Genomic DNA, 57,671 nt, shown 5'->3' with positions numbered 1-57,671 from the left:
TGATTTGCAAAAAGCAAAGGAGTTTATAAGAATTTCTTTTGGCAGCGGAACAACTTTGGAGAGCATCGATGCGTTAACGGATAAGCTCGTTCAGATTGCACAGAAAATCCATGCACCAATGATGAAAAAGTGACAGTGCAAGGGGGGATTAAAGTGAATGAAAATGAAAAAATATTGGGAGAAGCTCGTCTGGAGTTTATTGTACAAACATTACGAACTACCAATAAGCCGATTCCGGGAAGAGAACTTGGAGAAATGACTAATGTAAGCCGGCAAGTTATCGTCAGCGATATTACACTTTTGAAGGCTCGAAATGAACCAATTATTTCCACAAGCCAAGGTTACGTATATATGCATGTACAAGAAATTCCTGGAAAAATGAAAAAGACGATTGTATGTCGCCATACTCCGGAACAGACCGAAGAGGAACTGAACATCCTCGTCGATAACGGGGTTACTGTTAAAGACGTTAAAATTGCACATCCTGTATACGGCGAACTTAGTGCATCCATCATGGTGTCTAACCGGAATGAAGTAAAAGAATTTATCAAGAAAGTTAACGAAGAAAAAGCAGTTTTCCTATTGAACTTAACGGAAGGCGGCATCCACCTTCATACACTATTAGCAGACAATGAAACTCAATTAAAAAACGCAGAAGAGGCATTGAGAAAAGTAGATATTCTTGTCGAATGACAGATACCTGTTTTTTTTGAGTAACAAAGAGTACGGAACCGTTAATCTCAAATTGTTTTCTTCTTTATTTGCAGGGATTTTTGTGAATAAAGATTGGGTGAAAGTTTACATTGCCGATTTATTAAAAAGTTTTTTGGATTATCGGTTTAAAGCATGCTTGTGGCTTCTGGAATTAGTCAAATCGAAGCATAAAAATGAAAAAACACCTAGTGCGCAATCAGTGCTACTAGGTGTTTTTCATTCAACTAAATCTTTTTCCAATCAAAATCTCTAAATCCACAGTTATTTCTGCGGATTCCCTCTCCAAAAAGTCCTTCAACTTTTCTTCGGAAGCTGCCCAAGTTAAAGGAGTCATGCGAACTAATGCATGGATGAGCGGATTGTCCAATTTAACCGTATAACGTATTGGAGAAGTATTCACCATTTCGAAATTTTCTTTAAATAAATCCACCGTATCTGCATTAGAGTACGCTTGCTTTTCGGGTTCATCATAGACAATCTCTCTTAACTCTTTTAAATAATCTGTTTGAGGGACTACTTTGATCACTAATCCATCCTCTTTTAATAGGCGATTAAACTCCACATAATTAGAAGGGGAAAGGATATTCAAAATAATATCAAATTGTTCCTCTTGAAATGGCATTTTAGCTAGATCTGCTACTAGCCAAACTTTATCTGTATAGTTTTTAGCTGCTGCTAATATACCTTCCTTGGAAATATCTATGCCTATTCCATGTACAGGCTTCTCCAACTCCGAACTTACCGTATCGCATATAGAAGACAAATGAGAACCCTCACCACATCCAGTATCGAGGATGAATGCTTCATCACTTTTCATCACGAGCTTCTTTTGGACAATATTAGCTATTGCTTGACTCATTGGTTCGAAAAAAGCCCCATCGGTAATCAGCCTTCTCCGTGCTTCAAATAAATCGTTTCCGTACTTTGTTTTAATCGGGTGTGCAAGCAAATTTATATATCCTTGTTTACTAAAATCATATGTATGATTATTTACGCAAACTAAACTTTGTAAATCATTAACGCTCATGGATGAGTCACAAATAGGACATTGAAAAATGGATTCTAATCCACTGACATATTGCGAACTTTTTATTCTATTGGTCATTTTAGACAAAATAACACCTCTTATTTTCTTTAGAAAATGAACGAATAACCCCTTAAGTAAGAATATGGGATGATTGTTTATGAATAGTGTAGCAAGGCTATTTTTTAATTGCAAATGACGTTAAAAAGCATAAAGAATAAAACCACCTAAGGAATAGAAGTTCACTAGGTGTTTTTGCTTTTTTTCCTGAGTTCTATCCTAATAGTTCAGTAATAAGTATGAGGCTCACTCAAGACCTATGACTGAATTCAGAATAGGGAATTAGAATTACAATTAGAATAATAAGAATATTTGTCAAGTGAACTTAGGATCCAAGGTAACTTCACAATAGAAGGGGTGCATGAAAATGAAAAACCTATATAACGATTCACGATTCCGTCTAATTATTTTTGCTAATATTGCTTCATCTATTGGATCTGGCATTACGATGATCGCGGTACCGTGGATGCTCGTATCAAGTGAAAATGGGAGTGCGGTATTTGGCTACGTTACAATATGTATGACAATTATTAGTTTTTTAATTACTCCGCTAGTTGGTAATCTAATCGATAAAATGTCACGAAAGAAATTGCTGTTAACGAGCAATATAGTAAGTTTCATAATGTTGCTATTTTTTTCAGTCATTGGATTTGTAGGTCTATCTTATGAGGTCTGGCATTATATAATCATTTATATAATAGGAAGCTTGTATTACACTGTTTTTTTCCCAACGATGTTTGCTTTAAATCAAGAAATTTTTAATAAAGATCAATATAAAACGCTAAATGGCACAATGGAAGTTCAGGGGCAGTTATCAAGTGTCATAGCTGGTGCATTAGCTAGCATTTTACTGACTAAGTGGCATTTGCACTATATTTTGCTCCTTAATGTATTTGCCTATATGGCAGCAATTTATTTGTACATTAAAATTCCTTATGTGAGATTTAAGAAGAGTGAAACAAAGGGAATTTCCAAATCAAAAGGTACTGAAGGGTTAACCTACATGTTGAAACGTCCTGCCATGTTCTTATTTTTATTTTTTTCGATCATGCCATTTATAGGTGTTATGATTACCAATTACTTGTTTCCTGTCTATTTAGCGGATGTGCTAAAAGCTTCTGGAAGTTTTTACGGTATCCAAAGTATGGTTTATGGGGTAGGAGCAGTAAGTGCGGGGATTATTGTTCCTATTATCGCTAGAAAATTGGGGGATGAAAAGACAATAGTTTATAGTGTTATTACTTATACCATTGCTATTTCTTTAATTGTTATTGCTAATATACCTTTCTTCTTATCACTTATGTTTTTTATTGCACTTGGAAACAGCGGTGCGCGTGTTGCTCGAAATTCTTTCTTAATGGACCGCATACCGAATGAAATAATAGGAAGAGTGGATAGTTTATTTCGATCGGTTGGGCTTCTATTAAGGATTCTTTTACTTAGTATTTTTACAGGTATGGTATCAGCAGGTCTCATTATTTATTGTTTCCTTATACTTAGTGGAATACTAATCATAGCATCTGTATTCGTGTCTTTCTCTTGGAGAAATGGCTTCGAGGTAAATGGAAAAAATATTGAACTTAAGATGAAAAATAAACAATTAGCAAAAGCTAAAACTTGAAATGACCTTCCAAATGTGTATAATGTAAATTAATTGCATACGTTAAATGTTTTCTAGGGTTCCGCAATAAGTAAGTTGGTCCGTGACCGAGAGAAAACTCGCAGCTTATGGCTGTGTCACGGAAGGATAAAAGCCTGGGAGAAACTGTTTTTACAGTTCTCCTAGGCTTTTTTATTTTGAAATTTGGAGGGGTTTTTGTGAACAAAAAGGAAAAACTGTATTTACTGTTCTCTTAGGCTTTTTTGTTTATTGATATTTAGAAAAATAGGAGGTTCATATTGTGATGAACAAAGATTGGGTGAAAGTGTATATTGCTGCTTTTTTTGAAGTTTTTTGGGTGATTGGCTTGAAGCATGCTGATGATTTCTGGACTTGGTCAGGGACGGTTATTTCAATTATCGTCAGCTTTTATTTGATGATAGTCGCTGGCCGTAAGCTTCCTGTCGGAACTGTATATGCTATTTTTGTCGGAATGGGGACAGCGGGAACAGTTATCTCGGAAATTTTGTTCTTTGGAGAAGCGTTCAAACTAAGTAAAATGCTGTTGATCGTTATTTTATTGGCCGGTGTGGTGGGATTGAAATTAGTTACGAAAGACAAAGTGCAAGAAGGAGATGAGTCATAATGGCATGGATTTCACTAATAGTAGCAGGGATTTTTGAAATGTTTGGTGTGGCGATGATTAACAAATTGCATAAGGAACGTAACTGGCAATCGCTCGTTCTTTTAATTCTTGGATTTGGAGGTAGTTTCCTACTTCTTGCATATGCGATGAAAACTCTTCCTATGGGAACGGCATATGCCATTTGGACAGGAATCGGTGCATCTGGTGGTGCTATTTTAGGTATGATCTTATACGGAGAACAAAAAGATTGGAAAAGACTTGTTTTTATTGCAATGGTATTAGGAGCAGCAATAGGTTTGAAGTTAGTATCTTGACGATAATATGTGACTTCAAAGATAATCCGCCATTAAAAGCAAATTATCTTATTTTTTCCTATTCATAAAGTAAAATGCCGTACCAGCAATAAACAAACCCGTACTTAACGCCATTGCTATGCCGTTCCATTCTCCATTGAATAAGGTAATATTGGTTAGTGTAATAAATTGCATGAAGACAATGATGATATATAATCCCGTTATTGCTTTCATAAAATTTTCTCCTTTGAAATATATTTATTTCTTCTCTCTAATAATAGTATTAAATAGTCTTTAATCAGCTTAAGTAAAGTCATATAAATGATGAAAAGACCTAAAGAAAGACCAACAGAAAAGTTAAGTGGATCCCGTTTCTTGCTTTCGTATCAATTAAATATGGATTAAGTACCTATCAAAATTAATAATATGCTAGTAGCAAAGGAGGAAATGACAATAGGGGTGAATAATAAGATAGAGACATGGATATATATGTTAATAGTGTAGCATTTGTAGAAGCTGAAATCTATTTAATTCTGAAAGTTCTGTTCTTTTTGTTGTGTGACATTTTTCCTGAAACCAACCTTCCTTCCATCCGTATAATAGCTAAGTAGAAAAAAAGAAAGAGAGATGATCGTATGACGTTTGTTTTTATTATTTCGGCAGTTGCAGCGATTGTTACTGCATTATTAGTCGTACCTTTGACTGCTAAAAGGAAGGACATGGTGTCTTCTCTCATTGGTCTAGCGATTTCGACATTTATTTTACTGGTCATTGTATACTATTTAACAAATTTAGACCGAAATTGGACGGCTTTATGGCCTTGGCTTGTACTCGCTACATTAGCTGGGATGATTCTTTCAAAAGGAATGGAACAAAAAGCAAAAGGTGTGCTTTTCTTAGCCAGTTTAGTAGTTGCAATCTATATGTTATTTGCTCCTTTTGGGAATGCAGATAAAAAATTTGAAGTAGCTAAAATGGATGAAAAAGTAGAAATTGAAGCGTTTGATGAAACGAAAACGCCTGCAAGTGTACCACCTCAATTTGCACGAAATAAGATGAAAAAAGCATTTGGGCAAGTTCCAAATACAAGTTATTATGAATTAGGAAATTTACAAATTCAAAAAGTCAATGAAGAATACGTTTATATTGCACCGGTAGAGTTTTCTGGATTTTTCAAATGGTGGAATGGAGATGTGACACCAGGTTATTTTACGATGAGCGCGACGGATTCATCCGATAATCCTGAATTTATCGAAGCTGATATGACTTACACACCGTCTTCCTACTTCCATAAAAATTTAGAAAGACATATGCGTATGAAGCATCCAACGAAAATATTTTATGGAGATGTTCAGTTAGAAATCGATGAGGATGGAAAACCATATTATATCCGTTCATATGGGAAATTCATCTCTGCTCGTAACGGTTTTGATGTAGAGGGAATCGTTGCAGTAGACCCTGCCACCGGTCAAACAGATGCCTACGTTTTGTCAGATGTTCCGGCATTTATAGATGGAGCGGTGTCTCCAGAAACGGTTAGTCTGCAAAATAGCTATTATGGGAAATATATACATGGTTTTATGAATAGTTTGTTCGGTAAGAAAGACGTGAAGCTGCCTTCTGATGAAGGAACAGAAGCAAATGTTAGTCCGATTTTCGGGGAAGATGGTCAAATGTATTACTTCACTGACTTTACGAGTCCTAAAGAAGGCGTCGATTCGATGCTCGGTTATTCATTAACAGATGGTCGAACTGGTAAAGCGACATATTACACTGGAAATTTAGAAGATTCGTATATGGATTCACAAGGGGCACTACAAATTATTGAAAAGAAATTTATCGAGAAGAAATGGGAAGGGGAAATGCCAGTCCTGTACAATTTCTACGGAGAGGCAAGTTGGTTAACTCCAGTGCTGGATTCGAATGGATTTTTACAAAATTACTTCATCGTATCAGCGGCAAATCCGGAAATCTCTGTGTACGGAAATACACCGAACGAAGCATTGAAACTGTATAAAACAGCTATTCAACGCGGTGGAAGTTCAGTGGACGGCAGCTCAAAAGCGGAAGAAAAATCGGTAAATGGTACAGTTGCACGCGTGTTCAAGGAACGTGTTGGAGACTTCACTCAAGTTTCTTTCTTACTCAATAATAAAGAAAACTATATTGTATCTTCCGAAATATCTCCACTTGCGGTTTATATGGCAGAAGGAGATATCGTTCAAGTAACATATCTAGACACAGGAGAACTATTCCTACCTGTTAAAGAAGTGACGATTAAAGGAATTGAGAAGGAATAAATAAGACTGTCGACAAACCCTAATTCATTGGGCTTGTCGACATTTTTTTGTAAATCAATATTAGAACAGCCTGTTAATAATAAGATGAGAAAGATGAAAACTCGCTTGTTCATCTAAACCTCCTATAGTATCAATTTTTCGACAACTTGGTTGAAAATCCCTACTTAGATGGTATAATAAAAACATAATCAGGATATATTAAAAAGACTGCTTGGTGCGGTCAACACCAAACAGTCATGTAATAAAATAGCATCGCTTCAAAGGCGATCAGCAAATATGAAGAGTAAATCACCCTATTGCTTGCGGCTCAGGGGCGGTTTACTTTTTTTCTTTTGAAAAAGTAAGAATGGAAACAATCAAACCAGCGAACGCAACAGCGAACATCAAGGCTTCGAAAGTTGACATTGGCAACATCTCCTTTCCCTATTCTCGTATTAAACAAAAATAGTAAATAGGAATAAAGGAAATGCTGACCGCCCATGAACACCCTATTCTATTACTCTCCTATTATACCATGTACCTCTATTTTAGTTGTTATAATATTCTGTTTAAAGTCGATTCAGCTAGAATCTAAAAAATACTCCTATACAACTTAAATAATTAAATAAAGCTATCGTAGTTTATTATAAGATAGCTTTTGCACTATAATATTAACTAAATACGAAGATCATTTAGACAAAGGAGTGATTTATTGAAAGTCCATTACTTAACAATAGGGGAAGTGGCGAAACTCAGTAATATATCCGTTCAAACATTACGTTTTTATGATCGAATAGATTTATTTAAACCAATAAAAATCGACCCCAATAATCAATATAGATATTATCAAAATACTCAATTGTATTATTTAGACATTATTAAATCACTAAAATATCTTGGTTTGTCTTTAGAAGAAGTTAAATCTGTACTAACATTGAGCCCCGAAGAACTAGTGAATTACTTGGCGGATCAAGAAAATAGAATTGAAGAGGAATTTAAAAGACTGATCGAAACAAAAGAAGTATTGAAACGAAAAAAGGAACAAATACAATCATTTGTCCTTGAGTCTAGTAGAATGCATATTTGTGTAAAGAAAATGCCTGCACAAAAAATAGTGAAAATAAAAACCTCTAACATAAGCATTAACGACATCCCGAATATGGAATACGGTGTTATAAGCAAAGTGTTAGAAGATATGGGGAGCGTATTTGATACGTTATATGGTGGGGCATACTCTTTAGATAGATATGAATCATTAGATGATATCCATTACGACTATCTATTCACACATACCGTGACAGACAAGGAAATTGATATTAACTTTGAGGACGTCGAAATAAGCACCATTCCTGAAGGAGAATATCTCAGTATTACCTTTGCATTAGAAGATAATGCATATGAAACTTGTTATCAAAAATTAATGGATTATATTGATCAACATCAGACGAAAATAGAGCCAATTGTATATGACGTTTGGATGCCAATAAATTTCGCTGCTTCAAATGAGGATGAATTCTTGGTTGAATTAAAAATACGACTTCAAGCTACTTGACCCTATAGTTACTATAGGGTTTATTTTTAATAAACAAAGAGAATTTTTTACTAGATAATGAGGAGCTTGAAAATGGTTATGCAAAAAAGTAGTTTGAATAAGACAATATATTTAGTGCTAGTGAATTTATTTGTTGTGTTTTTAGGGATAGGATTAGTTATTCCCGTAATGCCTACGCTAATGAGAGAAATGCATCTAGAAGGTTCAACAATGGGTTACTTAGTAGCAGCCTTTGCATTTACGCAACTATTAGTATCTCCTATAGCCGGGAGATGGGTTGATACATTTGGCCGTAAGAAAATGATTGTAATCGGTATGCTTCTTTTTGCACTGTCTGAGATGCTTTTCGGTTTTGGACAAGATGTGAAGGTATTATATGTTTCTCGGATGTTAGGCGGTGTTAGTGCAGCATTCATGATGCCGGCAGTGACTGCTTTTGTTGCAGATGTTACTTCTTTAAAGGAACGACCAAAAGCAATGGGATATGTTGCGGCAGCTATAAGTACTGGATTTATTATAGGTCCTGGAATTGGTGGTTTTTTGGCTGAACATGGAACAAGGCTGCCTTTCTTTTTTGCAGCAGCTTTAGGTTTATTAGGATCTGTCTTTTCATTAGTAATACTGAAAGAACCTAAAAGACCAGAAATAGAAGACAAGAAAACAGAAAAGCAAGTAGCAAAATCAGGGTTCCGAAAAGTGTTGGAACCGATTTATCTCATTCCGATGATTATCATCCTTGTATCTAGTTTTGGCTTAGCGGCTTTTGAAACAGTCTATTCTCTTTTCGTCGATCATAAATTTGCCTTTACACCAAAAGATATTGCTTTAATCATTACAGTGAGTGGAATCCTAGGTGTGATTGCTCAAGTTTTATCGTTTGACCGTATCGTAGGGAAAATAGGGGAGATTAGGCTAATCCAAGTTTGTATGGGCGTATCGGCAATATTCATATTTGCTATGATTAAAGTGGCGGCATACTGGTCTATATTGCTTGTGACTTTTATTATTTTCCTAATGTTTGATTTAATACGCCCTGCATTGACAACGTATTTGTCTAAAATAGCTGGTAATGAGCAAGGTTTTGTTGGTGGTTTAAACTCCACTTTTACGAGTGTAGGAAATATTATAGGACCTGGAATTGCAGGAATATTATTTGATGTAAATATCGATTATCCATATGTATTATCGATGTATGTACTTGCACTTAGCTTTGTAATTTCGCTATTTTGGAAGGAACGAACCAACTAATATAAAGCTATCCTCCTAAACCTGGGGGATAGCTTTTAAAATAGGAATACATCATTGTGAAGAGGTATCTTGCGATTCGGAGAGTGCATCTTGCTATTTATGGATCTCATCTTTAGATTAGCCAATATATTGCGTAATTATTTAATAATTAAAGGGCGTTTTCCTGGTATTTATGAAAAAAACGAGTGAGTAAATGATTGTATTCATTTTTCTTCTCCAAAATAGGCAAATGTCCACAGTTACCGAGAATGGCCAATTCAGCTTGTGGCATAAACCATTTTGTTTGGAAGACACTAAACAAAGGGTTTATTTCATCGTATTGTCCACCGACGATTAAAGTAGGAACTCTGACAAATGGCAGGATGGGAAGATAATTAGATTTGATCGCCGAAAAAGAAGACGCGATGTAGGGTGTTTTTTTTATAAGAAACATTTTTTTCGCCGCGTTGATTAAACTAGGCTCTTTTCGATACAGACACTTTTCTGCAGTGTACGTTGTATACTCGTCGCTTGTTGATGAATGCAAGTTTCTTGCACCTTTCATAACCGTCAATTGCCCTAAACATGTGGGAGCATAAGAAAAAGTATTAGATAAAACCATAGATTGTACGATTTTATTATTTTGGCAATAAATTTCTTGTACGACTAATCCTCCCATTGAAAGTCCACAAAAATGAGCTTTTTCAATGCCTAGTGAGGCAAGAAGCGATAAAATGTCTTGTGCAAATACAGAAATAGAAATATTATCGTATTCTTCGGATTCACCATGTCCGCGAAGGTCTGGTATGATCAATCGATAATTGGAGGATAATTCGTATTGGTTCTCCCAGGATTCCTTTAAACTTCCTAATCCATGAATTAATACTACGGGTTCGCCTTGACCGATATCTAAATAATGGATGGTATTGACCTCCTTTACTACGCTTATTATTGTTTAGTGTTCCCGTGCAACTTCCCATTATTCCTATTTTATTCAAGGGACAGAAGAAGGCTACATTTCTTCTGTATGAACAAGCGAAGTCATTTTATCTTTTCATGAAAATCCGATACAATAGAAGATAAGAACATTTAGTGGTGAAATGGAGGACTTAGTCGTGCCGGAAGTAGCAGCTTTACAAAAAGAAGCAATGGACATGCTAAAAAAGACAAGCAGAACTTTTTACATACCAATCACTTTTTTGGAACCAAAATTAAAAAAAGCGGTTGCCTCTGCTTATTTAGTCATGCGTGCGATAGATGAAATAGAGGATCATGAAGCACTAGGTTCGCAAGAGAAACAAGCCCTATTGCGTGCAACGAGTAAAATGTTAGCAACTGAATTTAATACAAAAGAGTACGAACAGCTAGTACAACCTTTCCAAGACATATTGCCAGAGGTTTCCTTAAGACTTGGCGACTGGCTAGCAATTTGTCCAGTAGATTTAGTGGACAAAGTAAAAGAGTCTTCAAGCGAGATGGCAGAAGGTATGGCTAAATGGGTAGAAAAGAATTGGCAAGTAAAAACAAAAGAAGATCTGGATGAGTATACATATTATGTTGCAGGTTTAGTTGGAGTAATGCTTTCGGATTTATGGAAGTGGAGTGCAGATATCGATACTGATCGAGAACTAGCGATTGCATACGGACGAGGTTTGCAAGCAGTAAACATTTTGCGCAATAAAGACGAGGATAAAGAACGCGGGGTTCAATTCTTCCCAGAAGGCTGGACACGTGAAGACATGTTCCACTATGCAGAAGAGAATTTAGCAAAAGCAGATGAATACAACAAAAGTATTAAACGAAAAAGTATCGTATTATTTTGCAAGCTGCCACTTGCACTAGCTCATAAAACATTAAAAGCGTTGAAGAGTGGGAAAGAGAAAATGACTCGTGCGGAAGTAGAAGCTACTGTGGAAGAAGTACAGGCGGAAGTTTAAAAACATAGAAAATCCCGAGAAGAATTTGAATATTCTTCTCGGGATTTTTTTGTTTTCAGGTAATTAGAAATAAGACGCCTATTTAGTTGAAAACATACGAATCAAAGGGAGATTTTTGATCTCCTAACTACGTCAATGTCTTCTCTTCAGCTGTTATAGAGTATTGATTAAATTTCTAGTTAACCATAAGGATGGTTATCGATACCTAGACTCGAACAAATGAGATTCACTGACTGGAGGATACAGATTACTTATTATCCAATATTCCATTTGTTAAGAAAAAGTAATAAATATCACAAATTCAAGTCAAAATACTAAAAAAATAATATCAGAATAGTCCGTATAATTGAAAAATAAAAAGGATTAAGGGGGATGTTCAAATGAAATTGAAAAAATATTTGCTTGGTTTGGCTATTACTGTACTGTTAATTTTAACAGGATGCTCTACCCAGCTTTCATCAGATGATGAATCATCTAATGATGCGCAAGCGGCAGACGCAGATACGCTAATCATTGCACGTCTATCAGATGCAGAAAACTTAGATCATCAATTTATGTCGACTATAAATGCAGCGAGTGTTACACACGGGAAGGTATACGAAGGACTGGTAGGACGTGATAAAAATGCTGAGTTTGTGCCACTTCTAGCTGAAAACTGGGAACAAATTAGTGATACGGTTTGGGAATTTTCTCTTCGAGAAGATGTAACATTTCACGATGGAGAACCGTTTACTTCTGAGGCAGTGAAGAAAACATTCGAACGATTGTTAGATCCAAATGTAGGGTCGCCACGAGCGGGAGCTCTTTCTATGGTTCAAGAAATTAAAGTTGTTGATAATCATACTGTACAATTTATTCTTAGTGAATCATACGCTCCTTTACTTTCTATTCTAGCAAGTCATGAAAGTGGAATCATCAGCCCAAAAGCAATTGAACGCTTTGGGAAGGAACTAATCAATGAACCTGTGGGCACAGGACCATTCCGTTTTGAGCATTGGAAACCAGGGCAAGAAATCGTTTTAGTCCGTAATGAAGAATATTGGGGCTCGGCTAGTGAATTAGCGAAAGTCGTCTTTAAAGTAGTACCTGAAGAAACGACTCGTGTATCAATGATTGAGACCGGGGAGGCGCACGTGACAGAACCATTGTCAGTTACGATGATGGAGACAGTTGAAAATTCGTCGTCCAGTGATCTATACCGAAGTGAAAGCTATGGTACGGAGTATCTTGGATTTAATGTTTCTAAGCCACCATTCGATAATGTACTTTTACGAAAAGCGGTTGGTCATGCAATTGAACTTAATTCCATTCGAAAAGGAGTATTTAACAACGTTGGTGGAGTTGCCAATTCACTTCTCGGATCTAAAGTGTTCGGATACGATGAAACTATGCAACCGTATAGCTATAATTTGGACGAAGCGAAACGTTTGATGGCGGAAGCGGGATATAAGGATGGACTGACTATCAAACTTACAACGATGGATAGTAAAGAACGTATTAACCTTGCTGAGGTCATTCAATCTCAATTAAAAGGTATTGGTATTACAGTTGAAATTGAAGTTTTAGAATATGGTACGTTTGTAGATACTACGAATTCTGGTAATACAGAAATGTATATTTTGAGTTGGAGAAATGCTACAGGGGATGCTGATTATAACCAGTATAATCTCCTCCATTCTAGTACACATGGGGCGGGTGGAAATAGATTCTTCTATGCAAATCCACAAGTTGATGAATGGATTGAACAAGCACGACAAGAGATGGATAGTGACAAGCGAGTCGAGCTTTATTCCAAAGCGCAACACAAACAGATGGAAGACGCTCTCTATATACCAGTCCGTGTGATAGAAAATGTGGCGGCTGTGCATAAAAATGTTGAAGGTTTTGATATCGCCCCAGCGGGATATATTGATCTTTCGACAACTCGTATAAACAATTAATATTGGATAGGCTTCCTTGAAGCCTCTTTTCCATTTAGAGGAGGGTATTTTGTGAAAGGTCTCAGAAATGTAAGAATAGAAAAAGGATGGAGTCAAGTTGATGCACAACGCGTAGAAACAGTTACAGAACTAGTTGATATTGAGTGGGAGAATGGAAAGATTGTCCGGATTTATGAGGCGAAAGGGAATTCTTTGGGGGGAGGATGGCTAGATGGTGGCGGGAGATTAGCGCTACCTGGAATTTCTGAAAAACACGTGCATTTAGACAAAACTTATTTCGGTATGCCATGGAAAGCATGTATCCCAGCCTCCTCAGTATTGAAGAGAAGTCATATTGAAAAGTCGATATTAGAGAAAGCTGAGCTTACAGCTAAAACACGAGCTGAAAATTTATTTAAACATTTAATTTCTATGGGTGCCACTTCAATTCGTACCCATGTGGACATATATCCTGAAGTTGGTCTCTCTTTTTATCGAGAAGTAAAAAAAGTGGCGGAGAAGTATCCTCAAGTTCAAACAGAAATAGTGGCATTTGCCCAACATGGTTTTCTAAACGACGATACAATATCTGCCATGCGTCAGGCCATTGTAGAAGGGGCAGATTTTATTGGTTCTGTTGATCCGGCTACTATTGATCAAGATATCGAAAAGTCTCTTCGTACCCTACTGGAAATGGCGGTAGAAGGTAATGTCGGTGTCGACATACATTTGCACGATCCTGGACACCTTGGAACGTATACAATTGAAAGATTAGCGAAATTGACTTGCGAATACCAACTTCAAGGGCGTGTTTACGTGAGTCATGCATTTGGGCTTGGAGATGTGTCGACAGAAGCTCTAGGTTCTGTCATACAGGCCATGAAAGAGGCGGAAATTGCAATTATTACAACAGTCCCTATTGGTCGAAACGCACCTCCAGTCGATTTGTTAGATAAACAAGGGATAGGCGTGCATCTAGGTAGCGACAATATTTATGATTCTTGGTGGCCGACAGGCAATGGGGATCTGGTGGAAAGGTTAGGGAGATTACTAGAAAAAAATCGCTGGACCAACGAAAAGGCATTGGCTGCGTCTCTCAAATTTATCACAGATGGTATCACTCCACTCTCCGAACAAGGTGAGAGACTTTGGCCGCGTGTAGGTCAAGATGCTACGATGATTTTAACACCTGCTCAGTGTACTGCAGAATTTATAGCACGGCGCACTCCTAGAGAGATAGTAATTGCCAAGGGAGTCCGTATGTTTTAAGGAAAAGCCTTCTGTTAAGGAAGGCTTTTTTTCTGTGAAAGGAATCAGATGTCGTCTTTCTTCTACTCGAATAAGAAGAGAAATGAAGAGAGGAGCAATCCAAGTGGCAGTAAGCACCGAGACACACGTTAACAAAAGTAAGGGTACCTGCCAAGAGACCTCTTAGAACGCCTGGACGTTTTGCTTCATTTTTACCATAAATCAGTTGAAGCAAGACGGGATGTTGTATCCCATACTTTGCTCTAGCGACACCATTTGTCGTCATAAGAAAGGTACTTCAGATTGCAGATGCAAGAATTACACCGATTACCTCATAGACGGTGAGACCTAAAGTAAAGAATCCAGCACTAGCAGCGTAGGATGGAATGTTATTCACTAATCCCCATCCAGAGAGAGCTGTAATGTACCTAAGACCATTATCTTCCCTCTAGGTTTGTCGGATGTAGGTCAGGAGGAATAGCAATTGTACATGTCATTATATCGACCTCCTATTCCATCGGTTTCTTATATTTTTGTAAATTAAATAAATAAAATGCTATAAAAAGTAGGAATGCCGTCAAAAAGCTTGCCCAAATTGAAAAGAAGGAATGAAGTGATATCTGACTCACAATTCCTATGACAGAACCTATAGCAACGATTATGGTAGGGGCAGGTCCCGTGCGATGATCCGTTATCAAGATATACATCACAGCTGGAATCAAAGAAGCGTACAGATTCCCAAAAAAGAAGAGTAAGGAAAAAGACGAAGGTAAAACAATCGCGACGATTACGAAAAGGACAAGTACCGGTATCCAAACAGAAAGGTGGTGATACCGTGTAATCTGTTTATCTGTTAATGAATTTTCTAGCCATACGTTCCTGATTAGTAGAGATGTCCAACCATGTAATTCACTACTCGACGCTGTAAGCATTGCAATCAAGCAAAAGACCACAAAGATAATCATCAAGAAAGAGGCATCTAGTGCTTGCAACATTGTTTGTATAAGAAGGTATACTTGATCAAATGATTTCCCTGATATTGCGAACAATAACAATGCTAATAGTGCCATGGGAACAGTCGCCCAAATAAGCCCAGTCGATTGAAGTGCTAAACCAATCTTTTCGGGTTTTGTTACAAAAATTCGCATCCAAGTAGCGCTATCCGTTAGAATTTGCCCTGTGAATACAATGACGGCAGCTGACACAAACCACACTGTCTCGTGACTTCCAATGAAAAAAAGATATGGGTGATATAGTTTGACCCCCTCATAAATGGGACTTATCCCGTTTTGAAGATAAGAATAAATAGGGAGTAGGATAGTCGTCAGAAATATCATTACGACACTATAGAACGAAAGCGTGGTTAATTTTTTCAACCCACCATACCCGCCCAAATAGATAACTAAAAGCAAAAATCCTCCAAAACCAATTAGTGGGAACTGCGGAAGTACATAATAAAATAGGGTTCCAGCTGCATAAAATTGCACCATAAGAGCATATGCACCCATGAAAAGAAGCAACAGAATAAAAGTATGATGATAAGTAGGCAAAAGCTTTTCCTTTAACACATCACCAATCGTTATGGCTTCAGGAAAACTCCGTCGGACACGTTTCGCCACAAGGCCAAGAAAAAAGAAAGCGAGTCCGCCAGCAATGGCGTACCCGATACTTCCAGCAATTCCATATTGAATAAGCGTCTGAGGTGAGGAGAGGATGGTGTTACCGGTTACCCACCGTGCAAGTAATGTAATAATTGCTAATCCTAATCCAAAGGAAACCGGCCCACGCATATAGAGCATCCATTTGTCGTTCATTCCATGTACAGCTCCTTGGCTCTGTAATCTCGTGGGGTGGTGTTAAACTCTTTGCGAAACATTTGACTAAAGTAGTGCTGGCTGTTGAAGCCACAACTTTCAGCAATAGATGATATTGTGGCATCGGGTTTTTCGCATAACATTCGCTTGGCAGCGAGGAGACGGTAATGGTTCACGTATTCAGCAAACCCCGTTCCGACTTCTTCTTGGAACTTTCGACTTAAGTAGGCCGAATTGATATGAATACGGGACGCTAAGCTGCTAAGTGTTAGGCGTTCATCAAATTCTTCATGAATAATTTGAAGAGTATGGCGTATTGTTTCGGAATAGTGAGAATGAGCAGTATAATGATTGAGCACGCGCACGAGCTCTTCTTCAATAATCGGTTTAGTCAAATAATCCATTACTCCGACTTTGATAGCCTGTTGTGCAAACTCAAAACTTTGAAATGCAGTAACCATAACCAGGTCAGCTTTTGTCTCTGTTCTAAGTTCCTGCGCAAGGTCCAATCCACTTTTACCGGGCATCTGTATATCCAAAAAGGCAAGACGAATAGAAGTCTTGCGGGCAAGACGAATAGCTTGCGATGCGTCTTGGGCTTTCCACACTGTAGCAGTAGGAAAATGTTTTTCAATGAGATAGACCATCTGTTCGATCTCAAGAGGTTCGTCATCTACTACTAAAATGTTCATCCTTATACCCCTCCCTTTCTTCCCAATATTGAAATGGATACGAAATGGATACGGTGATCCATTCCCCGTTTATTTGACTTTCAATAGACACTTCGTCTTTCGAAAACAAGAGTGAGAGACGATTCTCTAAGTTTGATAACCCTATTCCTATAGTATCTTCTTTATCCTTTGGAGAAACGACAAGATTGTTCGTGACAGTTATTTGTACTTGCGTCCCCTTACGATTCGCAGAAATGATTAAATGAGCACGTCCTATATTCTTTTCAAATGCATGTTTAAATGCATTTTCAATTAATGTTTGGACTAAATATGGAATAGTAAGAGCAGACAATACTTGCGGTTCCGTTTGCCAAACGATCTCAAGGCGCTCACGGAACCTAATCCGTTGAATTGCCAAATAGTATTCGACGTATTCAAGTTCCTTTCGCAAGGTTAGAGTTCTGTCAGTAGTAATATATTTGTGTTTTAATAACTTTGAGAAGTTTTCGAGTCCTGAAATTAACTCATCTTTTCGTCCAAGTCTTGCTAAACTTAGCATGGAGTTTAACGTGTTAAAAAAGAAATGTGGTTGAATTTCTTGATTGAGTTGAATGTAGAGTGCTTCCTGTAAATCGCGTTCTAAAGCCATTTCTTTCTTTTGCTTTTCTAGTAAATCAATTCGATTTTCATAAGCTAATAAAAATAATAGAGCAAGCGCTCCTAAGATAGGAGCCAGAATGCAGAGGGCGATGAATATCGTAAAAGCCTCAATTGTTAACATACGCTCTGACTCCTTTTTAACAATCGGTTAAGCAGAGAAGAAATCGTTCGCATAGTGACACGCAACATGGTGTCCATTTTGCACTTCTACTGTCTCTGGTTCCTTGCTACTACATAATTCTGTCGCAAAAGGACAGCGAGTATGAAAGCGACAACCCGATGGCGGATTGATCGGTGAGGGGACATCCCCTGATAAAAGAATACGTTCTTTTTGTACCTTAGGATTAGGTACAGGTATTGATGAGAGTAATGCTCGAGTATACGGATGCGTTGGTTGATTAAACAGGGCGTGTTTAGGCGCAATTTCTACTACTTTTCCAAGGTACATTACCATGACACGATCAGAGATATGACGAACAACGCTCAAATCATGTGATATGAACAAAAATGTCAAATTCAATTGACGTTGTAGGCGTTTTAATAGATTCAAGATTTGTGCTTGAATCGATACATCTAAGGCAGATACGGCTTCGTCACAAATTATCAGTTTAGGGTTCACAGCCAATGCTCGTGCAATTCCTATACGCTGTCTCTGTCCACCACTAAACTCATGAGGATGCCGAGATAATGCTTCTTCAGGTAGTCCTACAAGATGCATAAGTTCTCTCATTCGATCTTTTCTTAACTCTTTCTGAACGGAATTTTGAATCGACATGGCTTCAGAAAGGATCTGCTGAATCGTTTGTCGTGGATTTAAAGATGCGAATGGATCTTGAAATATTACTTGTAACTCACCCCGTAATGTACGCAAGTCCTTTTTTGACAAATCTAATATATTTTTACCATTATACACTACTTTTCCCGCTGTCGGTTCGTCTAATCTTAGGATGGCTCGACCAGTTGTAGATTTGCCACAACCGCTTTCTCCTACAATACTCAACGTTTCCCCTTCGCATAGTGTGAAGCTAATATCATCTACTGCCTTCACAGAAAGCTTAGGTTGCAACAACTTTTCTCGCTTTACAGAGAAGTACTGTTTAAGGTTTTGTACTTCTAGGAGAACTTTTTGTTCTTGAACATTTACCATTACATAACTACCTCCTGTTCTCGCCACTTATTACTGTAAACCCAACATCGTACCTTTGATCCGCTTTCATGTTCAATTAATTCAGGCTTCTGCTCACGACATAGGTTGGTTGCCAACGGACATCGAGAAGCAAAACGGCAACCAGGTGGCATATTGAAGGCACTTGGAACATTTCCTTCGATTGTATATAGTTCTTCTTGATCCTCATCGATTTTTGGTAATGAGGCTAGTAGTCCTTGCGTATACGGGTGCAAGGGAGTTTCATATAACGTTTCCGTAGTTGCATGTTCTACGATGTTTCCTGCATACATCACAGCCACTTTATCGCAAGTCTCGGCGACCACACCCAAATCGTGTGTGATGAGTATGACACCCATCCCTAATCGTTCTTGCAGTTCTTTCATCAATCTTAAGATTTGAGCTTGAATGGTTACATCTAATGCGGTTGTTGGTTCATCTGCAATAAGAACTTCAGGATTACATGAGAGTGCCATCGCAATCATGACACGTTGTCGCATGCCTCCACTTAATTGAAATGGCTCTTGTTTTGCACGTTTTTCAGGAGATGGGATACCTACAAGACGTAACATTTCTACTGCTTTTTTAGCAGCCTCTTTTTTATTTAAGTTCTGATGAAGGCGGATAGCTTCTGCAATTTGTTCACCAACAGGAAGTACTGGGTTCAGCGATGTCATTGGTTCCTGAAAAATCATTGAGATCTCATTCCCACGTAATTTTCTCATCTCAGATTCAGGCAGTTCGACTAGGTTCCTACCTTTAAAGAGAACCTCTCCTCCGGCAATTTTTCCGGGAGGAGAGGGGATTAGACGTAAGAGTGAAAGAGAAGTGATACTCTTACCACATCCCGATTCCCCTACAATTCCAAGAGTTTCTCCTTTGTGAAGTATAAAATCAATCCCATCCACTGCCTTACTTGTCCCTCGTTTAGTTATAAAATGAGTCTGCAAATTTTTAACTTCTAATATGACTTCTTTTGACATAATAATCACCTGCTTTCCTGAATTAATTAAGTTCGATACGTTTATTGAATAGACGATATAGAATATCTACGATTAGGTTTACTACAACGAATACAAGAGAAGCGACAAGGACGCCGCCTTGGACGACTGGCAGGTCACGCATACGAATTGCGTCGACAATCATACGACCTAACCCATTGATTGCAAAGATGGACTCCACTAGTACAGTTCCACCTAAAAGCGCACCGAATTGCAATCCGACGACAGTAATGACAGGGATTAGGGCATTTCTTAGTGCGTGCTTGTAGATAATTACACGCTCTTTAACTCCCTTTGCACGCGCTGTCCGAATATAATCTTGACGTATAACTTCTAGCATGCTCGAACGTGTCATTCGAGCCACAATCGCAGCTCCACCGGCTCCTAATGTGAACGCAGGAAGTACAATGTGTAACATGCTATCCCATCCTGCAACAGGGAAAATTTGAAGTTTGACTGAAAAGGAGTACATCAACATCAAACCGAACCAGAAGCTTGGTAGTGAGATACCTAGTAATGCAACAACCATAACAACTGTATCCAAGATGGAATATGGTCTGATTGCAGAGACGATTCCTGCCAACATTCCAAGGACGATTGTAATAAGAGTACTGAAAATAGCAAGCTCTAATGTAATCGGTAGACGAGTCATGATTTCTTGTAACACTGGTTGGTTGTTTTTGAGTGAGAAGCCCATATCGCCTCGCAGTAGATTGCTAACGTAATCGAAATATTGTATATAGAGAGGTTGATGAAGACCGAGTTGTTGACGAAGTGCTTCAATCGTCTCTTTTGTTGCTCCTTCACCAGCAAGTAGGACAGCAGGGTCTCCAGGAACAAGTTGCATAATGACAAATACTACAATAGTAACTCCGATAATGACCGGTATGGTCTGCATTAAACGTTTTATGATGAACCAAATCATGTACGCACCTCCTAATTTTTCATACGCGGATCGAGTGCATCACGCAATCCGTCGCCAAAGATGTTCAAGCCAAGTACGAGAATGGCGATGGCCATTCCTGGGAAAATCGCAATGTAAGGTGCAGAGAATAAGAAATCACGTCCACCACTTAACATAGTTCCCCATTCAGACGATGGGGGTTGGGCACCTAGACCAAGGAAGGACAATCCCGCTGCAGACAAAATTGCCGTAGCAATCCTTAATGTTCCTTGCACTATAATCGGTGATAGAATGTTAGGCAAGATGTGGCGAAAGATGATTGTACTATCTTTAGCACCTAATGAGCGAATAGCATCTACATACTCTAATTGCTTTACTTCTAAAGTAGACCCACGGACGATTCGAGCAAATAAAGGTACTGAAAATGCTCCTACAGCTATCGTTACATTGATCATTCCTGGTCCTAATGCACTGATGATAGCAAGTGCTAAGAGAATTCCTGGGAAAGCAAGAAGTACATCCATACAGCGCATAATGACGGAATCTACCCATTTTCCGTAATAACCTGCGATCAAGCCAAAAAGAATTCCAAAGAAGGCACCAAAGGCTACAGCAGCAAATCCAACTCCCATAGAGAGACGAGAGCCATAAAGAATTCTGCTTAATATATCACGTCCTTTGTCGTCAGTGCCCATCCAGTGTTCAAGAGAAGGGGATTGAAGCTTGTTCTCCAATTGAATCTCGTAAGGATCATAAGGAGCAAGTAGTGGAGCAAAGGTGGCAATAAAAATATAGAAGGCAATAATGATAGCTCCAACAACAGCCGCTTTATTTCGGAAGAACTGAGAAATAAAATTGCGCCAAGCTGACTCCTTGGGAGCGCCTAATACTTGAGTGACAGCAAGTGTATCTGTCTTTTGAATCGTCGTCATAGTGTTCTCTCCTTTTTCAATTCAAAATCAGTAAGATAGCTTAAAATTATCAGACTATGTAGAAAAGTAAATGTGTTTTGAATATATCGTTAAAATATTAAAACAATTTGTAAAGATAATGCAAAACGCATGCGAAACATTTAAGTACTATAGGTACTGTAACCAATAGATGCAGTGCATCAATTCCATAGGGAAAGGAAATGAGAGCGATGAAGAAGATGAAACATTTGTTTCTTGCAGGGAGTATCACGCTACTATTAGCTGCGTGTTCGACTGCCAGTTCGACAGAGACAAAGAATCGAGCTGAAGGGGTAGAAAATACGGCGGAAGAGTTGATCGTAGTCCGTCTGTCAGATGCTACAAATCTAGATCCCCATTTTATTACGGATATCCCATCAGCAAATATTTTGTATCAGAAGGTCTATGAAACCTTAGTAAAGCCTGATGAGAACTTTGAGATTCAACCTGGTCTGGCAAAAGAATGGAACGTAATCGATGATACTACTTGGGAATTCAAACTTCAGGAGGGTGTGACTTTCCATGATGGTACTCTATTTAACGCTGATGCAGTGAAAGCAACTATAGATCGTCTTTTAGATCCAGCTGTAGGGTCACCGCAACGTGAAAAGTTTTCAATGATTGAAGAAGTAGAGATTGTTGATGAACAGACGGTTCGTTTCCATCTCTCATATCCATACGCTCCATTGCTTTCAATTTTGGCAAGTCAAGAGGGTAGTATGATTAGCCCAACAGCTATCTCAGAAAATGCAGAAGCCCTTAAAGAGAGCCCGGTAGGTACCGGACCCTATACATTTGAGAATTGGATCTCGGGGCAAGAAGTTTCTATTGTGAAGAATCCAGACTACTGGGGAGAAGAAGTTTCTGTTGAACGTGTGGTCTTTAAAGTGGTGCCGGAAGACGCTACACGTCTGGCTATGATTGAAACAGGTGAAGCGCATATTAACGACCAAGTTCCAGTAACAGAGATTGAACGAATTGAAGATTCGGATACGATGGAACTTTATCGAACGGAAGGTCTTGCAGTTGAGTATCTAGGGTTCAACGTTGAAAAAAAACCATTTAATGATGTGCGTGTACGCCAAGCAATCAGCCACGCAATTGAGCGTGAAGCTATTATTTCTGGTGTCTACAATAATGTCGGTACATTAGCGAACTCTGCGATGAGCCCAAAGGTCTTCGGTTATAGCGAGTCTTCTAAACCACTTGCCTATGATCTGAACGCAGCGAAAGAATTATTAAAAGAAGCTGGTATTAAAGAAGGGTACAAAATTTCGTTGTTGACTAGTGACCGCAAGGAACGTATTAACATGGCTGAAGTCATACAGTCTCAATTAAAAGGCATTGGTATTAATGTTGAGATTCAAGTGATGGAATATGGAGCATTTATTGAAATGACGAACAACGGTGAACATGAAATGTTTATCTCAGGATGGGGTAATGCAACAGGAGATGGAGACTACAATCAGTATAATCTGTTCCATTCCTCATCACATGGACCTGCCGGAAACTCATTCTATTACGATAATCCAGAAGTCGACAATATAATTGAGCAGGCAAGACAAGCAACAGACTCAGATGAGCGTAAAGCACTTTACGAAAAAGTACTACAAATTGAGTTAGACGAAGCTGTATATGTACCAATCCGTAACTATGAGCACTTGGCTGTATCCAACAAGAATGTGTCTGGGTATTGGTTAAACGCCTCGAACTATCTCATGATTGAGGATGTAAAGATTACTGAATAATCATCATATCTTGTCAACACCATTTAAGGTGTTGTCACTGACTATTAAAGGAGGACGAAATAGATGAATAATTATTGGATTACAAACGTTCGAATTGAAACAGGATACGAAAAATCTGAAAATACAGTCGCTAAAACATTGACTGAACTGGTGAATATTCAAATTGATGGAGGGCGAATTGCCAACGTCACCACAGAAGCGCCTCCATCTGGAAGTGAAGGGCTAGACGCGAATGGAGCGTTGATGTTACCCGCATTCCGTGAGATGCACATTCACATTGATAAAACATACTACGGTGGACCTTGGAAGGCAGTCAGACCAGCAATAAACGGAATATTCACTCGAATAGAGGAAGAACAAAAGATTTTAAAAGACCAATTGCCAACAGTTGAAGAGCGTGCAAAGAAAATGCTCGAATTGTTGATCCGAAATGGACATACACATATACGTACACATTGTAATATCGATCCAGTCGTCGGAATTGAGAATTTAAAAGCTACAGTCAGAGCGTTGAAAGCCTATGAAGACTTGATCACCTATGAAATTGTAGCTTTCCCACAACACGGACTACTACGTAGTGATTCAGTCGAACTTGTTCGTCAAGCGATGGCCAATGGAGCAACGCATGTTGGGGGTGTCGATCCAGCAACTGTTGACCGTAACATCGAAAAAAGCTTAGAAACTGTCTTCTCAATTGCACAGGAATTTGATGCACCTATTGATATTCACTTACATGATCCGGATTCCCTTGGAGCCTTCCAAATGGAACAGATTGCAGAACTGACAGAAGCATCAGGAAAACAAGGTAAGGTAACAATCAGCCACGCTTTGGCTCTCGGAGATCTCGTCGATCCACGATTACAGACAGTAACCGAAAGACTTGCAGAGGTTGGTATTGATGTAACGACTACAGTACCTGTCAATCGACCGACCATACCTATTCCATTCCTCTGGGAAAACAATGTTCCGGTTTCAGTTGGACATGACAGTATTACAGATCACTGGTCTCCATTTGGAACAGGAGATACCATTCAGAAATTAGCATTATTGGGAGAGCGTTTTCGTATTAGTGATGAAATTGGTCTAAGCCAATTACTTCGCTTCGCTACAGGTGGTGTGACGCCACTATCACCAACTGGAGACCAACAGTGGCCAAAGTTGGGAGATAATGCTTCATTCTTGTTAGTCGACGCTACCTGCAGTGCAGAGGCTATTGCAAGACGTAAACCAATTAGCGCTGTGTATGGAAAGGGAAATGTATTCGTTCCTGAACAAGGTGTGGAAGAAGGCGTTTATTCATGACACTTTGGTTAACGGATGTGAAGATTGAGACAGGGCGAAAAACAGATGCAGGTAGAACACTGTATACCATTACTGAGTTTGTTTCCCTTGAGATAGTTGAAGGAAAGATAAAGTCCCTTCAACCTGCTGAAGTTCCCCTCCCGGCTAATGTTCAGTCTCAATCGATGAATGGTTTGCTATTAATGCCTGGATTTCGCGAAATGCACAATCATTTGGACAAAACATACCTATCGTTGGAATGGAAATCGATTAGGCCAGCAGCAAATTTAAAAGAACGCCTAAGAATGGAGGCACTTGAACTTGCGGAGCTTGCACAGTCAGGAAAGCAACGAGCATTGGCGATGATTGATCTGCTTGCTTCACAAGGCGCAACGCATATCCGGACACATGTAAATATTGACCCGTACATCGGACTCCAGAATTTAATTTCAGTTCGAGAAGCGTTAGAGGAATCCAAGGATAAACTGAGTTATGAAATCGTTGCTTTTCCACAACATGGGCTGTTAAACACCGGAGTAGTTGACCTAATGCATGAGGCTATGCGTGAAGGAGCTACCCATATCGGTGGATTAGACCCTGCAGGCATTGATGGGAAAATTGAAACTTCACTACGCACTATGATGCAACTTGCAGAGCAATACGATGCGGATGTTGATATTCACTTGCATGATGAAGGACATGTAGGTGCATATACAATCTCTAAACTCTTAGAGATTGTTCGGAGTCAGGGGTGGGAAGGGCGAACAGTTGTCAGCCATGCTTTTGCATTGGGTAGTATTCCGGAAGTTCAGCAACGTACATTGATCGAAGAACTCGTACAGACAGAAACTGCTATTATGTCTACTGTACCTTTGACTCGTTCAATTCCCCCAATTGATCTATTAGATCATTCGGGTGTAAAGGTACATTTTGGTTGCGATGGATTCTATGATTCATGGTCCTCCTTTGGAACAGGGGATTTACTTGAAAAATCAACGAAATATAGTCTTGTCTATCGTCAGGCTCAAGAAGACCAATTGGCACGTAATTTGAAGTTTATTACAGGGGGGATTACTCCTTTATCTGTTTCAGGAGAACAGCAATGGCCAAAAGTAGGCGATGAAGCAACGTTTGTATTCATCAACGCCACCTCTAGCGCAGAGGCTGTAGCTCGAACTTCTAAAAGAGAAGCCATCTTTTATAAGGGCAAACAGACATATGGAGAAGTGAGTCGCGATGCAGAAAACTCAAATCATGCACGACCTATTTGAAGCCATTTCACAATTTGACGATATGAAGTTGATGAAATGTCTTGCACTGGGAGCAGATTCAGATAGTACCAACGAAGTAGGGTTACCACCCATTGTTGCGGCGGCAGCAATTGGATTTACAAAAGGCATGAAGATTCTTTATAGAGCAGGGGCAGACCCAAACGCGTTAAATCGATTTGGAGGTACTATTCTCTTACCTTCTAGTGAAAAAGGGCATGTATCCGTAGTGAGAGAAGGAGTCTATTGGGGAGTAGATGTAAATCACGCTAATTATTTAGGATGGACAGCTCTCCAGGAAGCATTGATTCTTGGTGATGATAGTGAACTTTATCAACTTATCGTCTATATTTTGAATCGCAGTGGAGCGGATTGGAGAAAGAGAGATTTTGATGGGAAATCAGCAGAAGACTGGTTGAGTACGAAAGCAGAGAGTTTTGCGCAAATACAGTCGGACAGTCTACCTATTTTAAAGCAAATGTACTTTAATGCATATTTCTTAAATCTAGAAATTGAAGATAAGCTCCCAGCTGATAAATTCAGCTGGAAGAGTCTTGATTATTTTATGGCTTTTATCGATTCATATGATAGAGATGATTACCATACCGCTCTAGCTCACTGTCGAGAAGCTCGTAATCGCTTGTCAGAGGAAGATAAAAGTTCTTTTATTTACTATGAATTTCTAACGAGAAAGCGATTCACAGGATGGGAAGACGCCAACTTGTTTATTAAGCCTTTTCTTAGAGAAATTCACGAAAACCCATTCATTAAATACCATTATTCTAACTTTCTTAGAGAAGGTAATCAACACGAGGAAGCCGTACAAATAATGAGAAAGCTTTTAGAACAAGCTCCAACTAGAACAGATTATCTTTTCCATTTAGCAAATAGTTTATGGAATTTAGGGCATGAGAGCGAAGCGCTTGATGTGATGAAGCGTGCATCTACTATACAGCCAAGTAATTCCTTGTTTCGGAAATAATAAGATGAAAGTATGGACACACAATTTGTCCATGCTTTTTTTTATGGATAAATTCAAAGAATATAGCGTAAGTATTAGTTTTAAAAACTTCTCTTTATCTATATCAAACAGATAAGACTGTATCAGAGGTAACAATAGTGATTAAAAACTGATATATTATTTCTTGTTACAAAATAATTCCGCTTCTATTTTATCACGCTATCGTTCAATACCTGCGAGCTTAAAAGTACACTTATACGAACTGTTTTAGATTATTCATATTTAGCATTTCTATATGTTCGAAAATTATAAAATCTTTTTATGAACGTGCTCTATTTTAATATATTTTACGAACTCTTTTGGTTGAATAATAAAGAAAATCCAATTGAGGAGTAGATAAAATGAAAGTAAGAAATAAGGATACATGCGAGTCAGATGAAAACCAAAATGCGGTTCAACAGCTGGAACATGTCTCAATGGGAAAGCAAAAAAAGAATGGAACATAATAAAAAACCAGACAAAGTTTGTCTGGTTTTTTTATATAATGATCTATTATTGAGCTGTATATCCACCGTCAACCGTTAAGCTATTACCTGTCATGAATGAAGAATCATCAGAAGCCATGAAAAGTACAGCTTTTGCCATTTCTTCCGAATGACCAAGGCGTTTCATTGGTGTCATTGATGCTAGTATTTGTTTGCTTTCTTCAGGAATAATCGGAGTGTCAATGAAACCTGGGCATAATGAGTTTACACGAATATTTTGCTCTGCATATTCCAGTGCAAGTGAGCGTGTTAAGTTAATAACGCCACCTTTTGCTGCATTGTAAGCTGCTGAACCAGGTGATCCAACCCAGCCATACATAGAGGCTGTATTGACAATAGAGCCGCCCCCCGATTTAAGCATTTCACGAATTGCTTCACGAGCGACTAAAAATACGCCATCTAAGTCAACATTTACCGTGTTGCGCCATTCCGCATATTCTAGTGTATGTGATGGTTGTACACGACCAATTCCTGCATTATTGAAAACGATATCTACTTTACCAAAAGCTTCAATTGTTTGTTTAAAAATAGCTTGTACTTCTTCTTCACTTGTAATGTTTGCTTTCACAAAAATTGCTTCTGCGTTGTTTGCTTTTAATTCTTCTTCGAAAGCTTTCCCTTTTTCTTCATTTAAATCTACTAGTACGACTTTGGCACCTTCTGAAACAAAAAGTCTTGCTGTTGCAGCACCAATACCTGATGCCCCACCTGTGATGACTGCTACTTTGCCTTGTAATTTACCCAAAAGAATCGCCTCCAGAATTGATTATGCGTGTTTGTTATAATGGAAAGATATAGTGACTAGTTAAACTATTTTGCTTACACTTTAATTTTATCGGTTTGTTCAAACCAATCAATCATTAGAAAATCATTAATTGTCTAACTTGTAGACATTTGGAATGGATTCGTCTATTTTCAGGAGGTTAATTCATGAACATTGAACAATATGAACTTTCACAACGGCAAAATCGGACAAGAAAACATTTAAAACAAGCATTTATCGAACTGATAAAAGAAAAGGGCTATCATGCTGTTACGATTAAAGACATAGTTGATAAAGCCACTTATAATAGGAGTACTTTTTATTTACATTATCAAGATAAAATAGAATTAGCAGATGATTTACTTCATTCAATGCTTCAAGGTCTAGAGGATTCAGTTGGGAAACCATATGTTCATGGGCAAAAAGTATATACAACCAATTTGAATTTTCCCTCCTTTAATCTTGTCACTTATATTTATGAACATCGCCAGTTTTTTGAGTTAATTAAATACGAGGACACATTACCTGGTTTACATACGCAATTACCATCTACGATTTCCAAAATTTACAATGAACAATTTATTTTTAAAACGATTAACGATATACCTGTTAATATGGATTATTTTAAACGTTATACGTCTTATGGTTTTTACGGACTTATCATCCATTGGATTTCAAATGACTTCCATACTTCTCAAGAAGAGTTCATACAGGAAGTAATTGATTTATCAAAAACACATATTTATTCATTTGAATATGTAGGGAAATAGTACTTAGGTCAAGGTTCTAGTATATTGCCTAATTTTAAGGGTGATAATCGTTATCAATTGCATTGGAAATGTTCCTAGTTGTATACTAATAATTGAAGGTGAATATTTCCAAATACCATACTTACAATAAGAGGAGGAACCTATGTTGTTATCTGAAAAACTACATGAAGCATTGAACGAACAAATGAACTTCGAATTTTATTCTGCACATGCGTATCTCTCAATGGCTGCATACTGCACAGCAGAAGCGTATGACGGGTTTGCTAATTTCTTTTTAGTACAAGCAGAGGAAGAGCGTTTCCATGCAATGAAGTTTTACAACTTTCTAAGTGATTTAGGATACAGAGCTACGATTGATGGGTTTGCAAATCCACAAAACGATTTTACCTCTATTTTGGATACTTTTGAAACTGCATTATCACACGAAAAAGAAGTGACACGTCGTATTTATAATTTATCTGATATCGCTTTAGATGAGCGAGAACATGCAACAATGGCGTTTTTAAGATGGTTTATCGATGAGCAAGTAGAAGAGGAGTCAACATTTGATACGCTTATTAACAAAATCAAGCGTATTGAAAATGACTCAAATGCCATTTTTATGCTAGACTCCGAATTAGCATCACGTACATTTACACCAAACGAAGGGTAAATAGTAATGCTCAAATCATTCGATTATAATCGATTGATCAAATAGAAAATCCCAAGAAGAAAATCGATTCTTCTTGGGATTTTTTTATATTTAGGAAACCATAAAATTCGGATGATTTTTCCGTTTAACGAAAATTATGGAATTATTTATATTGTACGTGATAGAGGGATGAAGCGTCTTATCGCAAAGTATATGCCCTGTTCACCGGGAGAGGATTATCAAATAAAAAATGCGCAACATTCCAGTCATTACTCTCAACGTTAAACGCATACGAGCAACATTCTGGTCCATTTGCGCAAAGTTTATAAATAATGCATCACAATCATGGTTATCTCACTCCAAGTAAACTTGCTATTTTAAGAAGTGGTTGCTTTCAATGAGCAATTAGTTGCTCTTATCCATTTACTGGATTTACACAGTTGAAAAACTGTATAAAAATTTGTTTTTAGTCAGTCGATCACGAGTAATTAAGCAATTTTCCTTGGTTTTCGCTCACCCTGCGAAAATCTTAGGGGATAATGTTTAAGATGCATTATCCCTATTATGTGCCTCATTCCATGGATCGTTCGCATTTTCTATATCGGGCCAGGAACTGGCTCTTTAGCGATTTGAACTATTTAAAATAAAATGAGTTAACCGATTTAAAAAAATGTGTTTACACAAATGGAGTTTCAAGCTATGATTTATTTATTCATAGATGTCGACTTCTTTTGAAAATTTGTAATTATTTGTTATATTAACGGGGGAAGAAAATGAAAACAAAAGAGATGGTATTCGCTGCATTATTTGCTGCATTAATAGGAGTTTTGGGCATGATCCCGCCAATTCCACTGGGCTTTATACCAGTGCCAATCACAGCACAAACACTTGGTGTTATGCTTGCGGGAAGTTTTTTAGGGAAGAAAACGGGAGCGCTTAGTTTGGTTTTATTTATCGTATTAGTCGCTTTAGGTTTACCTTTATTGTCAGGTGGAAGGGGAGGGCTTGCTCCGTTAGTTGGTCCATCTGCTGGTTATATTTTAAGTTGGCCAATTGCCGCATTTTGTATCGGACTTGCTATTGAAAAAGTCTGGTCAACGTTAAAGATATGGAAAGTAATCGTTATCAATTTTATTTTTGGCGTTGTACTTGTTAGTTTGATTGGTGCACCTGTAATGGCGATTATCACCAATACGTCTATTTGGGCAGGACTTGTAGGTGCTACGGCATTTTTACCTGGAGATTTAATAAAAGCCATTATTGTAGCTATTATAGTCATGCAAATAAAAGCCGTTAGTCCAATAGAGCAAAAAGTTAATAACTAAAAAAACGATAAACTGGGATGATGAGATATGAATCTAGTAGAAACCTTACTACATAATGCAACACGGCACCCTAATAAAATTGCCTTAACGGATGGACAAGAATCCCGTACATACTCAGAACTTGTACAGTCTATGAAAAAGGTAGCTAACGGGTTATATCGAAATGGTTTCAAGCATGAAAATATCGCTATTTTATCATCGAATCGTATCGAATTTGTAGAAGTTTTTCTTGGAACTATTTATGCAGGATGTGTCCCTATCCCACTAGATCCAAAATGGAGTACAAATGAATTGACGACCATTTTACAGCAGTGTAAACCTAAAAAGATTTTTGTAGAGGATGCACTATTATCAAATCTAAATTTACGAGATAGAGAGATGCAAATGCTGACCTTTTCTGCAGATGAAACAGGTTCCTATGCTAACTGGATAGCGCATTTAAAACCGGAAGCTAAAATGGATGATACAAACGAGTTATTATTTATTGGTTTTACATCGGGCACAACAGGTATCCCAAAAGGGTATATGCGCACTCATTTGTCGTGGATCAAGAGTTTTGCCGCGACGAATGAAGCATTCCAATTCGACGAGATGGAGCATATTTTAGCGCCAGGTCCGTTCGTCCAATCATTGTCATTGTTTGCTTTAATGCAGAGTCTATATAGTGGAGCAACTTTTCATATCGTTCGTAAATTTAGTGCGAAGGAAGTTTTAAGGATTTGCAGTCAGCATTCCAATGCGATATTGTTTGTAGTTCCAACGATGATTGAACCGATACTTGAACAGGTTACTCCAGGGCAGGTGCATATCCAAGCGCTTGTTTCCTCAGGAGCAAAGTGGTCGGAGGCTTCCATCAAAAGAGCGAAGGAAGTGTTTGGTGAAGCAAGGTTATATGAATTCTATGGCTCATCCGAAGCAAGTTATATAAGTTATTTAGACGTAAATGCGAAAGAAAAGCCCAATTCATTAGGGAAGCCTTTTCCCGGCGTTCAAGTATCGATTCGCGATGAACAGTTTCAGGAAGTGCCGTCCGGAACAATCGGGCAACTTTGTATTCGAAGTGACATGATGTTTTTAGGGTATCATCATTTACCTGAAGAGACGAAAGCGGCCTTTCGGGACGGCTGGCTCCTACTAGGGGATTATATGTCCATGGACGAAGAGGGATATTTGTATTTGGCAGGTCGTGTGAAAAATATGTTGGTATCTGGTGGTCTTAATATTTACCCAGAAGAAGTAGAGTCTGTGTTGCGGACACATTCAGCTATTCGAGAAGTGATGGTGCTTGGGATACCAGATGCATACTGGGGAGAACGAGTAACGGCACTTATAAAATGGGACGGGCAACAACGTCTATCAATAGAAGAAGTGAAAGAGTATTGTCGAAGTTATTTAGCCAGTTATAAAGTGCCGAAGCAACTTATAACGGTGGATGATTTTATTTACACGAGTAGTGGGAAATTGGCACGTCAGGCAATGAAAGACTATATGGAGAAGGTGATGGTATGACGGAAGCTGTGATTGTCATGGCAAAACGCACGCCAATAGGGAAGATGGGTGGCGTATTAAGCCTACTTGAACCAGAGAAATTACTAGCACCGCTTATCAAGCATATTGTAGCGGAAACGAATTTGCCAAAAGACATAATCGATGATGTGATTATTGGTAATGTAGTAGGGCCGGGTGGCAATATTGCGAGAGTTTCCGCACTAGAAGCGGGTCTTCCTGTCACCGTTCCTGGCGTTACTGTTGACCGTCAATGTGGCTCAGGCTTAGAGGCGATTAATATAGCTGCTAGATTAATTCAAAGTGGCGCTGGGGAGGTTTATTTAGCGGGAGGCGTTGAAAGTACGAGTCGGGCTCCTTGGAAAATGGCTAAGCCACAAAATCTTATGGGTGTACCAGAGCTATATACACGCGCTAAGTTTACGCCGAGTAGTTACGGTGATCCAGATATGGGAGTTGCGGCCGAGAACGTGGCAAAAAAATACGTCATTTCGAGAGAAGAACAAGATCAGTTTGCTTTGGAAAGTCATCGAAAAGCCATTCATTCTCAGCAAACCGGACGATTTGAGCAGGAAATTGTACCGCTTCAAGTTAATGGGAAATGGATTACCGAAGATGAATGCCCAAGAGCGAATACGAGTATGGAAAAGTTGCGAAAATTGTTACCTGTGTTCCAGGAAAATGGCACGGTTACTGCGGGAAATGCCTGTCCTCTAAATGACGGGGCAGCGCTTATTTTAATCATGTCTCGCGAGAAATGTGAAGAGCTAAATCTTCAGACGATTTTACGTGTAGTAGATGCGCAAGCGGCTGGTGTGGATCCAAACTATTTAGGAATTGGTCCGATTCAGGCTGTACAAAAAGTGTTAAAGCGGCAACAACTGACGGTAGCCGATTTAGATATAGTAGAGTTTAACGAAGCGTTTGCCTCGCAAGTATTAGCTTCGTTAAAGGAACTTCATATTCCTTTGGAAAAAGTAAATCGTGGAGGCGGTGCATTAGCAATTGGTCATCCATACGGTGCATCGGGTGCAATTTTAATGACAAGATTATGTGCTGAAATGCTGCATAAACCTTATAAAAAAGGACTTGCTACACTGGGCATTGGCGGTGGGATAGGACTTGCAACGCTTGTAGAGGCAGTTGAATGAACAGGGTGCAACAACAGCTGTATGTGACGTCGGAGTGGATTTCGCAGTATGCACAAAGTTTAGACGCTCCTTTACAAATAGTCGATGGTAAATACATTGCCCCTTCCACAATGCCTATTGTTTTTTGGCAGGAGTTCGATATTCCTTGGCTCAAAGAAGCTGGAGTATTGATTCATGGCACACAGGACTTTACATATGAAACACCAATCATAGCAGAAATGGTGCTAGATTGTGAGTTAACGTTAACGAATGTGGAGAAAAAGGTAGGAAAACAGGGAGTGCTTACTTTTTTAACACATACGCTCGTTTGTAAATATAATGATGATCTCATTGTTACAGCGGAAACAGTATTAATCCAAGTAGGTGACCCCCATGAAAAAACATATAACAGTTGAAGCAATCGAAAAGTATGCAGCTGTTTCAAAAGATAAAGCGGCAATTCATCTGGATGTGGATGCGGCGAGAAAAGCTGGATTCGAGCGTCCTCTTGCCCACGGCATGTATATTATGGGGTTAGCACAATCTTTGTACATAGAAGAGCATCTTACGCAGTGGGTTACAGCATATAACATGAAATTTCAAAAGCCGCTTTTGGTGGATACGGTAGCCACTTTTAATTTTGAGCGCGTGGAGGATAGTGTGGAAGTGACGGTTACGACGGAAACTGGCGATAAGATTGCTGCAGGGACTTTTTTAGTGAAGGAGTTGCAACGATGAAAAAAGTAGCGATCGTTACGGGTTCTACGAGGGGGATTGGGCGAAGTATCGCCGTGCATCTTGGACAATCAGATTATCAGATTGTCGTGAATGGAACTAAACAGGAGTTAGTAGACGAGGTTGTGCGAGATATTGATCGAGCTGGCGGTGATGCGAAAGGTTATGTTGGGAATATTGCTGATCCAATTGCAGTTACTAAAATGGTTGATGCAGTTATGGCTCAATTTGGTCGCATAGATGTGCTCGTACATAATGCAGGTAATTTGCATGATCAAAAATGTATAAAGATGACAGATGAAGAGTGGAGATCTGTAGTAAATGTCCATTTGAATGGTGCTTTTTATAGCATTCAGCGAGTGCTTCCACATATGCAAGTAAGTGGTGGTGACATTCTATTAATGACTTCTACTGCAGGACTCGGGGGCTCTATTGGTCAAGTGAATTATAGTGCGGCGAAAGCCGGAATACTCGGTATGACATGGACGCTTGCAGCGGAACTAAAGCGCGATAACATTCGAGTGAATGCTATTTCGCCAGCTGCTTTAACGGATATGACTAGACCTGTAATTGAACATGTAAAGAACAAATATGCCAGTAAAAACGAGCCATTTCCGGATTTTTGGAAAGTGGGAGAGGCGGATGATGTCGCTCGCTTTGTAGTGGCGCTTCTTGCACAGCAAGATCCGGATTTAACGGGTGAAATATTTGGTGTTAACGGTTCAAAAGTGACAAAGTGGGAAAAGCCGGTTGCTGCATATTCGGAAAATAGTATAGATGAATTTTTTACTACATGGCATAGTCGAAAGGGAAGTAAATAGATGCTTACTTTCGATCATGTTCATTTTTATTATAAAAAAGGTCAGACCATCATAAACGATGTAAACTTTACGATTCAAGCGGGGGAATTTGTGTCGATTGTGGGAGCAAATGGGAGTGGGAAATCCACTGTTGCAAAGTTAATCGACGGATTGCTTTTACCTAAGAAAGGAACGGTAAAGTTTCAACAATTAGATACGACAAATCCTGATGAACTAATGAAAATTCATCAACAAGTAGGCTTCGTCTTTCAAAATCCAGAGGATCAATTCATTACAACAACTGTTATGGATGAAGTGCTTTTTGGCTTGCAAAATATTCGCGTCCCAAGGGAAGAAATGCGGGGGAGAGTGGATACTGCCTTGCGCGCTGTTCAGATGGAGGAATATTTAGAAGCGATGCCGCACCAATTATCAGGCGGTCAAAAGCAAAGGGTAGCTATTGCTGCAATATTGGCGATGCAACCAAAAATGATTATTTTTGACGAGGCTACTTCGATGCTTGATCCACAAGGAAGAAAGCAAGTGCTATCTATTATGCATGAACTGCATGACCAAGGCATGACAATTATTCATATTACGCATCATATGGAGGAAGTGCTGTCTGCCGAGCGTATTTTACTCATACATGAAGGACATCTGGAATTCGATGGCGATCCTTTCGTTTTTTTTGAAACAATGTCTGTAGAGAAATATCAATTACAATTACCGTTTGCTGTCCGTTTACGTAAAACACTCCAACTAGACCCACCGTTCACAGTAAATTGGAAAGAAGGGATTCGTTCACAATGGTCTATCAATTAAACAATGTGAGTGTGAACTATTCTCGTCAAACGGCATTAAGAAATGTAAGTTGCACAATGGAAGAAGGTAAGTGGATTTCCGTTATAGGTCAAACAGGCGCAGGAAAGTCGACGTTCGTCCAAGTGCTCAAAGGATTGATTCCTCATATAGATGGGGACTATTTAATCGATCAACAACCTGTTAAAAGAGATGCTAAGGGGCAGCTAAAGGTTATTCCGGAAATCGGCTTTGTTTTTCAATACCCAGAGCACCAACTATTTGAAACGACCGTATTCAAAGAGCTTGCTTTTGCACCGAAGCAACAGGGCATGTCTAATCAGCAAATAACAAAGAGCATATCAAAAATTTTACCGCAACTTGGCCTGTCAGAAGACATTTTACCATTAGCTCCATTCCAATTAAGTGGTGGTCTGAAACGCCGTGTAGCTATTGCCTCGGTATTAATGATGAACCCGAAACTGCTCATCGTGGATGAACCAACTGCAGGTCTGGATCCAATCAGTAAAGTCGCGTTATTACAATTGCTTAAAAAATGGCAGCAGCAAGTAAACCGGACGCTTATATTCGTGTCCCATCAAATGGAAGATGTCGCGGAGTACTCAGATGAGGTAATCGTATTTCATGAAGGTTGTCTAATAGGGCAATTGGATACTCGTACATTATTTTTGGAACAATCCCATCTACTAGAGAAAATAGGATTGTCGCTACCAGAATCTGTACAATTATTAAAGCTAGTAGAGGAACTAACTGGGGAGAAGATTCAAGTCTCCAGTTGTAGGGAACAGGAAATCTTTGAAAAGGTTATACCAGTTTGGAAAGCAAGGAGACTTCAAAATGTCTGATACCATATTAATAGGTCAGTACATGGAGACGAATTCCGTGTTTCACCGACTTGATCCAAGGACGAAGATTCTAAGTTTGTTTATCATTATGCTTAGTTTTCTAATGCTTAAAACTGCTACTAGTTTTACGATTGTGTCTCTTTTCGTCTTTGGTATTTTGATGCTTTCGAAAATACCATTTCCTGTTTTTATGAAAGGGTTAAAGCCCATTTTATTTATTTTGACGTTTACTTTCGTTTACAATGTTTTGCTCACCAAAGGGAATGTCATTTGGTCTTGGTCTTTTATCGATGTGACTGCGGAAGGGCTACAAAATGGGGTTCGCTTCGTCTGGCGTATTATTTTACTTGTTTTACTAGCTTCCATATTAACATTAACAACAAAGCCTTTAGAATTAGCAAGTGGTCTTGAAAAACTATTAGCACCGCTATCTAAATTCCATGTGCCAGTCGAACAGTTTTCTTTAATGATTGTTATTGCGATTCGTTTTATCCCAACGATTTTGCAGGAGCTAGACCGGATTATACTCGCTCAAAAAGCGAGAGGGCATGATATCGTTCATTTACCGTTAGTAAAGCGTATGCTCGCTTATATTCCAATATTAATTCCTTTGCTGTTCACTACTATTCAGCGTGCGGAGCAGTTGACATATGCAATTGATGCGCGTGCTTATGGCAAGGGAAAAGGAAGAACTGCGTATAAGCTATTGCAATTTCAGCAAATAGATTATGTTGTAGGGATGATCGCTGTTTTGTTTGTAATAACGGTGATTATTATACGGTTAGGGGGGTTATAGATGAAAGTATACGGTGCTGTCGTGGACAATGAAACGCGCTGTACGCACTATCACACAGAAAAAGATATTATTGCCATAAAATTTAAGTGCTGTAATCACTACTATCCTTGCTATAAATGCCATGAGGAAGATGCTGATCACAAAATCGAACGTTGGCAAAAGGAGCAGTTTGATGAACTGGCTATTCTTTGTGGGAGTTGTCAGAAAGAGTTAACGATTCTTGCGTATATGCATACAGCCAGCTGTCCGCATTGCCAGGCAACTTTTAACGAGCGTTGTAGTGCGCATTATCCGATATATTTTGAATGATTTTCCCCAAAAGGTGAAATCCCAAAAGAAATCTCTTGGGATTTTTTACTTTGTATGTGAAACAGGGATAATGGGTCTTATGGCAAAGTATCGGCTCTATTTTTTGACGAATTATAATAGGTATTTATTAATGCGCAACGTTGAAGAGCATTTGCGCAACATTTACAAAAGACAAGTCACAGTTCTTATCGTCTCACTCCAAGTAAACTTGCTGTTTCAAGAATTAGTTGCTTTCATTGGCAATTTAGTTGCTGTCGCGCTGATTTGGTTGCTTTCGGAATAGAATTAGTTGCTTTCAATGACCAATTGATTGCCTTAAGCCATTTACTGGATTCACACGATTGAAAAATTCGCTAATCTTTTACTTTTTTGTGAGATGGAACTGATAATTCAGCAGTTTCCATCGACTTTCTTAAACAATCGTTTCAGTGGGGTCCTATTATAAAATGTAGTTGATTGGACGCGATTAAAAGGGTGAAGAAATTAGTGATTAGTTAGATAGATGATATAAATCATCATGTGTGATGAATAATTTCATCAAAAGACATCTCTATATGAAGCTGTCTTCCTAAAAGTGAAAGAAAAAGCGATGATTATTTTCATCGTTTTTTCTTTTTTTATTAGACAAACGCTTATTCTAAGCCATTTGAAATATGGCATGCATCTTGCAATAAAGATAAGTAATAAAAAGAAGGAGTGATATTAATGAAAGACAAAGTAATTATTACAGCAGCTTTGACAGGTGCATTTCCAGCGAAGGATAAAAACCCCAATATTCCTTTGACACCTAAAGAAATCGCGGATGATGTAATTAACGTGTGGAAAGCAGGTGCTGCGATCGCGCATTTGCATATGATTGATGAAGAAGGTAACGGTACGATGGATAAAGAAAGATTTAAAGAAACGGTAGAGCTTGTTCGTGAACGAGAATGCGATATTATCTTAAATTTAACAACCTCAGGAGATTTGAATGCGACGGATGAGACACGTATGGCACATCTAATTGAACTAAAACCTGAGATGGCATCGTTTGACGCTGGTAGTATGAATTGGATGCATAAAACAATTTTCTTAAATACACCAAGTTTTTTAGAAAAGCTTGGACAAGTGATGATAGATAACAATGTGAAACCAGAAATTGAAGTTTTTGATGCAGGTATGCTATACAATACCCTTTATTATGTAAAAAAAGGACTGGTCGCAGAACCTACACATTATCAATTTGTACTCGGTGCACCAGGTGGTACAGCAGCTACTGTTGAAAACCTCGTCTATTTAAAAAGTTTACTTCCTGAAAATTGTACATGGTCTGCTTTTGGAATTGGGCAAGGTCATTTACCGATTCTATATACGACATTAGCACTGGGTGGCCATATTCGAGTGGGGATGGAAGATAATATTTATTATGCAAAAGGGCAGATGGCAAAATCGAATGCCGAATTTGTGGAAAGAGCCGTTCGAATTATTCATGAATTAAATAAAGAAGTCGCAACTCCTGAGGAAGCACGACAAATTTTAGGGTTGAACTAAGGGGAGGGTGCGGGGAAATGATAAAGACTATTGGTGTTATCGGTGCTGGCACAATGGGACATAGTATTGCAATAAGCTTTGCTATTGGCGGATATGAAATCCGTCTATACGATGTAGACGAGGTACGAGTAAACAGTGTTGCGGGGGATATAGAACGAGAGCTTCGTTTATTAAGTGATGAAAAAGTGATCGAAGAAGCTATTGTTTTGAAAGCGCTCCAAAAAATAAGTTATTTCAATGATTTATGTGAAGCTGTTTCACAATGCGATTATGTGATTGAAGCGGCTCCTGAAATTATAGAGCTAAAACAAAAACTTTTTAAACAATTAGATGCCTATTGTCCTGAGCATACGATTTTAGCAAGTAATACATCTAGTTTAGCTTTGGAAAGTATGATGGAGCTCGTGAGCGAAGAGCGTAAACAACGTATGATGATCAATCATTGGTACAATCCGGCCCATATTATGCCAATTGTGGAGCTGTCCTTCTTTGGCAATATGCCACTACATATTTATGAAAAAGTCGACAAGCTCTATCAATCGATTAATAAGCAATGCGTTAAAGTATTAAAGGATGTGCCGGGCCTAGTGGCGAATCGTATTCAACAAGGTATCGCAAGGGAAGTATTTTCGATTATTGAGCAAGGTATTGCTTCTTACGAGGATGTGGACCGTGCACTGAAATTCGGTCCAGCTTTCCGTTATGCCACGGCAGGTCAGCTGGAAATTGCTGATATGGGTGGACTCGATATTTGGTGTACAGTGGGGGATAATTTATTAAAGGTAATGGACAATCGTCAACAATCCAATGAACTATTAAGAAGCAAAATATCTAATGGAGAGCTTGGCATTAAAACAGGAAAAGGTTTTTTTGAGTACGATGAAAAGCAAAGTGCAGAGATTAAAAAACAATTTAATAGAAGGCTTATTCACCAACTAAAAGCATCCAGATGTTATATGGAATGATAGGGATCTATGAGAGATAGTATTTGGAATATCGTAATCCATTTTAGATACTATCTTTTATTGTTTTTGTTAGGACCGCTTTCCCAACTTGGTTGGCTTCTTCGTCCAATTATCTATCACATGTTTAATAGGAAATATAAAGAAAAGGGTGTCCAAATCTGTATATTTGGACACCCTTTCTGATTGTAATCTATCAAATTAAACGATTAAAGAAAGTATCACAGCAGTACTAAACGCTACAAGTGCCTTCATAATTGTAATTACGAAAATATCCCCATATGCTTGGCGATGAGTAAGACCACAAATGGCAAGAATAGTTATCGTCGCACCACTATGTGGCAGTGAGTCTAAGCCGCCTGCTGACATAGAGGCAACCCTGTGAAGAAATTCTGGATCAATCCCCATGGAATTCGCTAAGTCAAGATAATGTTGTCCCATTACTTCAAGAGCAATCGACATCCCACCTGATGCGGATCCAACAACACCAGCTAGTACGTTAACGGCGATAGACTCGGATATTAATGGATGGGAAGAGACTCCGGTAATCGCATTCCTAATTACTTCAAATCCTGGTAGTGTTTTCACAACATTTCCAAAACCTACTTCTGAAGCCACATTGAATACAGCTAATAAGGAACCGCTTGCAGCCAAAGTGAGTCCGGAAGAGAGCTTGGAAGGAGTAAATGATTTTATATTGATAAATAACGCAGCAATAATCCCTAAAACAAGCGCAACAATAAGTGCCCATGTGGAACTCAAACTGCTCAAGTTTTGAACATTAAAAGTTTCTTCCAAAAATTCAGGAGTATACCAGTGATTAACTGCAAAACTTGTTTTAGTAAATACAAAGTTAAGAATGACAACAACTACCAAAGGGATAATTGCTACCCAAAAATTGATAACCTTTTCATCTGGATTGATAACTGGTTCGTTTGTGTGACCTTCCCCATAACCTTCTCCAGCTAAACTTGCTTTATTTACTCTTCTTAATAACCAAAGATAGCCTAGCAAGAAAATGACTGATCCTGCAACAAGTCCTGTTATAGGGGCAGCATAAGCATCCGTTCCAAAATAATTTGTCGGAATAATATTTTGGATTTGAGGTGTACCTGGAAAAGCATCCATTGTATATGTACATCCACCCAAAACAATTACTGCAGGAATGAACCTCTTAGGTATACCTGCCTCGCGAAAAACTGCTGCGGCAAATGGATATACTGCAAAAACTACAACGAACAGGGAAACTCCACCATAAGTCAAAATAGAACAAGCGAGTATGGTTGCCAGAAGCGCTCTTTTAATACCAAAGATGTCCATAATCTTTTTCGCAATTGCGGTCGTCGCTCCGTTTAACTCCATTAACTTTCCGAATACCGCACCTAAAATAAAAATAGGGAACCATGTTTTAATATAGTTTGCTAAATTCGGCATATAAACTTCTGTATAACTAGGTAATAGAGCAGCGCCGGATAGAGCAACTGCTAGTAAAGTTACAATGGGGGCAATGACTATGACTGGAAAACCACGATAGGCTAAAAATATAAGTAACCCTAATGAGAGAAGAATAGCAAAAACTTCGATAAACATTGGCTGCACCGTCCTTTTTCATTTGCCTTGCTTGAGAGCGGGATTATTCCCGCTCTTTCCTACATATTGTTTCTATTAATTGATTGCTTTTTGCTCCATGTTTACTAGATTAAATTCCTTCATATTTTCTGCAAAAACAGGCAGCTCTTTTGTTTCTTCTGATTTTTTTACAAGGGTACAAACCAAATCATTATAAGGAGTAGGAATGTTTTTCTCTCTTCCTTTTTTCGAAACATGGCCATTAATAAAATCGATTTCTGTTTTTCTACCTTTCTCTAAATCTTGCAACATACTAGCCTTGAGGTTTGCGTGAGGTCCCCACACTTCTTCGTAAAATGCCATTTTTTCAGCGATATCTTCTTGCTTTTCTAACTCTAAAAACTCAAAGTCTTTCCCTTGCATTTCTACTAGCTGAACATTATTTGCTCGAGCTACTTTAATCGTTTCATCTGCGATGTTTGCCAGGCTTCTCATGGCATCTTGGTTATATAATACCTCTCCGAATGTGCACCCTAATGCTGCAGACATCCCACTAAAGGTGGCATTCATTAACAGCTTAGACCATTTCATTCCATTAATATTAGTAACCATTTCGCAATAACCAACCGTTTCTAAAATGTCTTTGATCGTTTTTAATCTTTCGGTTGTTTCTCCAGTAAGTTCCCCAATATCAAAAGCATATTTCTTCACTACCTCTAATTCTGTTGTAAGCTCAGATACTCCAGGCCCTGTCCAAGTGGCCCCAAAGCCTACTACACCGCCAATAGTTCTTTCCTTTCCAACGATAGCGGCAACGTTTTCTTCAGGTATTCCGTTTTGCAACGTACACACTACACTATCGTCATTTAAAAAAGGTAGAATCGATTCCAATGAATCTTTTGTATAAACTTGCTTTGTAAGAAGGAATATCACATCATACTTTCCAGTTAAATCGTTTGGATGTTTAGCTTTTACAGGAATTGTCTCTTCTAAAAATCCTGTTATTTTTGCACCATTTTGATTTAGTTCATCGACATTTTGTTGATTAATATCAATCAAATCAACATCATATCCTCCTTTAGTGATCAGTGCACCGATAATTGTCCCAAGCGAACCTACTCCTAATACGCCTATTTTCATAAATAGTCACCCCTTGATTAGTTTTTTGGATAGTTGTAAAATTTTCCGTGCTTCATCTGGTGTAGCAACTTCTCTTCCTAGAACGCCAGCCAATTCAACTATTCTTTTTACAAATTGTGCATTGGTAGTAGCTAACTCTCCTTTTTGATAGTACACACTGTCTTCCATTCCAACTCGAACATGACCGCCTAAAAGTATACTCATCGTATTAATGGTTAGTTGATCCTTACTAGCCCCTATTGCTGACCATGTGGAACCCTTGGGAATGCTTTCTACTAAAAACATTAGATTTTTAGGGGTAGCAGCCATGCCACCATGGACACCTAATACAAACTGAAAATGAAATGGTTTCTCCAATAACCCTTTTTTCGCAATTCTTAAAGCATTATCTATCATTCCAACATCAAAGATCTCAATTTCCGGTTTTATTTGACGTTCTTTTGTAATCGCTGCCAATTCTTCTAAAAAAGTAGGAGTATTATGAAAAACGTCTTGACCAAAGTTCATAGTCCCTGCATCAAATGTAGCCATTTCGGGATTTAGCTCGCAAACTTTCAATCTTGCTTCTTCATTATTCCCTAATCCGCCCGCTGTTGTTAAATTTAGAATAATATCGCATTTATCCTTTACTCGATCTATTACTTCTTTATATGTGTCTAAATCAAGTGTGTTGTCTCCTTTATAATCTCTAACATGAATATGGGCAATAGCTGCCCCTTCTTTCCACGATTCATAGACTGAATCTGCAATCTCTTTTGGAGATAGCGGCACATATGGTGTATGTTCTCTAGTAGTTTGTGCTCCTGTAGGTGCCACAGTAATGATTAGTTTTTCCATCGCTTTACCCCTCGCATTCTATATAATTGGTTATTCACTTTATATAATGCAATTTGTGTGCCAACTATAAAAAACGCAATATGAAAGGCTTTTTTTCCTCGTCTAAAATAAGGTGATGAAATAATTCATCGATTATTAATTGAAATCATCGTTATCTGTCAATTCTTGTTGTTCGTTGGCGATTAAAAAAGGAATCAGTTTCGATTCCTTTTTTAATCACTTATTTGAATTCCTAATTTTTTTGCTTTTTTTACTACAGATGACTGGCTAATTTTTAAAACTGCAGCTGCTTTTCTTGTACTGCCATAATCTTTTAATGCCTTTTCTATTATCTTCTTTTCTACTTTTTCTACAGTTTCTTTAAGACTTAGCTCACCAGTTGATGTTTCTATACTTTCCGGCTCAATATTTAATATGTTTCTGGATAATTCAGCGTTAATTGTTTTATGTTTTTCTGACGTAATAACTAAGCGCTCCACCACATTTTGCAACTCTCTTATGTTTCCTGGCCATGTATACGTTTTGAACACCTCATACACTTCACGATCAAATAATACTTGTTTTCCATACTTCGTGTTATAAATGTCCAAATAATGTTTCGTTAATAATTCAATATCTGAAAATCGATCTCGTAGAGGAGGGATATGAATAGGAAATACATTCAACCTGTAATACAAATCTTCCCTAAATTTCCCTTTTTTAACTAGTTCATATAAATCACAATTGGTTGCAGTAAGAATCCTAACATCGAATTTAATTGATTTCGTTCCGCCTACACGTGTGACTTCTTTTTCTTGGATGATCCTAAGAAGTTTTGATTGTAATTCAAGGGGCATTTCGCCAATTTCATCTAAAAGCAATGTGCCTTTGTCCGCCAATTCGAACATTCCTATTTTCCCTTTACTAGATGCTCCAGTGAAGGAGCCTGCTTCGTATCCAAACAATTCTGCTTCTAATAGGTTAGCAGGGATTGCTGCACAATTGACTTTAATAAAAGGTTTTCCGTGTCGATTGCTATTCATATAAATTTCATTTCCTATAACTTCTTTGCCTACCCCTGTTTCTCCCGTTATAAGAACAGTTACATCTAAATTGGCTACTTGGTGAACCATTTGAATTATAGGTTGAATTTGATGGCTTTTTCCTATTAACTTATTAGTTATTTGCAAATTCCTCAGATGTTCAATTTCATTTTGTGATGCAACAAGTTTCTTTTGCATATCTAATAGATCCGACATATCCCGATTAATAACAACGACTTTTTTTATGTTTCCGTCATGGTCTAAAATAGGTGATCCAGAAAGTAATACTTTTACCCCTGTACGGATTTCTGCCATTGCATTAATTGGTTTCTTTGTTCTAATAATGTCAGGTGTGATTGCATTTTTGTATAATCCTTCCTTCATGAGGTCACTTACATACTTGCCTAAAACTAGTTCTGGTGACAATCCAGTTATTCTGCTGTAGGATTTGTTGACATATAAAGTCTTTCCTTTTTCGTCAGCGATATAAATCCCATCATATAATTCATCGCAAATTTTTTTATAATCGACAGATTCAACATACTTTTCCAATTGTACATAATCTCCTTTTAAACCTGATTCCCTTATGTTCTAATCTAGAATCAAGTGACCCATTTTTAAATGTATATCTCATGCTTTTCTATATTTTCAGTATAATAGAATTTAAGTTTACCACGTCAATACTTTATTTAAGTACAAAGGAACGAGGAATAGCAAAAAACCTCCTGATTATTTAGCCAATGCTATACAATCGGGAGGTTTTTTAGAATAAAAATTTAACTAGCGACTATTTCTGTTATTTAGCTCTCACAAACAATACCTTCAAATAATTCCCCTCTTTAAAAAGCGGAGACGTTCTAAAATCATTAGGAAGGGAAAATTCTTCTTCAATGGTGTATTTACGATTACTGTCTTTAAAAGCTTTTTCCACAAAAGTTTTAAATTTTTTTATCCCAAACGTTGCGTTGTTTGTGGAAGCGACAATCACTCCGTTTTTCTCTGTAATAGCGATGGCATCTTTCAATAGGTTCGTGTAATCCTTAGAAGAGCTAAACGTGTATTTTTTCGAACGTGCAAAGCTTGGTGGATCTAGAATCACTACATCAAAAGCTAATTCTTTTCGTTTGGCGTATTTAAAATAATCGAATACGTCCATCACGATAATATCTTGTTTCTCAGCATCGATTCCGTTCACTTCAAACTGCTCAGTAGTTTTGCTGAGACTCCGTTTTGCTAAGTCCACACTTGTCGTTTTCGTTGCGCCACCTGCAGCAGCGAAAACAGAAAAAGCACCCGTATAAGAAAATGTATTAAGCACTGTTTTTCCTTTAGAATAAGTATCACGAATTTTTTTACGAACGTCACGTTGGTCCAAAAATACACCAACCATTGCCCCGTCGTTCAAGTAGATTGCAAATTTTTGTCCACTTTCGTTCACGATTAATGGAAATTCCCCACGTTCGCCTTTTACAAAATCATCGTCTTCTAAGTATTGCCCTTTCGTATCGAAGCGCTTTTTCTCATAAATTCCTTTATAACTGACAGAAGCTTCGAGTCCAGCCAAAATCATTTCTTTGAACGAGTAAATCCCTTCACTATACCAGCTGATTAAGTAAAATCCGTCAAAATAATCAATCGTTAATCCGCCAATTCCATCGCCCTCTCCGTTAAATACACGGAAAGCGGTAGTATCGCTACTATTGAAATAATCCACACGATGTTTGATCGCAGTTGCAATTTTCTTTTGGAAAAAGTGCGTATCGATTGGTTCATTTTCATTTTTCGTCAGAAGCCAGCCCATCCCTTTATTTTGCATTCCTACATAGCCTTTGCCAACAAACTTGCCAGCAGGATTGCGCAGTTGTAAAATTGCTCCTTCAGGTAAAGAGGCTATATCGTTGAACCCTTCTTTTAGTAAAATAGGAACTCCTTTTTGTAAATCTTGCGCTAGGGCATCTTTTATTTTTATATCTATTTCTTTATGCATGATTGTCATCCTCGAAGTTTGTTTTTCTTTATTATCACATATGAAAGCACTTAAAAAAAGAAATGCGATGAATTGGATAATTTAATTCATAATTGATTATGTTATTGTATTTAACCACATGGTTGAATGTTTATCAGAAATCAGTTATATTAAACTACATGATTAATCAAAATGAAGAAAGTCTAAATGAAATTTTCCATGCTTTAGCAAATGACACGAGAAGAGATATGGTTCGTATGATGGCAATGGAAGAAAGGACGGTTTCTGAACTAGCAGAGCCGTTTGACATGTCCTTGGCTGCAATTTCCAAGCATTTAAAAGTTTTGGAAAGGGCAAATTTAGTCGAGCGGGTAATAAACGGCAGAACGCATATATGTCGCTTAAAGACTGAATCACTATCTCAAGCAACAGAATGGCTTAACTTTTACGAGAAATTTTGGAGTAAACGCTTTGATCTGCTTGAAAGCGAGCTAATGAAGGCGAAAAGGAAAGAACATTAAACGAAAAAGGAGCAATCACATGAACAATTTATCCACAACGACTTTAACAATGACAAGAACATTCGACGTAGCAGCAGAAAGAGTGTTTGATGCATGGCTGAATCCTGAGATGATGAGAAAATGGTTTTTTACATTGGAGGGGACTAACAAGGTTGCACAAAACAATCCGCAAGTAGGCGGGACATGGGAAATTGTCGATCATCGAGGTGGTCAAGATTACCGAGCAATTGGAGAATATCTTGAAATAGATCCTCCTCAAAAATTGGTATTTACTTTTAAAATGCCTCAATTCAGTGAATTAGAAGATACGATTACAGTAGAGCTAAAAGAACTTTCCCAAGGATGCGAAATGACATTTTCACAAAAAATTCACGTTGCGCATGAAGAAAATTGGACAGAATCTGATATTGAGAAAGCACTCGGAGAATATCACGATGGATCTGAACATGGTTGGAATTTAATGTTCATGGGACTGAAAGAATTACTTGAAACAGGAAAAATTAGTTATACAGGTCAATAATATATTTTCAAAATAGCCGCATTTTCTACCTGGAAAATGCGGTTTTTTGTCATTCATTAGGAAATTATAAAATCTATGGCTTGCGAATGTATTTCTCCAAATCACACAAAGTATGTAACTTTCATCTATTAAATGTGGTATTGGGATAATACTTCTTAACATCTGCTAGTCCAGTTTGTCTCATTCGTGGAATATATTGTATCATTCAACCGTTATTCGAATTTATCACAGCGCTCACTCGCTAAAAAGCGACCATCTTGTAGCGGAAACTTCTTCCGACTCATTATTTAAATAATGAATCACAGTCATTGTCATCTCACCTCAAGTAAACTTGTAATTATAAGAAATGGTTGCTTTCACTGAATGATTTGTTGCCCTAAGCCACTTATTGGTTTTACACAGTCGAAAAACTGTGGAAATTTTGTTTTAAGCGAGTCGATACTGGGTAAATAAGTAATTTTCATTGATTTTCGCTGCAGGCGGTGACTCCAACCGGATGAGTGGGCTTTATGAGACATTCCAACGTACGCCTAAGCGGCGGGAATGGCTTATCGCTCACCCGGTGGAAAGCGTCCGCCCTGCAGCGAAAATCACAGCGGATACTGTTATAGACGAACTTTCCCTATATTGTACAAAATATCTTTTAGTAGAGTATTTTTTGTTAAGAATAACCAAGAAAGTATTATTAAGAAGACTAGATGTATATATACTCTCACTCGCTCCTTATAAAACTGTTTATGGTACAATATACTATACATATGTACGAGGAAGGAAGTTCGTTGTGAAAAAGTCGAAAGTTGTCATTCCGATTATGATCGTTGTAGCGATACTCGCCACATGGATTTTGAAGGATCATACGGATGTACCAATTCTCCATAAGGTCCTTATTACAATAGGTGCTTGTATTATATCTGGAGGACTTGGCTACTTATTACTAGGATCTGATGTTCAAAAAGTGGATCCGAAACCAAATCAGCAACATACAAACAAAAAGGGAAGCAGAAAGTAATCTGTTTTCCTTTTTTCTTAAATAGATAGGAGGTACGAGAATGCTCGAGCATGCACGCCAATTATTGCAAAATTATTTTGGATACGATTCCTTTCGAGAAGGACAAGAAACGATCATTAACTATGTGCTAAACAGTCATTCAAGTCTTTGTGTAATGCCAACTGGGGGTGGGAAGTCACTTTGTTATCAAATCCCCTCTTTAATGTTAGATGGAACTACGGTCGTTATTTCCCCCCTTATTTCCCTTATGAAAGATCAAGTAGATACTTTAGTACAAGCCGGCATTTCAGCCACTTTTATCAATAGTACATTAACTGCACAAGAAGTAAGAGAAACGATGGAAGAAGTGCAAAATGGACAGTATCGTTTACTTTATATTGCGCCCGAACGATTAGAATCTCAAAGCTTTTTAAATCAATTAAAACGTGTCAAAGTACCATTAATCGCAGTCGACGAAGCACATTGTATTTCTCAATGGGGGCATGATTTCAGACCAAGCTACCGTGCTATCCATAGACTTAAGGACGTATTTGAAGTAGAACCAGTCGTACTTGCATTAACAGCTACGGCAACTCCAGAAGTACGAGCGGATATATGTAGATTGCTTCAAATTGAAGAAGATAGCACTGTAATCACGGGATTTGCGCGCACAAATTTAAGGTTTTCTGTCGTACTTGGACAAGACAAAAACAAATTTCTGAAAGATTTTATTAAAAAGAATGCGCAAGAAGTAGGAATTATATATGCGGCGACAAGAAAAACGGTGGATCAGCTATATGAATTGCTAAATAAAGCGGGAGTACGCACGGCGAAGTACCATGCAGGGCTTCCAGAAGCATTTCGCAATAAAGAGCAGGAGCGTTTTCTAACGGATGAAGCGCAAGTAATGGTTGCAACAAATGCGTTTGGAATGGGAATCGATAAATCGAATGTCAGATACGTGATTCATTATCAGCTTCCAAAAAATATGGAAAGCTATTATCAGGAAGCAGGAAGAGCTGGACGAGACGGACTACCAAGTGAATGTGTTGTGTTGTATGCATCTCAAGACGTGCAAACTCAACGCTTTTTAATCGATCAAGCTTTGGATCGTGAACGAATTCCAGGGGAGTTAGAGAAGTTGCAAGGGATGGTCGATTATTGTCATACGGAAAATTGTTTACAGCAGTTTATCGTGACCTATTTCGGAGAACCAGATGCGAAGGACTGTGGTCGATGTGCAAACTGTACGGATTCCAGGGAAGTTCAAGACGTTACAAAAGAAGTACAGATGGTATTATCCTGTGTTGTTCGAATGGGACAGAAGTTTGGAAAAACCATTACAGCGCAGGTTTTAACCGGTTCACAAAACAAAAAAGTAATCGATTTCGGTTTTACGAAATTATCCACTTATGGAATATTGAAGAACCAATCATTAAAAGAAGTGTCGGGATTAATGGAGTTTATGATATCAGAAGGAATCCTATTAGTGAAACACGGAAGTTTACCGACAATATATGTGTCAGATAAAGGGAAAGATGTATTGCTTGGGAAAAGGCAAGTAATGCGTAAAGGAGTCGCAGTAACGAAGCAAATTGCGAAGAACGATCCATTATTTGAAGGTTTAAGAGCACTTCGGAAAAAAATTGCGGACGAAGCCGGTGTACCACCGTTTGTTATTTTTTCTGATAAAACATTGCAAGATATGTGTGTAAAACGTCCGCAAACCGAAGAACAATTATTAGAGGTGCACGGTGTAGGTGCAAATAAACGAGATAAATACGGTAAGGCTTTCCTTGAAGAAATTAACTCTTATACCACCGTATAGTTTTTATGTGACACTACTGTTAAATTAGAAGGTACATTAATCTTCTTCGCATCTTCTGTAGATATTTCAACAATAACTGAGTGTTCTAAAATTTTGAAGATAGTGCCTTGTACTTCGTGATCGTTACGAGAAAAAGAGATCTTCTCATCAATTTTCCGTGCTGCTACGAAGTCGGAAACTTCTTTTGGTTGTCGTTGGAAACTCATGTATCTGCCTCTATTCTAGTTTATTCCGCAAATAGCGATACTTCTATTATAACATAAATAAACTATTAAAATGCGTGATAGGGATTATTAGATGTAATTGGTAGTAAGCTTCGGAAAAAATCACCGGACAACAAGGTGCACTTTTTGATTTCCAGAAATTATTGTATATGATAGTGTTAAGAGATTGGTTTTGGGAGGAGTACGCATGAATTTAATCGAAACGCCGTACTTATTGGAAGAAAAAGAGAAGCATGTGTCGAAAGTGGTTCAATTTGACAACTATCAAGTGATGAATATTCAATTGCGATCAGGAGAAGAAATAAAAGAACATGATGCTAAAGAATATGTTTTAATTGTTGTTAGAAAAGGTAAAATATTATTTACAGTAGATGGCGTGGAACAACTAGTAACGACAGGACACATCCTTCATATGAATCCCCTAGAAAAACATGCATTAAAAGCAATGGAAGATGCAGACGTAATCGTTATTAAAATTGGAAATTAAGAGGAGATTATGCATAGTGCATTTTAACGAACTAAAATTAGACGAAAAGATTTTACGAGCAATCGAACAATTAGGTTATACAGAGCCGACGGAAGTACAACAGAAAGTCATTCCTGTTGCACTCGAAAAACAAGACATTTTGGTGAAATCAAAAACCGGTAGCGGAAAAACAGCAGCGTTTGCAACGCCACTATGTGAACTGGTTGAATGGGAAGAAAACAAACCACAAGCACTAGTACTGGTACCGACAAGAGAACTAGCTGTTCAAGTTCAAGAAGATATTACGAATATCGGGCGTTATAAGCGTGTAAAAGGACTAGCCCTATATGGGAAATCACCATTTGCGAAACAGAAGCTTGCATTAAAACAAAAAACACATATAGTTGTGGGGACACCAGGACGAGTTCTTGACCATATTGAAAAAGGGACGCTAGATGTATCGAAAATCGAATATCTAGTCATTGATGAAGCAGATGAAATGCTGAATATGGGCTTTTTGGAACAAGTTACATCAATCATTAAATTACTTCCTTCAAAACGCACAACAATGTTATTTTCAGCTACTTTATCTGATGAGATCAAAAAGTTGAGTAGTAAGTATATGAAGCAACCCGTTTCGATTGAAATCGATGCTGCCGAAGAAAATGCTCCGGATATTGCGCATGTGAAGTATGTAGTGCAGGAGGAACTTAAGCTTTCATTCCTCGAAAAACTAACGATTATTGAAAACCCTGACAGTTGCATAATCTTTTGTCGTACAAAAGAACGAGTGGAACAACTTGTAGACATATTAGACGAAAAAGGATATACGGCAGATAAAATTCATGGCGGTATGATGCAGGAAGACCGCTTTGAAGTAATGGATGACTTCAGAAAAGGCGATTTCCGCTATTTAATCGCTACAGATGTTGCGGCTCGAGGAATTGATATTGAAGATATTACGCATGTTGTTCATTATGATGTGCCACTAGAGCAAGAAAGCTATGTGCATCGTACTGGTAGAACGGGACGTGCTGGTCGTAGCGGAAAATCAATTATGCTTGCTACGCCACACGAGGATAAATTTGTAAAAGAAATTGAAGGCTTTATTGGCTTTGAAATTCCAGTTGGTCCTGCGTTATCAGCGGAAGAAGTGGCAAAAAATCGCACTGCATTTGACTTGAAGATGCAAGAACAGCCAGAAATAAAAAAATCAAAAAGCGAACAATTAAATGCCAATATCACCAAACTATATTTCAATGGTGGTAAGAAGAAGAAACTTCGCGCAGTAGATTTCGTTGGTACCATAGCTAAAATAAACGGAATGTCTGCAGACGATATCGGTATTATTACAATCCAAGACAATGTAACCTACGTAGAAATACTAAATGGCAAAGGCCCACTTGTTTTAAAAACGATGCGAAACACAACTGTTAAAGGCAAATTACTAAAAGTGCATATTGCGCATAAATAGAAATGAGTACCACATAACCAGGAACGAGCACCACATAAACGAGCTTGGAGTGAACTAAACTCCAAGCTCGTTTTCAATAAATGTTCGATAAGATGGCAATAACCCACTTGGTAGGTTATTCGGATTAAAAAATTGGAGACTTAAAGTTTCAATCCCATCCGGAGCAAGTTCTCCCTTGTATTCCTTTGTTTTATAAACTGCGGTTACCGCATAAAAAGTGTCTCCATTAGGATTTTCTATATAATAGTCTGGACCGGAATACACATGACATAATGTTAGTCCTCCAATATGTAATCCCGTTTCTTCTAAAACTTCACGGCGTGCGGTATCTTCTAAACTTTCTCCAAGCTCCATTAACCCACCTGGCAAGCCGTAAACTCCAAGTTCTCTTTCTTGAAGCAATACTTCATTTTTCTCATTTACTATAAGCACAGCAGAGCCTGGAAGTATTAGCGGACTATGCCCAACATATTTTCGAAGTTCCTTGTAATATTCCATACGTAATATCCTTTCAAGAGCAAGATTCTATTATTAGTTTACAGGAAAAAATGGTAAGATACATAATAATGTGAAACCTCCATGATAGGGAATCGTATATTCTATTAAGGAGTAAAAAGTAAGGATGTGAGCGTTGGTGACAAATAAGCGTTGGTTTCAAATAGGTGTTGCAATACTATTGACATTATTAATTATTTTTTTATTTATGCAAGTAAAAAGTATTTTTTCGCCATTCGTTATTATCGGACAAACGATCTTTATGCCATTACTGATAGGAGGCGTTTTGTTTTATTTAACAAAACCACTTTTAAAATGGTTAGAGTCTTTAAAATTTCCAAGATGGGCTAGTATACTGTCCGTGTTTGTAGTGATTGGATTAGTTGGGTGGGGTTTTTATGGATTAGTCGGCCCCCCTTTAACAAAACAAGTAAACGCGCTTGTGAAAAATACACCGGAGATTGTGTCGGAAGTACTGCAATTTTCGGAGTATGTATCTGACAACCAAGAGCGATTTCCAGAGTTTCTGCAAAAAACAATTACAGAAGTGTCGGGTAAGGTAGATACGATTGCGGTTGGTGCTGGTTCGTTATTGATCAAGTTTATCCAAAATGTGTTCCAAGGTGTTTTCTTATTTGTTCTTGTTCCGTTTTTCCTTGTGTATATGTTGAAGGATCATGAAAAGTTTGCTCCTTTTATAGCGAATTTCTTTAGAGGGGATAAGAAAACTTGGATTCGCAAAACATTAGCTGATATTGACGATGTATTACGTTCTTATATTCAAGGACAATTATTTGTCAGCTTTTTAGTTGGCGTCATGTTATTCATTGGGTATTCCGCGATTAGACTTGAATATGCATTATTGCTTGGTGTATTTGGGATGATGATGAACGTGATCCCATTTTTAGGACCTTATATTGCGCTTGTACCAGCACTTATTATCGCATTTTATCAAGAGCCAAAGCTGGCGATTTATGTAGCGATTATTATGCTCGTTTCGCAGCAAATTGAAAGCAATCTCATTACACCCAATGTAATGGGTAAATCATTAGATATTCATCCTTTGACTGTCATTACGATTATTTTAGCAGCGGGAAATATTGCAGGATTATGGGGGATTATTTTAGGGGTTCCTACTTATGCAGTAATAAAAGCGATACTAAAAAATATTTATGCACACCGAGGAGAAATTAAAGAAGCCGCAACGGAATCTGTTTAGAAGATGGCACGATGATCTAAAACTTAAGCGAAATTATGTTTTTATTAGAAAAGCACCACATATTCACTTGATGAAATGAGGGTTCGACTAATGGATAAACAATTTCAATAAACCAAGTAATGATTTAATCGGGGATATCCTAAGAGATTATGAAAAAACGGGCGGTATGGATAATTTAAAAGGGCAAGGAAAACCATTACCAGCTGATTATTTTTCAGGAGACCTATTTCAACATTTTCAAAAGATAGCGAAGGATGCGGGCTTTAAACCTCATTGGCTAAAGTTACAACACGCGATTCGCGATGAATTAAAAGATATTACCGAAAAGTATACAAATGGACAAAAGGATGGTTTGCAGTTCCGAGTAACAAAGCTGAACGAAAAAATAATGGAATATAACAAATCCTGTCCACCTCCTATGCAAAAAGGTACCGTTCGCTTAGAAACAATCGAAGCAGCTAGTCAAAGATGGTAAAAACAGAGTTCTCATTTTTATGGGAACTCTGTTTTTCTCTATTGACGTGAACTTACTTTTTAATTATGATGAAAATGAGTTAACGTTTAATGTTGTGTAGTTAACTCATTTTACATCGGGGGAAATAATATGAGAAATGAACGTTTAAAAATGATGATTGTAGCTGCATTATTTGCTGCAATTATAGCAGTTGCTGCACAGATAATAATTAATATTCCGCCGGTACCATTTACGTTAATGACGATAGCGGTAATGTTAACAGCAAACATTTTAGGGGCAAAATACGGTGCCCTTGCTGTTGCAGTGTACGTGTTGATGGGGGTTATCGGTATTCCTGTATTTGCAGGGATGAAAGGCGGATTTGGAGTTGTGTTAGGTCCAACTGGAGGCTATATTGTCGCTATTATTCCTGCTGCATTATTTATTGGGTGGTATTTAGAGAATTTCGGACATACAAAAGTACAAGCAATTATCGCGAATATGATTGCTGTATTGATTATTTTAGTTCTAGGGTCCATTTGGTTGAAAGTAGCTGCCGATTTACCTTGGAATGGAGCATTTAAAGGAGGCATGATTCCTTTTATTTTGCCGGATCTAGTAAAAGCAATCGTAGCTGCGATTATAGGGATTCTCATAAGAAATCGCTTAGTTGCCGCAAAACTAATATAAAAAAGCTTGCCTGAGGGGATTCAGGCAAGTTTTTTACGTTTTAGGGGTATCGTTCTTCGCTTAACGAACGATTTTTTGTATGGTGGTGGAATGCCTCGTCTTGCACTTGTATGTTGAGTTCTTCCACAGGAAGAGGATCTACTGTTTGCATATCTTCGTGCATATCAAATAGGCTTTCTTTTGTCGTGCGTACGCCATCTGGATTATCTAGAAAGCGTCCTTGTGCATCTTTTCGGATTTTATCCTTCATTTTTCACAAGGTTTAAAAGCAGGTGACTAAGCACATGTTGTTGTTCTTTGTCTCCACTTTTCCAAAGTTGTTGGAGGAGATGCTCTTCGCGGTTACGGGGCTCTTCATGTTTTGCAAGGTAACCTGCTACTTTTTCCGTAGCTTTAGCTAGTGCTTCTTCACTTAAACCTAGTTTTTCACCAGCGGCAACTTTACTAGCTAAATACGATTTAAAAGTAGTGAAATTTTTAAGGATTTCTTCTTTTTCTTCCGAGTTAATACTACTTAGCTTAGCATCTAGACGGTCATCAATATTCATTGCCATTCACATACACTCCTTTCTTCTTAGAACCATTTATAGTTATGTCCAGAGGGAGAGTAATCATGCATATTTTTTTTAGGAATTAAATGGACAAAACCCACATTTTTGAAGTCCTGGTACATCCTTAGAAAAACAACAAGTTGTACGAACTGGGCTATTGATTAAATGTGCTGGATTTTTCCCTTTCAAATAGTTGGATAAAAATGATTTTGAAGTAAAAGTAGTCCAAATGGATTCATCTTGCATAATTGCCCAATCATGCTTTGCTTGTTCTGCAATTGCTTCATTATCGAAAAAAACGTAGTAATGCCAAAGTAAATAGCCAAAGACGTTTTCCCATAGAGTGAGAGGTGACACGCTGCATATCGCGCGCAATTGTTGAATAATTGGATAGCATTGATGCTCCCAAATTAGCTGTACATCTTTTGAGCGATTTTCCCTTGTCTCGCGAAAATGTTCTTTTCGTATATATGTGCTTATTGTTTTATTTCCATACTCGGTTGTTGCGAAAAACGTTAAATCTTCTAGTGGACCATCCCAAATTTCATCGTACATCGTCATCATATAAAACTGCATGGAAATGAACATACCAACTCTACGCATGAAAAAAGAAGCAGCAATAGGATCAGTCGGAGCGCTAGAGATTAACTTAATCATGGAAAGTGAACTATCTACGTTTTTGGCATGGAAAAGGGGAGTTCCAATAGGTTCTACATACACACTATAATTATTTAATTGTCTGATTTGATCATTCGATAAAGTAGTCATACGTTTATTATACAAAACTTTATCAAAATGGTTGACTTTTTAAATGAAAATGATTATCATTACCATATAGAGACTTACTCTTAATGGGGAAGATTCTAACCAGCGACTTTTCTCCAAAATTGTGGCTGATGTTCGCACACTTAACCCCCCTCAACGTTAAGATCGTGCATATATTTGTATCGGTGACCAAAACTGGTCGCCGATTTTTTTATGTTTATAAAATTTATAAGCGCTAATTTGGAATCTGCAGTTAGTGGAGATTTAAATTTATCAGGCCCACTACACTAATTTAAAAACCAAATTAGAAAATGTTGCCTCCAAATAAGTGGAGCATTTACTAGGATAAAGTTCGTTGCTTTCACCAACAATCTGATTGCTCATAGCTATTTACTGGATACTTATATCATTGAAATACAACACTGTATAGAGATACTGCGCGGTAAAAGAGCTATTAGGTGACCGCTAGGATTTTCACTGCAGTCGTACGCTTTCCACCGGGTAAGCGATGAGCCTTCACCGCCGCTTAGGCGGACGCCTGAGAAGTCTCATTA

Annotated in this window: 60 protein-coding genes and 1 riboswitch (1 of these 61 running past the window's edge); of the genes, 38 read left to right on the top strand and 22 right to left on the bottom strand. The window is 38.1% G+C overall.

The window, feature by feature from the left end; genetic code table 11:
• Together FG383_RS04120 and FG383_RS04115 are read left to right on the top strand one after the other, a co-directional pair.
• Positions 1-133, top strand: the end of a protein-coding gene (locus FG383_RS04120) for an IscS subfamily cysteine desulfurase (RefSeq protein WP_142605584.1). The gene continues 1,019 nt to the left of window position 1, outside the view; the window shows 133 of its 1,152 coding nt (coding positions 1,020-1,152); its start codon lies off the left edge, out of view; it ends in the stop codon at positions 131-133.
• 20 nt (positions 134-153) lie between these two features.
• Entirely contained in the window at positions 154-693 is a 540-nt protein-coding gene (locus tag FG383_RS04115; protein ID WP_142605583.1) for a transcription repressor NadR, read from the top strand.
• A gap of 241 nt (positions 694-934) precedes the next feature.
• Here FG383_RS04115 and FG383_RS04110 read toward each other — a convergent pair whose 3' ends face one another.
• Entirely contained in the window at positions 935-1,819 is an 885-nt protein-coding gene (locus tag FG383_RS04110) for a putative RNA methyltransferase (RefSeq protein ID WP_142605640.1), read from the bottom strand.
• Positions 1,820-2,165: 346 nt separating this feature from the next.
• On the opposite strand from FG383_RS04110, the gene FG383_RS04105 reads away from it, so the two are divergent.
• The 3 genes from FG383_RS04105 (at position 2,166) to FG383_RS04095 (ending at position 4,358) form a co-directional block, all read left to right on the top strand.
• Entirely contained in the window at positions 2,166-3,419 is a 1,254-nt protein-coding gene (locus FG383_RS04105; RefSeq protein ID WP_142605582.1) for an MFS transporter, read from the top strand.
• 42 nt (positions 3,420-3,461) lie between these two features.
• Positions 3,462-3,562: riboswitch (guanidine-I (ykkC/yxkD leader) on the top strand.
• 140 nt (positions 3,563-3,702) lie between these two features.
• Positions 3,703-4,044 carry a DMT family transporter gene (locus tag FG383_RS04100; protein ID WP_142605639.1) on the top strand — a complete coding sequence of 114 codons (342 nt, stop codon included), beginning with the start codon at positions 3,703-3,705 and terminating at the stop codon, positions 4,042-4,044.
• On the top strand, positions 4,044-4,358 hold the full coding sequence (locus FG383_RS04095) for a DMT family transporter (RefSeq protein ID WP_142605581.1): 315 nt from the start codon (positions 4,044-4,046) through the stop codon (positions 4,356-4,358). Before FG383_RS04100 ends, FG383_RS04095 begins: the two co-directional genes overlap by 1 nt.
• Positions 4,359-4,406: 48 nt before the next feature.
• Here FG383_RS04095 and FG383_RS20820 read toward each other — a convergent pair whose 3' ends face one another.
• Entirely contained in the window at positions 4,407-4,571 is a 165-nt protein-coding gene (locus tag FG383_RS20820) for a hypothetical protein (protein ID WP_185907840.1), read from the bottom strand.
• Between the two features lie 401 nt (positions 4,572-4,972).
• On the opposite strand from FG383_RS20820, the gene FG383_RS04090 reads away from it, so the two are divergent.
• Positions 4,973-6,637, top strand: a complete 1,665-nt coding sequence (locus tag FG383_RS04090; protein WP_142605580.1) for a sulfite exporter TauE/SafE family protein — start codon at positions 4,973-4,975, stop codon at positions 6,635-6,637.
• Positions 6,638-6,955: 318 nt separating this feature from the next.
• Here the strand turns inward: FG383_RS04090 and FG383_RS21715 are convergent, their stop codons facing one another.
• Positions 6,956-7,042, bottom strand: a complete 87-nt coding sequence (locus FG383_RS21715) for a putative holin-like toxin (RefSeq protein WP_477919055.1) — start codon at positions 7,040-7,042, stop codon at positions 6,956-6,958.
• Positions 7,043-7,328: 286 nt separating this feature from the next.
• Between FG383_RS21715 and FG383_RS04085 the strand changes: the two genes are divergently transcribed.
• Complete coding sequence (locus FG383_RS04085; RefSeq protein ID WP_185907839.1) at positions 7,329-8,168, top strand: MerR family transcriptional regulator; 840 nt, start codon at positions 7,329-7,331, stop codon at positions 8,166-8,168.
• 78 nt (positions 8,169-8,246) lie between these two features.
• Positions 8,247-9,416, top strand: coding sequence for an MFS transporter (locus FG383_RS04080; protein ID WP_142605638.1), 1,170 nt, complete (start codon positions 8,247-8,249; stop codon positions 9,414-9,416).
• Positions 9,417-9,564: 148 nt separating this feature from the next.
• Here FG383_RS04080 and FG383_RS04075 read toward each other — a convergent pair whose 3' ends face one another.
• A complete protein-coding gene (locus tag FG383_RS04075) occupies positions 9,565-10,275 on the bottom strand; it encodes an alpha/beta fold hydrolase (protein ID WP_246096851.1) in 711 nt (236 codons plus the stop codon).
• 235 nt (positions 10,276-10,510) lie between these two features.
• Here FG383_RS04075 and FG383_RS04070 point away from each other — a divergent pair, with 235 nt between their 5' ends.
• The 3 genes from FG383_RS04070 (at position 10,511) to FG383_RS04060 (ending at position 14,520) form a co-directional block, all read left to right on the top strand.
• The gene (locus tag FG383_RS04070; RefSeq protein WP_425467621.1) at positions 10,511-11,332 is read left to right on the top strand and encodes a squalene/phytoene synthase family protein; all 822 of its coding nucleotides are present in this window, start codon (positions 10,511-10,513) and stop codon (positions 11,330-11,332) included.
• Positions 11,333-11,712: 380 nt separating this feature from the next.
• Positions 11,713-13,272 (top strand): glutathione ABC transporter substrate-binding protein, encoded by a 1,560-nt coding sequence (locus FG383_RS04065; protein WP_142605576.1) that lies wholly within the window; start codon positions 11,713-11,715, stop codon positions 13,270-13,272.
• 51 nt (positions 13,273-13,323) lie between these two features.
• Complete coding sequence (locus tag FG383_RS04060) at positions 13,324-14,520, top strand: amidohydrolase family protein (RefSeq protein WP_142605575.1); 1,197 nt, start codon at positions 13,324-13,326, stop codon at positions 14,518-14,520.
• A gap of 488 nt (positions 14,521-15,008) precedes the next feature.
• On the opposite strand, the gene FG383_RS04055 is transcribed toward FG383_RS04060, so the two are convergent.
• The 7 genes from FG383_RS04055 to FG383_RS04025 are packed head-to-tail and all read right to left on the bottom strand — an operon-like array spanning position 15,009 to position 21,646.
• Complete coding sequence (locus FG383_RS04055; RefSeq protein ID WP_142605574.1) at positions 15,009-16,313, bottom strand: SLC5/6 family protein; 1,305 nt, start codon at positions 16,311-16,313, stop codon at positions 15,009-15,011.
• Complete coding sequence (locus FG383_RS04050) at positions 16,310-17,005, bottom strand: response regulator transcription factor (protein WP_142605573.1); 696 nt, start codon at positions 17,003-17,005, stop codon at positions 16,310-16,312. Before FG383_RS04050 ends, FG383_RS04055 begins: the two co-directional genes overlap by 4 nt.
• The gene (locus FG383_RS04045) at positions 16,983-17,765 is read right to left on the bottom strand and encodes a sensor histidine kinase (RefSeq protein ID WP_142605572.1); all 783 of its coding nucleotides are present in this window, start codon (positions 17,763-17,765) and stop codon (positions 16,983-16,985) included. The genes FG383_RS04050 and FG383_RS04045 overlap by 23 nt, the downstream gene beginning before the upstream one ends.
• 27 nt (positions 17,766-17,792) lie before the next feature.
• Positions 17,793-18,791, bottom strand: a complete 999-nt coding sequence (locus FG383_RS04040; RefSeq protein WP_142605571.1) for an ABC transporter ATP-binding protein — start codon at positions 18,789-18,791, stop codon at positions 17,793-17,795.
• A complete protein-coding gene (locus FG383_RS04035) occupies positions 18,791-19,792 on the bottom strand; it encodes an ABC transporter ATP-binding protein (protein WP_142605570.1) in 1,002 nt (333 codons plus the stop codon). Before FG383_RS04035 ends, FG383_RS04040 begins: the two co-directional genes overlap by 1 nt.
• 22 nt (positions 19,793-19,814) lie before the next feature.
• A complete protein-coding gene (gene nikB / locus FG383_RS04030; RefSeq protein WP_142605569.1) occupies positions 19,815-20,735 on the bottom strand; it encodes a nickel ABC transporter permease in 921 nt (306 codons plus the stop codon).
• 11 nt (positions 20,736-20,746) lie between these two features.
• Complete coding sequence (locus FG383_RS04025) at positions 20,747-21,646, bottom strand: ABC transporter permease (protein ID WP_142605568.1); 900 nt, start codon at positions 21,644-21,646, stop codon at positions 20,747-20,749.
• A 209-nt stretch (positions 21,647-21,855) separates the two neighbouring features.
• Between FG383_RS04025 and FG383_RS04020 the strand changes: the two genes are divergently transcribed.
• From FG383_RS04020 to FG383_RS04005, 4 genes are all read left to right on the top strand, one after another.
• Entirely contained in the window at positions 21,856-23,412 is a 1,557-nt protein-coding gene (locus FG383_RS04020; RefSeq protein ID WP_142605567.1) for a glutathione ABC transporter substrate-binding protein, read from the top strand.
• Positions 23,413-23,475: 63 nt separating this feature from the next.
• On the top strand, positions 23,476-24,714 hold the full coding sequence (locus FG383_RS04015) for an amidohydrolase (RefSeq protein ID WP_142605566.1): 1,239 nt from the start codon (positions 23,476-23,478) through the stop codon (positions 24,712-24,714).
• A complete protein-coding gene (locus FG383_RS04010) occupies positions 24,711-25,964 on the top strand; it encodes an amidohydrolase (protein WP_142605565.1) in 1,254 nt (417 codons plus the stop codon). Before FG383_RS04015 ends, FG383_RS04010 begins: the two co-directional genes overlap by 4 nt.
• Positions 25,930-26,943 (top strand): ankyrin repeat domain-containing protein, encoded by a 1,014-nt coding sequence (locus tag FG383_RS04005; RefSeq protein WP_142605564.1) that lies wholly within the window; start codon positions 25,930-25,932, stop codon positions 26,941-26,943. Before FG383_RS04010 ends, FG383_RS04005 begins: the two co-directional genes overlap by 35 nt.
• Positions 26,944-27,474: 531 nt before the next feature.
• On the opposite strand, the gene FG383_RS04000 is transcribed toward FG383_RS04005, so the two are convergent.
• Entirely contained in the window at positions 27,475-28,212 is a 738-nt protein-coding gene (locus FG383_RS04000; protein WP_142605563.1) for an SDR family NAD(P)-dependent oxidoreductase, read from the bottom strand.
• Positions 28,213-28,397: 185 nt separating this feature from the next.
• Here FG383_RS04000 and FG383_RS03995 point away from each other — a divergent pair, with 185 nt between their 5' ends.
• The 14 genes from FG383_RS03995 (at position 28,398) to FG383_RS03930 (ending at position 40,391) form a co-directional block, all read left to right on the top strand.
• The gene (locus tag FG383_RS03995) at positions 28,398-29,000 is read left to right on the top strand and encodes a TetR/AcrR family transcriptional regulator (protein ID WP_142605562.1); all 603 of its coding nucleotides are present in this window, start codon (positions 28,398-28,400) and stop codon (positions 28,998-29,000) included.
• Between the two features lie 145 nt (positions 29,001-29,145).
• Entirely contained in the window at positions 29,146-29,652 is a 507-nt protein-coding gene (locus FG383_RS03990) for a ferritin (protein ID WP_142605637.1), read from the top strand.
• A gap of 752 nt (positions 29,653-30,404) precedes the next feature.
• Positions 30,405-30,956, top strand: coding sequence for a biotin transporter BioY (locus tag FG383_RS03985; RefSeq protein ID WP_142605561.1), 552 nt, complete (start codon positions 30,405-30,407; stop codon positions 30,954-30,956).
• A 27-nt stretch (positions 30,957-30,983) separates the two neighbouring features.
• The gene (locus FG383_RS03980) at positions 30,984-32,465 is read left to right on the top strand and encodes an AMP-binding protein (protein WP_142605560.1); all 1,482 of its coding nucleotides are present in this window, start codon (positions 30,984-30,986) and stop codon (positions 32,463-32,465) included.
• On the top strand, positions 32,462-33,613 hold the full coding sequence (locus tag FG383_RS03975; protein ID WP_142605559.1) for a thiolase family protein: 1,152 nt from the start codon (positions 32,462-32,464) through the stop codon (positions 33,611-33,613). Before FG383_RS03980 ends, FG383_RS03975 begins: the two co-directional genes overlap by 4 nt.
• Positions 33,610-34,008, top strand: coding sequence for an FAS1-like dehydratase domain-containing protein (locus tag FG383_RS03970; RefSeq protein ID WP_142605558.1), 399 nt, complete (start codon positions 33,610-33,612; stop codon positions 34,006-34,008). The genes FG383_RS03975 and FG383_RS03970 overlap by 4 nt, the downstream gene beginning before the upstream one ends.
• On the top strand, positions 33,986-34,330 hold the full coding sequence (locus FG383_RS03965; RefSeq protein ID WP_142605557.1) for a MaoC family dehydratase: 345 nt from the start codon (positions 33,986-33,988) through the stop codon (positions 34,328-34,330). The genes FG383_RS03970 and FG383_RS03965 overlap by 23 nt, the downstream gene beginning before the upstream one ends.
• The gene (locus FG383_RS03960) at positions 34,327-35,148 is read left to right on the top strand and encodes an SDR family NAD(P)-dependent oxidoreductase (RefSeq protein WP_142605556.1); all 822 of its coding nucleotides are present in this window, start codon (positions 34,327-34,329) and stop codon (positions 35,146-35,148) included. The genes FG383_RS03965 and FG383_RS03960 overlap by 4 nt, the downstream gene beginning before the upstream one ends.
• Entirely contained in the window at positions 35,149-35,949 is an 801-nt protein-coding gene (locus tag FG383_RS03955) for an energy-coupling factor transporter ATPase (RefSeq protein WP_142605555.1), read from the top strand.
• Positions 35,934-36,791: an ATP-binding cassette domain-containing protein gene (locus FG383_RS03950; RefSeq protein ID WP_142605554.1), complete on the top strand. Its 858-nt coding sequence runs from the start codon at positions 35,934-35,936 to the stop codon at positions 36,789-36,791. The genes FG383_RS03955 and FG383_RS03950 overlap by 16 nt, the downstream gene beginning before the upstream one ends.
• A complete protein-coding gene (locus FG383_RS03945) occupies positions 36,784-37,587 on the top strand; it encodes an energy-coupling factor transporter transmembrane component T family protein (RefSeq protein ID WP_142605553.1) in 804 nt (267 codons plus the stop codon). The genes FG383_RS03950 and FG383_RS03945 overlap by 8 nt, the downstream gene beginning before the upstream one ends.
• Positions 37,588-37,896, top strand: coding sequence for a CHY zinc finger protein (locus FG383_RS03940; protein WP_142605552.1), 309 nt, complete (start codon positions 37,588-37,590; stop codon positions 37,894-37,896). It abuts the gene before it with no gap.
• 705 nt (positions 37,897-38,601) lie between these two features.
• The gene (locus tag FG383_RS03935) at positions 38,602-39,426 is read left to right on the top strand and encodes a beta-keto acid cleavage family enzyme (RefSeq protein ID WP_142605551.1); all 825 of its coding nucleotides are present in this window, start codon (positions 38,602-38,604) and stop codon (positions 39,424-39,426) included.
• 17 nt (positions 39,427-39,443) lie between these two features.
• Entirely contained in the window at positions 39,444-40,391 is a 948-nt protein-coding gene (locus tag FG383_RS03930; protein WP_142605550.1) for a 3-hydroxyacyl-CoA dehydrogenase family protein, read from the top strand.
• A gap of 198 nt (positions 40,392-40,589) precedes the next feature.
• Here FG383_RS03930 and FG383_RS03925 read toward each other — a convergent pair whose 3' ends face one another.
• From FG383_RS03925 to FG383_RS03905, 5 genes are all read right to left on the bottom strand, one after another.
• A complete protein-coding gene (locus FG383_RS03925; protein WP_142605549.1) occupies positions 40,590-41,978 on the bottom strand; it encodes a GntP family permease in 1,389 nt (462 codons plus the stop codon).
• A 75-nt stretch (positions 41,979-42,053) separates the two neighbouring features.
• A complete protein-coding gene (locus tag FG383_RS03920; protein ID WP_142605548.1) occupies positions 42,054-43,097 on the bottom strand; it encodes a ketopantoate reductase family protein in 1,044 nt (347 codons plus the stop codon).
• 6 nt (positions 43,098-43,103) lie between these two features.
• Positions 43,104-43,934 carry a beta-keto acid cleavage family enzyme gene (locus FG383_RS03915; protein WP_142605547.1) on the bottom strand — a complete coding sequence of 277 codons (831 nt, stop codon included), beginning with the start codon at positions 43,932-43,934 and terminating at the stop codon, positions 43,104-43,106.
• A 212-nt stretch (positions 43,935-44,146) separates the two neighbouring features.
• Positions 44,147-45,508, bottom strand: a complete 1,362-nt coding sequence (locus FG383_RS03910) for a sigma-54 interaction domain-containing protein (RefSeq protein WP_142605546.1) — start codon at positions 45,506-45,508, stop codon at positions 44,147-44,149.
• Between the two features lie 244 nt (positions 45,509-45,752).
• The gene (locus FG383_RS03905; RefSeq protein WP_142605545.1) at positions 45,753-46,943 is read right to left on the bottom strand and encodes a class I SAM-dependent rRNA methyltransferase; all 1,191 of its coding nucleotides are present in this window, start codon (positions 46,941-46,943) and stop codon (positions 45,753-45,755) included.
• A gap of 98 nt (positions 46,944-47,041) precedes the next feature.
• Here FG383_RS03905 and FG383_RS03900 point away from each other — a divergent pair, with 98 nt between their 5' ends.
• The 4 genes from FG383_RS03900 (at position 47,042) to recQ (ending at position 50,779) form a co-directional block, all read left to right on the top strand.
• Entirely contained in the window at positions 47,042-47,443 is a 402-nt protein-coding gene (locus FG383_RS03900; protein ID WP_246096848.1) for an ArsR/SmtB family transcription factor, read from the top strand.
• A 19-nt stretch (positions 47,444-47,462) separates the two neighbouring features.
• Positions 47,463-47,963 (top strand): SRPBCC family protein, encoded by a 501-nt coding sequence (locus FG383_RS03895; protein WP_142605543.1) that lies wholly within the window; start codon positions 47,463-47,465, stop codon positions 47,961-47,963.
• A gap of 781 nt (positions 47,964-48,744) precedes the next feature.
• A complete protein-coding gene (locus FG383_RS03890; RefSeq protein WP_142605542.1) occupies positions 48,745-48,972 on the top strand; it encodes a hypothetical protein in 228 nt (75 codons plus the stop codon).
• A 40-nt stretch (positions 48,973-49,012) separates the two neighbouring features.
• The gene (recQ, locus tag FG383_RS03885; RefSeq protein WP_142605541.1) at positions 49,013-50,779 is read left to right on the top strand and encodes a DNA helicase RecQ; all 1,767 of its coding nucleotides are present in this window, start codon (positions 49,013-49,015) and stop codon (positions 50,777-50,779) included.
• Here the strand turns inward: recQ and FG383_RS03880 are convergent.
• Positions 50,764-50,985 carry a DUF2187 family protein gene (locus tag FG383_RS03880; protein ID WP_142538970.1) on the bottom strand — a complete coding sequence of 74 codons (222 nt, stop codon included), beginning with the start codon at positions 50,983-50,985 and terminating at the stop codon, positions 50,764-50,766. The genes recQ and FG383_RS03880 overlap by 16 nt on opposite strands.
• Positions 50,986-51,190: 205 nt before the next feature.
• On the opposite strand from FG383_RS03880, the gene FG383_RS03875 reads away from it, so the two are divergent.
• Both FG383_RS03875 and FG383_RS03870 read left to right on the top strand, forming a co-directional pair.
• A complete protein-coding gene (locus FG383_RS03875) occupies positions 51,191-51,490 on the top strand; it encodes a cupin domain-containing protein (RefSeq protein ID WP_142605540.1) in 300 nt (99 codons plus the stop codon).
• 16 nt (positions 51,491-51,506) lie between these two features.
• Positions 51,507-52,943 (top strand): DEAD/DEAH box helicase, encoded by a 1,437-nt coding sequence (locus tag FG383_RS03870; protein ID WP_246096843.1) that lies wholly within the window; start codon positions 51,507-51,509, stop codon positions 52,941-52,943.
• A gap of 54 nt (positions 52,944-52,997) precedes the next feature.
• On the opposite strand, the gene FG383_RS03865 is transcribed toward FG383_RS03870, so the two are convergent.
• The gene (locus FG383_RS03865) at positions 52,998-53,441 is read right to left on the bottom strand and encodes an NUDIX hydrolase (protein ID WP_142605539.1); all 444 of its coding nucleotides are present in this window, start codon (positions 53,439-53,441) and stop codon (positions 52,998-53,000) included.
• Positions 53,442-53,577: 136 nt separating this feature from the next.
• On the opposite strand from FG383_RS03865, the gene FG383_RS03860 reads away from it, so the two are divergent.
• The 3 genes from FG383_RS03860 (at position 53,578) to FG383_RS03850 (ending at position 55,801) form a co-directional block, all read left to right on the top strand.
• Positions 53,578-54,657 carry an AI-2E family transporter gene (locus tag FG383_RS03860; protein WP_142605538.1) on the top strand — a complete coding sequence of 360 codons (1,080 nt, stop codon included), beginning with the start codon at positions 53,578-53,580 and terminating at the stop codon, positions 54,655-54,657.
• Positions 54,658-54,823: 166 nt separating this feature from the next.
• Positions 54,824-55,132: a DnaJ family domain-containing protein gene (locus tag FG383_RS03855; RefSeq protein ID WP_142605537.1), complete on the top strand. Its 309-nt coding sequence runs from the start codon at positions 54,824-54,826 to the stop codon at positions 55,130-55,132.
• Between the two features lie 129 nt (positions 55,133-55,261).
• Positions 55,262-55,801: a biotin transporter BioY gene (locus tag FG383_RS03850; protein ID WP_142605536.1), complete on the top strand. Its 540-nt coding sequence runs from the start codon at positions 55,262-55,264 to the stop codon at positions 55,799-55,801.
• Positions 55,802-55,841: 40 nt separating this feature from the next.
• On the opposite strand, the gene FG383_RS03845 is transcribed toward FG383_RS03850, so the two are convergent.
• The 3 genes from FG383_RS03845 to FG383_RS03835 form a co-directional block, all read right to left on the bottom strand.
• Positions 55,842-56,051: a hypothetical protein gene (locus FG383_RS03845; protein WP_142605535.1), complete on the bottom strand. Its 210-nt coding sequence runs from the start codon at positions 56,049-56,051 to the stop codon at positions 55,842-55,844.
• Positions 56,041-56,349 (bottom strand): DUF3243 domain-containing protein, encoded by a 309-nt coding sequence (locus tag FG383_RS03840; RefSeq protein WP_402825213.1) that lies wholly within the window; start codon positions 56,347-56,349, stop codon positions 56,041-56,043. Before FG383_RS03840 ends, FG383_RS03845 begins: the two co-directional genes overlap by 11 nt.
• A 78-nt stretch (positions 56,350-56,427) precedes the next feature.
• Positions 56,428-57,120, bottom strand: a complete 693-nt coding sequence (locus FG383_RS03835) for a hypothetical protein (protein WP_142605533.1) — start codon at positions 57,118-57,120, stop codon at positions 56,428-56,430.
• Positions 57,121-57,671: the final 551 nt, after the last annotated feature.

This window comes from Psychrobacillus soli (assembly GCF_006861775.1).
Lineage (GTDB): Bacteria > Bacillota > Bacilli > Bacillales_A > Planococcaceae > Psychrobacillus > Psychrobacillus soli.
The sequence above is the reverse complement of the archived record's forward strand: the minus strand, read 5'-3'. Positions and strand labels throughout refer to the sequence as shown.

Bases quoted from the DNA above. Each gene is read 5' to 3' on its own strand.
- recQ (WP_142605541.1), top strand. From the start codon at position 49,013: ATGCTCGAGCATGCACGCCAATTATTGCAAAATTATTTTGGATACGAT.
- FG383_RS03905 (WP_142605545.1), bottom strand. From the start codon at position 46,943: ATGCATAAAGAAATAGATATAAAAATAAAAGATGCCCTAGCGCAAGAT.
- FG383_RS04035 (WP_142605570.1), bottom strand. From the start codon at position 19,792: ATGTCAAAAGAAGTCATATTAGAAGTTAAAAATTTGCAGACTCATTTT.
- FG383_RS03945 (WP_142605553.1), top strand. From the start codon at position 36,784: ATGTCTGATACCATATTAATAGGTCAGTACATGGAGACGAATTCCGTG.
- FG383_RS03865 (WP_142605539.1), bottom strand. From the start codon at position 53,441: ATGGAATATTACAAGGAACTTCGAAAATATGTTGGGCATAGTCCGCTA.
- FG383_RS04095 (WP_142605581.1), top strand. From the start codon at position 4,044: ATGGCATGGATTTCACTAATAGTAGCAGGGATTTTTGAAATGTTTGGT.
- FG383_RS03940 (WP_142605552.1), top strand. From the start codon at position 37,588: ATGAAAGTATACGGTGCTGTCGTGGACAATGAAACGCGCTGTACGCAC.
- FG383_RS04040 (WP_142605571.1), bottom strand. From the start codon at position 18,791: ATGGTAAATGTTCAAGAACAAAAAGTTCTCCTAGAAGTACAAAACCTT.
- FG383_RS04110 (WP_142605640.1), bottom strand. From the start codon at position 1,819: ATGACCAATAGAATAAAAAGTTCGCAATATGTCAGTGGATTAGAATCC.
- nikB (WP_142605569.1), bottom strand. From the start codon at position 20,735: ATGATTTGGTTCATCATAAAACGTTTAATGCAGACCATACCGGTCATT.
- FG383_RS03895 (WP_142605543.1), top strand. From the start codon at position 47,463: ATGAACAATTTATCCACAACGACTTTAACAATGACAAGAACATTCGAC.
- FG383_RS04105 (WP_142605582.1), top strand. From the start codon at position 2,166: ATGAAAAACCTATATAACGATTCACGATTCCGTCTAATTATTTTTGCT.
- FG383_RS03850 (WP_142605536.1), top strand. From the start codon at position 55,262: ATGAGAAATGAACGTTTAAAAATGATGATTGTAGCTGCATTATTTGCT.
- FG383_RS03915 (WP_142605547.1), bottom strand. From the start codon at position 43,934: ATGGAAAAACTAATCATTACTGTGGCACCTACAGGAGCACAAACTACT.
- FG383_RS03900 (WP_246096848.1), top strand. From the start codon at position 47,042: ATGTTATTGTATTTAACCACATGGTTGAATGTTTATCAGAAATCAGTT.
- FG383_RS04025 (WP_142605568.1), bottom strand. From the start codon at position 21,646: ATGACGACGATTCAAAAGACAGATACACTTGCTGTCACTCAAGTATTA.
- FG383_RS20820 (WP_185907840.1), bottom strand. From the start codon at position 4,571: ATGAAAGCAATAACGGGATTATATATCATCATTGTCTTCATGCAATTT.
- FG383_RS04020 (WP_142605567.1), top strand. From the start codon at position 21,856: ATGAAGAAGATGAAACATTTGTTTCTTGCAGGGAGTATCACGCTACTA.
- FG383_RS03855 (WP_142605537.1), top strand. From the start codon at position 54,824: ATGGATAATTTAAAAGGGCAAGGAAAACCATTACCAGCTGATTATTTT.
- FG383_RS03950 (WP_142605554.1), top strand. From the start codon at position 35,934: ATGGTCTATCAATTAAACAATGTGAGTGTGAACTATTCTCGTCAAACG.
- FG383_RS04055 (WP_142605574.1), bottom strand. From the start codon at position 16,313: ATGAACGACAAATGGATGCTCTATATGCGTGGGCCGGTTTCCTTTGGA.
- FG383_RS04045 (WP_142605572.1), bottom strand. From the start codon at position 17,765: ATGTTAACAATTGAGGCTTTTACGATATTCATCGCCCTCTGCATTCTG.
- FG383_RS04065 (WP_142605576.1), top strand. From the start codon at position 11,713: ATGAAATTGAAAAAATATTTGCTTGGTTTGGCTATTACTGTACTGTTA.
- FG383_RS21715 (WP_477919055.1), bottom strand. From the start codon at position 7,042: ATGTCAACTTTCGAAGCCTTGATGTTCGCTGTTGCGTTCGCTGGTTTG.
- FG383_RS03995 (WP_142605562.1), top strand. From the start codon at position 28,398: ATGAACATTGAACAATATGAACTTTCACAACGGCAAAATCGGACAAGA.
- FG383_RS03975 (WP_142605559.1), top strand. From the start codon at position 32,462: ATGACGGAAGCTGTGATTGTCATGGCAAAACGCACGCCAATAGGGAAG.
- FG383_RS03980 (WP_142605560.1), top strand. From the start codon at position 30,984: ATGAATCTAGTAGAAACCTTACTACATAATGCAACACGGCACCCTAAT.
- FG383_RS04010 (WP_142605565.1), top strand. From the start codon at position 24,711: ATGACACTTTGGTTAACGGATGTGAAGATTGAGACAGGGCGAAAAACA.
- FG383_RS03920 (WP_142605548.1), bottom strand. From the start codon at position 43,097: ATGAAAATAGGCGTATTAGGAGTAGGTTCGCTTGGGACAATTATCGGT.
- FG383_RS03880 (WP_142538970.1), bottom strand. From the start codon at position 50,985: ATGAGTTTCCAACGACAACCAAAAGAAGTTTCCGACTTCGTAGCAGCA.
- FG383_RS03965 (WP_142605557.1), top strand. From the start codon at position 33,986: ATGAAAAAACATATAACAGTTGAAGCAATCGAAAAGTATGCAGCTGTT.
- FG383_RS03960 (WP_142605556.1), top strand. From the start codon at position 34,327: ATGAAAAAAGTAGCGATCGTTACGGGTTCTACGAGGGGGATTGGGCGA.
- FG383_RS04005 (WP_142605564.1), top strand. From the start codon at position 25,930: ATGCAGAAAACTCAAATCATGCACGACCTATTTGAAGCCATTTCACAA.
- FG383_RS04090 (WP_142605580.1), top strand. From the start codon at position 4,973: ATGACGTTTGTTTTTATTATTTCGGCAGTTGCAGCGATTGTTACTGCA.
- FG383_RS03955 (WP_142605555.1), top strand. From the start codon at position 35,149: ATGCTTACTTTCGATCATGTTCATTTTTATTATAAAAAAGGTCAGACC.
- FG383_RS03835 (WP_142605533.1), bottom strand. From the start codon at position 57,120: ATGACTACTTTATCGAATGATCAAATCAGACAATTAAATAATTATAGT.
- FG383_RS04050 (WP_142605573.1), bottom strand. From the start codon at position 17,005: ATGAACATTTTAGTAGTAGATGACGAACCTCTTGAGATCGAACAGATG.
- FG383_RS03925 (WP_142605549.1), bottom strand. From the start codon at position 41,978: ATGTTTATCGAAGTTTTTGCTATTCTTCTCTCATTAGGGTTACTTATA.
- FG383_RS03985 (WP_142605561.1), top strand. From the start codon at position 30,405: ATGAAAACAAAAGAGATGGTATTCGCTGCATTATTTGCTGCATTAATA.
- FG383_RS04100 (WP_142605639.1), top strand. From the start codon at position 3,703: ATGAACAAAGATTGGGTGAAAGTGTATATTGCTGCTTTTTTTGAAGTT.
- FG383_RS04080 (WP_142605638.1), top strand. From the start codon at position 8,247: ATGCAAAAAAGTAGTTTGAATAAGACAATATATTTAGTGCTAGTGAAT.
- FG383_RS03875 (WP_142605540.1), top strand. From the start codon at position 51,191: ATGAATTTAATCGAAACGCCGTACTTATTGGAAGAAAAAGAGAAGCAT.
- FG383_RS03840 (WP_402825213.1), bottom strand. From the start codon at position 56,349: ATGAATATTGATGACCGTCTAGATGCTAAGCTAAGTAGTATTAACTCG.
- FG383_RS03935 (WP_142605551.1), top strand. From the start codon at position 38,602: ATGAAAGACAAAGTAATTATTACAGCAGCTTTGACAGGTGCATTTCCA.
- FG383_RS03845 (WP_142605535.1), bottom strand. From the start codon at position 56,051: ATGAAGGATAAAATCCGAAAAGATGCACAAGGACGCTTTCTAGATAAT.
- FG383_RS03970 (WP_142605558.1), top strand. From the start codon at position 33,610: ATGAACAGGGTGCAACAACAGCTGTATGTGACGTCGGAGTGGATTTCG.
- FG383_RS03930 (WP_142605550.1), top strand. From the start codon at position 39,444: ATGATAAAGACTATTGGTGTTATCGGTGCTGGCACAATGGGACATAGT.
- FG383_RS04015 (WP_142605566.1), top strand. From the start codon at position 23,476: ATGAATAATTATTGGATTACAAACGTTCGAATTGAAACAGGATACGAA.